Origin of the sequence: Curtobacterium sp. PsM8 (assembly GCF_030433875.1) — a bacterium.
In the GTDB taxonomy this organism is placed as follows: domain Bacteria; phylum Actinomycetota; class Actinomycetes; order Actinomycetales; family Microbacteriaceae; genus Curtobacterium.
Genome location: NZ_JARUXD010000014.1, coordinates 1 through 54831, shown reverse-complemented (window position 1 = coordinate 54831; position 54831 = coordinate 1). Strand labels below are relative to the sequence as shown.

60 protein-coding genes (1 of these 60 only partly in view) are annotated in these 54831 nt (G+C 71.5%); 21 read left to right on the top strand and 39 right to left on the bottom strand.

Annotation, left to right across the window (positions count from 1 at the left end; genetic code table 11):
- The 5 genes from yicI to QCD68_RS05220 all read right to left on the bottom strand — a co-directional run.
- Window positions 1-12 carry the 5' portion of an alpha-xylosidase gene (gene yicI / locus QCD68_RS05240; RefSeq protein WP_301222282.1) on the bottom strand. 2256 nt of this gene lie to the left of the window's left edge, so 12 of the gene's 2268 nt are visible here — the first part of the coding sequence; it begins with the start codon at window positions 10-12; its stop codon lies off the left edge, out of view.
- Window positions 12-935: a carbohydrate ABC transporter permease gene (locus QCD68_RS05235; protein ID WP_301222281.1), complete on the bottom strand. Its 924-nt coding sequence runs from the start codon at window positions 933-935 to the stop codon at window positions 12-14. Before QCD68_RS05235 ends, yicI begins: the two co-directional genes overlap by 1 nt.
- Window positions 932-1834, bottom strand: a complete 903-nt coding sequence (locus tag QCD68_RS05230; protein ID WP_181439372.1) for a carbohydrate ABC transporter permease — start codon at window positions 1832-1834, stop codon at window positions 932-934. Before QCD68_RS05230 ends, QCD68_RS05235 begins: the two co-directional genes overlap by 4 nt.
- Window positions 1835-2122: 288 nt before the next feature.
- The gene (locus QCD68_RS05225) at window positions 2123-3427 is read right to left on the bottom strand and encodes an ABC transporter substrate-binding protein (RefSeq protein WP_301222280.1); all 1305 of its coding nucleotides are present in this window, start codon (window positions 3425-3427) and stop codon (window positions 2123-2125) included.
- A gap of 161 nt (window positions 3428-3588) precedes the next feature.
- A complete protein-coding gene (locus QCD68_RS05220; protein ID WP_301222279.1) occupies window positions 3589-4596 on the bottom strand; it encodes a LacI family DNA-binding transcriptional regulator in 1008 nt (335 codons plus the stop codon).
- Window positions 4597-4930: 334 nt separating this feature from the next.
- Between QCD68_RS05220 and QCD68_RS05215 the strand changes: the two genes are divergently transcribed.
- The 5 genes from QCD68_RS05215 to QCD68_RS05195 all read left to right on the top strand — a co-directional run bounded on the left by QCD68_RS05215 (window position 4931) and on the right by QCD68_RS05195 (window position 8559).
- Window positions 4931-5626: a helix-turn-helix transcriptional regulator gene (locus QCD68_RS05215; RefSeq protein WP_301222278.1), complete on the top strand. Its 696-nt coding sequence runs from the start codon at window positions 4931-4933 to the stop codon at window positions 5624-5626.
- A gap of 135 nt (window positions 5627-5761) precedes the next feature.
- Entirely contained in the window at window positions 5762-6181 is a 420-nt protein-coding gene (locus QCD68_RS05210; protein WP_301222277.1) for a VOC family protein, read from the top strand.
- Window positions 6182-6338: 157 nt separating this feature from the next.
- Window positions 6339-7667 (top strand): cation:dicarboxylate symporter family transporter, encoded by a 1329-nt coding sequence (locus tag QCD68_RS05205; protein ID WP_301222276.1) that lies wholly within the window; start codon window positions 6339-6341, stop codon window positions 7665-7667.
- Between the two features lie 242 nt (window positions 7668-7909).
- Window positions 7910-8335, top strand: a complete 426-nt coding sequence (locus tag QCD68_RS05200) for a hypothetical protein (RefSeq protein WP_301222275.1) — start codon at window positions 7910-7912, stop codon at window positions 8333-8335.
- Window positions 8332-8559, top strand: coding sequence for a hypothetical protein (locus QCD68_RS05195; protein WP_301222274.1), 228 nt, complete (start codon window positions 8332-8334; stop codon window positions 8557-8559). Before QCD68_RS05200 ends, QCD68_RS05195 begins: the two co-directional genes overlap by 4 nt.
- 47 nt (window positions 8560-8606) lie before the next feature.
- Here the strand turns inward: QCD68_RS05195 and QCD68_RS05190 are convergent, their stop codons facing one another.
- From QCD68_RS05190 to QCD68_RS05160, 7 genes are all read right to left on the bottom strand, one after another.
- The gene (locus QCD68_RS05190) at window positions 8607-9722 is read right to left on the bottom strand and encodes a Gfo/Idh/MocA family protein (RefSeq protein ID WP_301222273.1); all 1116 of its coding nucleotides are present in this window, start codon (window positions 9720-9722) and stop codon (window positions 8607-8609) included.
- Window positions 9719-10450, bottom strand: a complete 732-nt coding sequence (locus tag QCD68_RS05185; RefSeq protein ID WP_301222272.1) for a ThuA domain-containing protein — start codon at window positions 10448-10450, stop codon at window positions 9719-9721. The genes QCD68_RS05190 and QCD68_RS05185 overlap by 4 nt, the downstream gene beginning before the upstream one ends.
- On the bottom strand, window positions 10447-11640 hold the full coding sequence (locus tag QCD68_RS05180; protein WP_301222271.1) for a Gfo/Idh/MocA family protein: 1194 nt from the start codon (window positions 11638-11640) through the stop codon (window positions 10447-10449). Before QCD68_RS05180 ends, QCD68_RS05185 begins: the two co-directional genes overlap by 4 nt.
- 141 nt (window positions 11641-11781) lie before the next feature.
- Window positions 11782-12630, bottom strand: a complete 849-nt coding sequence (locus tag QCD68_RS05175; RefSeq protein ID WP_301222270.1) for a class I SAM-dependent methyltransferase — start codon at window positions 12628-12630, stop codon at window positions 11782-11784.
- A gap of 61 nt (window positions 12631-12691) precedes the next feature.
- Window positions 12692-13063 carry a hypothetical protein gene (locus tag QCD68_RS05170; RefSeq protein ID WP_221851083.1) on the bottom strand — a complete coding sequence of 124 codons (372 nt, stop codon included), beginning with the start codon at window positions 13061-13063 and terminating at the stop codon, window positions 12692-12694.
- Between the two features lie 8 nt (window positions 13064-13071).
- Window positions 13072-13674, bottom strand: coding sequence for a hypothetical protein (locus QCD68_RS05165; RefSeq protein ID WP_221851086.1), 603 nt, complete (start codon window positions 13672-13674; stop codon window positions 13072-13074).
- Entirely contained in the window at window positions 13671-14228 is a 558-nt protein-coding gene (locus QCD68_RS05160; RefSeq protein WP_111075120.1) for an RNA polymerase sigma factor, read from the bottom strand. Before QCD68_RS05160 ends, QCD68_RS05165 begins: the two co-directional genes overlap by 4 nt.
- 174 nt (window positions 14229-14402) lie before the next feature.
- Here QCD68_RS05160 and QCD68_RS05155 point away from each other — a divergent pair, with 174 nt between their 5' ends.
- The 4 genes from QCD68_RS05155 to aqpZ all read left to right on the top strand — a co-directional run bounded on the left by QCD68_RS05155 (window position 14403) and on the right by aqpZ (window position 16509).
- The gene (locus tag QCD68_RS05155) at window positions 14403-14657 is read left to right on the top strand and encodes a hypothetical protein (protein ID WP_301222269.1); all 255 of its coding nucleotides are present in this window, start codon (window positions 14403-14405) and stop codon (window positions 14655-14657) included.
- 222 nt (window positions 14658-14879) lie between these two features.
- Window positions 14880-15335, top strand: coding sequence for an Asp23/Gls24 family envelope stress response protein (locus QCD68_RS05150; RefSeq protein ID WP_301222268.1), 456 nt, complete (start codon window positions 14880-14882; stop codon window positions 15333-15335).
- A gap of 121 nt (window positions 15336-15456) precedes the next feature.
- Entirely contained in the window at window positions 15457-15657 is a 201-nt protein-coding gene (locus QCD68_RS05145) for a hypothetical protein (RefSeq protein ID WP_301222267.1), read from the top strand.
- Window positions 15658-15717: 60 nt separating this feature from the next.
- Complete coding sequence (gene aqpZ / locus QCD68_RS05140) at window positions 15718-16509, top strand: aquaporin Z (protein ID WP_111075124.1); 792 nt, start codon at window positions 15718-15720, stop codon at window positions 16507-16509.
- Between the two features lie 62 nt (window positions 16510-16571).
- Here the strand turns inward: aqpZ and QCD68_RS05135 are convergent, their stop codons facing one another.
- From QCD68_RS05135 to QCD68_RS05110, 5 genes are all read right to left on the bottom strand, one after another.
- Window positions 16572-17609, bottom strand: a complete 1038-nt coding sequence (locus QCD68_RS05135) for a LacI family DNA-binding transcriptional regulator (protein ID WP_301222266.1) — start codon at window positions 17607-17609, stop codon at window positions 16572-16574.
- Between the two features lie 64 nt (window positions 17610-17673).
- Window positions 17674-18924 (bottom strand): Gfo/Idh/MocA family protein, encoded by a 1251-nt coding sequence (locus QCD68_RS05130; RefSeq protein ID WP_301222265.1) that lies wholly within the window; start codon window positions 18922-18924, stop codon window positions 17674-17676.
- A 127-nt stretch (window positions 18925-19051) separates the two neighbouring features.
- Window positions 19052-20755: a GrpB family protein gene (locus tag QCD68_RS17485; RefSeq protein WP_367316827.1), complete on the bottom strand. Its 1704-nt coding sequence runs from the start codon at window positions 20753-20755 to the stop codon at window positions 19052-19054.
- 83 nt (window positions 20756-20838) lie between these two features.
- A complete protein-coding gene (locus QCD68_RS05115; RefSeq protein WP_301222264.1) occupies window positions 20839-21237 on the bottom strand; it encodes a hypothetical protein in 399 nt (132 codons plus the stop codon).
- A 429-nt stretch (window positions 21238-21666) separates the two neighbouring features.
- On the bottom strand, window positions 21667-23838 hold the full coding sequence (locus QCD68_RS05110; protein ID WP_301222263.1) for a phosphocholine-specific phospholipase C: 2172 nt from the start codon (window positions 23836-23838) through the stop codon (window positions 21667-21669).
- Window positions 23839-24090: 252 nt separating this feature from the next.
- On the opposite strand from QCD68_RS05110, the gene xylA reads away from it, so the two are divergent.
- Both xylA and xylB read left to right on the top strand, forming a co-directional pair.
- On the top strand, window positions 24091-25284 hold the full coding sequence (xylA, locus tag QCD68_RS05105) for a xylose isomerase (protein WP_301222262.1): 1194 nt from the start codon (window positions 24091-24093) through the stop codon (window positions 25282-25284).
- Window positions 25277-26785: a xylulokinase gene (gene xylB, locus QCD68_RS05100; protein ID WP_301222261.1), complete on the top strand. Its 1509-nt coding sequence runs from the start codon at window positions 25277-25279 to the stop codon at window positions 26783-26785. Before xylA ends, xylB begins: the two co-directional genes overlap by 8 nt.
- An 81-nt stretch (window positions 26786-26866) precedes the next feature.
- Here the strand turns inward: xylB and QCD68_RS05095 are convergent, their stop codons facing one another.
- Window positions 26867-27472 carry a helix-turn-helix domain-containing protein gene (locus tag QCD68_RS05095; RefSeq protein ID WP_301222260.1) on the bottom strand — a complete coding sequence of 202 codons (606 nt, stop codon included), beginning with the start codon at window positions 27470-27472 and terminating at the stop codon, window positions 26867-26869.
- 66 nt (window positions 27473-27538) lie between these two features.
- Between QCD68_RS05095 and QCD68_RS05090 the strand changes: the two genes are divergently transcribed.
- Window positions 27539-27985 (top strand): hypothetical protein, encoded by a 447-nt coding sequence (locus QCD68_RS05090; RefSeq protein WP_301222259.1) that lies wholly within the window; start codon window positions 27539-27541, stop codon window positions 27983-27985.
- A gap of 54 nt (window positions 27986-28039) precedes the next feature.
- On the opposite strand, the gene QCD68_RS05085 is transcribed toward QCD68_RS05090, so the two are convergent.
- On the bottom strand, window positions 28040-28741 hold the full coding sequence (locus QCD68_RS05085; protein WP_301222258.1) for a DUF3800 domain-containing protein: 702 nt from the start codon (window positions 28739-28741) through the stop codon (window positions 28040-28042).
- Between the two features lie 66 nt (window positions 28742-28807).
- Between QCD68_RS05085 and QCD68_RS05080 the strand changes: the two genes are divergently transcribed.
- Entirely contained in the window at window positions 28808-29059 is a 252-nt protein-coding gene (locus QCD68_RS05080; RefSeq protein WP_301222257.1) for a hypothetical protein, read from the top strand.
- Here the strand turns inward: QCD68_RS05080 and QCD68_RS05075 are convergent.
- The 8 genes from QCD68_RS05075 to QCD68_RS05040 all read right to left on the bottom strand — a co-directional run bounded on the left by QCD68_RS05075 (window position 29052) and on the right by QCD68_RS05040 (window position 34499).
- On the bottom strand, window positions 29052-29423 hold the full coding sequence (locus QCD68_RS05075; RefSeq protein ID WP_301222256.1) for a fluoride efflux transporter FluC: 372 nt from the start codon (window positions 29421-29423) through the stop codon (window positions 29052-29054). The genes QCD68_RS05080 and QCD68_RS05075 overlap by 8 nt on opposite strands.
- Window positions 29420-29908: a fluoride efflux transporter FluC gene (locus QCD68_RS05070; RefSeq protein ID WP_301222255.1), complete on the bottom strand. Its 489-nt coding sequence runs from the start codon at window positions 29906-29908 to the stop codon at window positions 29420-29422. Before QCD68_RS05070 ends, QCD68_RS05075 begins: the two co-directional genes overlap by 4 nt.
- Window positions 29909-30069: 161 nt before the next feature.
- Window positions 30070-30495, bottom strand: coding sequence for a DUF6314 family protein (locus QCD68_RS05065; protein ID WP_301222254.1), 426 nt, complete (start codon window positions 30493-30495; stop codon window positions 30070-30072).
- Complete coding sequence (locus QCD68_RS05060; RefSeq protein WP_221849833.1) at window positions 30492-31157, bottom strand: pentapeptide repeat-containing protein; 666 nt, start codon at window positions 31155-31157, stop codon at window positions 30492-30494. Before QCD68_RS05060 ends, QCD68_RS05065 begins: the two co-directional genes overlap by 4 nt.
- A 78-nt stretch (window positions 31158-31235) precedes the next feature.
- Window positions 31236-31970, bottom strand: coding sequence for a hypothetical protein (locus QCD68_RS05055; RefSeq protein ID WP_146248155.1), 735 nt, complete (start codon window positions 31968-31970; stop codon window positions 31236-31238).
- Between the two features lie 53 nt (window positions 31971-32023).
- Window positions 32024-32875 (bottom strand): LamG domain-containing protein, encoded by an 852-nt coding sequence (locus QCD68_RS05050; RefSeq protein WP_301222253.1) that lies wholly within the window; start codon window positions 32873-32875, stop codon window positions 32024-32026.
- On the bottom strand, window positions 32872-33756 hold the full coding sequence (locus tag QCD68_RS05045) for a S26 family signal peptidase (RefSeq protein WP_253466429.1): 885 nt from the start codon (window positions 33754-33756) through the stop codon (window positions 32872-32874). Before QCD68_RS05045 ends, QCD68_RS05050 begins: the two co-directional genes overlap by 4 nt.
- Window positions 33757-33851: 95 nt before the next feature.
- Window positions 33852-34499, bottom strand: coding sequence for a hypothetical protein (locus tag QCD68_RS05040; protein WP_111075140.1), 648 nt, complete (start codon window positions 34497-34499; stop codon window positions 33852-33854).
- 207 nt (window positions 34500-34706) lie between these two features.
- Here QCD68_RS05040 and QCD68_RS05035 point away from each other — a divergent pair, with 207 nt between their 5' ends.
- The gene (locus QCD68_RS05035; protein ID WP_301222252.1) at window positions 34707-35174 is read left to right on the top strand and encodes a MarR family winged helix-turn-helix transcriptional regulator; all 468 of its coding nucleotides are present in this window, start codon (window positions 34707-34709) and stop codon (window positions 35172-35174) included.
- 69 nt (window positions 35175-35243) lie between these two features.
- On the opposite strand, the gene QCD68_RS05030 is transcribed toward QCD68_RS05035, so the two are convergent.
- The 6 genes from QCD68_RS05030 to QCD68_RS05005 all read right to left on the bottom strand — a co-directional run bounded on the left by QCD68_RS05030 (window position 35244) and on the right by QCD68_RS05005 (window position 41243).
- Window positions 35244-35972: a S1 family peptidase gene (locus QCD68_RS05030; RefSeq protein WP_301222251.1), complete on the bottom strand. Its 729-nt coding sequence runs from the start codon at window positions 35970-35972 to the stop codon at window positions 35244-35246.
- A gap of 115 nt (window positions 35973-36087) precedes the next feature.
- Complete coding sequence (locus QCD68_RS05025; RefSeq protein WP_301222250.1) at window positions 36088-37113, bottom strand: NAD-dependent epimerase/dehydratase family protein; 1026 nt, start codon at window positions 37111-37113, stop codon at window positions 36088-36090.
- On the bottom strand, window positions 37110-38309 hold the full coding sequence (locus QCD68_RS05020; protein WP_301222249.1) for a zinc-dependent alcohol dehydrogenase: 1200 nt from the start codon (window positions 38307-38309) through the stop codon (window positions 37110-37112). The genes QCD68_RS05025 and QCD68_RS05020 overlap by 4 nt, the downstream gene beginning before the upstream one ends.
- Window positions 38310-38493: 184 nt before the next feature.
- Window positions 38494-39324: a cytochrome c oxidase assembly protein gene (locus QCD68_RS05015; RefSeq protein WP_301222248.1), complete on the bottom strand. Its 831-nt coding sequence runs from the start codon at window positions 39322-39324 to the stop codon at window positions 38494-38496.
- A gap of 79 nt (window positions 39325-39403) precedes the next feature.
- Window positions 39404-40045, bottom strand: coding sequence for a DNA alkylation repair protein (locus tag QCD68_RS05010; RefSeq protein WP_221849828.1), 642 nt, complete (start codon window positions 40043-40045; stop codon window positions 39404-39406).
- Between the two features lie 37 nt (window positions 40046-40082).
- A complete protein-coding gene (locus QCD68_RS05005; RefSeq protein WP_301222247.1) occupies window positions 40083-41243 on the bottom strand; it encodes a peptidoglycan DD-metalloendopeptidase family protein in 1161 nt (386 codons plus the stop codon).
- Between the two features lie 393 nt (window positions 41244-41636).
- Here QCD68_RS05005 and QCD68_RS05000 point away from each other — a divergent pair, with 393 nt between their 5' ends.
- From QCD68_RS05000 to QCD68_RS04975, 6 genes are all read left to right on the top strand, one after another.
- Complete coding sequence (locus QCD68_RS05000) at window positions 41637-43295, top strand: ABC transporter substrate-binding protein (protein ID WP_301222246.1); 1659 nt, start codon at window positions 41637-41639, stop codon at window positions 43293-43295.
- Complete coding sequence (locus QCD68_RS04995; RefSeq protein WP_111075148.1) at window positions 43292-44245, top strand: ABC transporter permease; 954 nt, start codon at window positions 43292-43294, stop codon at window positions 44243-44245. Before QCD68_RS05000 ends, QCD68_RS04995 begins: the two co-directional genes overlap by 4 nt.
- A complete protein-coding gene (locus QCD68_RS04990; protein ID WP_301222245.1) occupies window positions 44242-45129 on the top strand; it encodes an ABC transporter permease in 888 nt (295 codons plus the stop codon). The genes QCD68_RS04995 and QCD68_RS04990 overlap by 4 nt, the downstream gene beginning before the upstream one ends.
- Before the next feature lie 76 nt (window positions 45130-45205).
- Window positions 45206-47101: a gamma-glutamyltransferase family protein gene (locus tag QCD68_RS04985; protein WP_301222290.1), complete on the top strand. Its 1896-nt coding sequence runs from the start codon at window positions 45206-45208 to the stop codon at window positions 47099-47101.
- Window positions 47085-48758, top strand: coding sequence for a dipeptide ABC transporter ATP-binding protein (locus QCD68_RS04980; protein WP_441005170.1), 1674 nt, complete (start codon window positions 47085-47087; stop codon window positions 48756-48758). The genes QCD68_RS04985 and QCD68_RS04980 overlap by 17 nt, the downstream gene beginning before the upstream one ends.
- Before the next feature lie 35 nt (window positions 48759-48793).
- Window positions 48794-49465: a GntR family transcriptional regulator gene (locus QCD68_RS04975; protein ID WP_301222244.1), complete on the top strand. Its 672-nt coding sequence runs from the start codon at window positions 48794-48796 to the stop codon at window positions 49463-49465.
- A 78-nt stretch (window positions 49466-49543) separates the two neighbouring features.
- Here QCD68_RS04975 and QCD68_RS04970 read toward each other — a convergent pair whose 3' ends face one another.
- The 6 genes from QCD68_RS04970 to QCD68_RS04945 all read right to left on the bottom strand — a co-directional run bounded on the left by QCD68_RS04970 (window position 49544) and on the right by QCD68_RS04945 (window position 54069).
- A complete protein-coding gene (locus QCD68_RS04970) occupies window positions 49544-49945 on the bottom strand; it encodes a VOC family protein (protein WP_301222243.1) in 402 nt (133 codons plus the stop codon).
- Between the two features lie 32 nt (window positions 49946-49977).
- Window positions 49978-50940, bottom strand: a complete 963-nt coding sequence (locus tag QCD68_RS04965) for a nucleotidyl transferase AbiEii/AbiGii toxin family protein (RefSeq protein WP_301222242.1) — start codon at window positions 50938-50940, stop codon at window positions 49978-49980.
- Window positions 50933-51586, bottom strand: a complete 654-nt coding sequence (locus QCD68_RS04960) for a type IV toxin-antitoxin system AbiEi family antitoxin domain-containing protein (protein WP_301222241.1) — start codon at window positions 51584-51586, stop codon at window positions 50933-50935. The genes QCD68_RS04965 and QCD68_RS04960 overlap by 8 nt, the downstream gene beginning before the upstream one ends.
- A gap of 96 nt (window positions 51587-51682) precedes the next feature.
- Entirely contained in the window at window positions 51683-52015 is a 333-nt protein-coding gene (locus QCD68_RS04955; RefSeq protein ID WP_301222240.1) for a hypothetical protein, read from the bottom strand.
- Between the two features lie 13 nt (window positions 52016-52028).
- Entirely contained in the window at window positions 52029-52988 is a 960-nt protein-coding gene (locus tag QCD68_RS04950) for a hypothetical protein (protein ID WP_301222239.1), read from the bottom strand.
- Between the two features lie 37 nt (window positions 52989-53025).
- Entirely contained in the window at window positions 53026-54069 is a 1044-nt protein-coding gene (locus tag QCD68_RS04945; RefSeq protein WP_301222238.1) for an NAD(P)-dependent alcohol dehydrogenase, read from the bottom strand.
- Between the two features lie 195 nt (window positions 54070-54264).
- On the opposite strand from QCD68_RS04945, the gene QCD68_RS04940 reads away from it, so the two are divergent.
- On the top strand, window positions 54265-54702 hold the full coding sequence (locus QCD68_RS04940; protein ID WP_301222237.1) for an OsmC family protein: 438 nt from the start codon (window positions 54265-54267) through the stop codon (window positions 54700-54702).
- The last annotated feature ends 129 nt before the right edge of the window (window positions 54703-54831 follow it).

The window sequence follows — 54831 nt, the reverse complement described above, 5'->3', positions numbered from 1 at the left end:
GGTGAACTTCATTACTTGACCGCTCCTGCCGTGATGCCGCGCGCGAGGGTGCGCTGGAAGATGAGGAAGAACACGAGCGTCGGGATGAGGCCGAGCAGGGCCGACGCGCTCGTGGTGGTGACTTCCATCAGCCGGTCTCCCTGCAGCAGGGAGATCGCGACGGGGACCGTCTGGTTGTCGTTGCTGACCAGGAAGGTCAGCGGGATGAGGAACTCGTTCCACGTCCAGATGAAGAAGAAGATGAGCAGGACCGACAGGGTCGGGCGGCTGATCGGGACGATGACCCGCCAGAGCACGCGCCAGCGTCCGGCGCCGTCGAGGGCAGCGGCCTCCAGGATCTCCTTCGGGAAGGTGCCGTAGACGCTCGACAGCAGGTAGGTGCCGAACGCGGACTGGATCACCGTGAAGACGATGATCACGCTCCACACGTTGTCGTACAGCCCGATGCCCTTGAACATCATGTAGAGCGGGTAGAGCAGGACCTCCTGCGGCAGCATGTTCGCGAGCATGAACAGCACCACGATCCAGGTGCGGTAGCGGACCCGGCCGATGCCGATCGCGAAGGCGTTGAGGATCGAGATGAGCACCGCGAGCAGCGCCACCATCCCGCTGATGAACACGCTGTTCCAGAGCTTCAGCGGGAAGTCGACCCGGTTCCAGAACGTGGTGATGCCGTCGAACGACAGCTGCGTCGGCCAGGCGAGCGGCCCGCCGGCCGCGTAGTCCGCGGGCGTCTTGAACGAGTTGAGCAGGATGAGCAGGAACGGCGCCGCGATGAGCACCGCGATGACGATCCCGCCGGCGAGCACGACCCAGTCGGACGGCCGCTTGCGCCCGCCCTCGCCGGGTCGCCTGCGCGGCTTCGCCGTCGGACGGGAGGCCCGCCCCGCGTCCGCCGTGACGGTCGCCCTGGTGTCGGGTGCGGACACGGTCATCGTGCCTCCTCCTTGCGTTCGGCCCGGGTCTGGGCGGCGATGAAGCCGATGGCGACGATGACGATCACGACGGTCAGCGCGGTGGCGATGGTCGCGCCGTACCCGACCTGCTGCGCCTGGAAGAACTGGCTGTACGAGTAGTAGCTCGGCACGATGGTCGCGTTGCCGGGACCGCCGCCGGTGAGGGCGTACACGGGGCCGAACACCTTGAGCGCGGCGATCGTGCAGGTGAGCACGACGACGAAGATCTCGGGCCGGATGATGTGCACCGTGATGGAGCGGAAACGCTGGAACCAGTTCGCGCCGTCGAGCTCGGCCGCTTCGTACAGCTCCGGGTCGACGCGCTGCAGGGCCGCCATGAACACGACGACCGGGTAGCCGATCTGCACCCAGACGAGCACGACCGCGACGGAGAGCAGGGCGGTGTCCGGGCTGCCGAGCCAGTTGTGCTGCAGACCGTCGAGCCCGACCGCGCCGAGCACCGCGTTGAGCGCACCGTTCTCCGGGCGGAGGATCCACCCGATGACGATCGCGGCGATCACCGCGGGCAGGATCTGCGGCAGGTAGTACGTGGCGCGGAGGAAGCTGGCGAGCTTGCCGCCGAACTTCTTGCCGATCACGTCGAACAGCGCGGCGGCCAGGACGAGGCCCAGGCTGGTCGGCACGATCACCATCGCCAGGATCATCACGATGCTGTTCCGGAACGAGATCCAGAACTGCCCGTCCGCCATCAGCCGGCGCCAGTTGTCCAGCCCGGTGAACTGCGGCGGCAGGATCCCGCGGTAGTTCGTGAACGACAGGTACACGTTCCAGCCGAGTGGTACGAGGATGATCGCGGCCAGCAGGACGAAGCCGGGGAGCAGGTAGAACCAGTAGCTGCCGCGGCCGGAGGCGGGCATGATCGCGCCGTCGTCGCGGCGGCGGGGGCGGGGGACGCGGCCGCGGAGCGGCGCGATCGGAGGACTGGACGCCATCGTCGGGCTTCCCTTCCGGGGAGTGGGGTGGAGCGGGTGAGGGGGCCGGGAGGCGCGGTGCGGGTCGGACGCGCACCGTCCTCCCTCGCAGGCTCGGTCGGCGCGCCCCGCATGACGCTTCGCGTCATTGCTGAGCGGGGCGCGCCCGGGATGGCCGGGTCTGCTGCGTCGACCGGGTCGACCACGTCGGCGACCGGGGCCGGTGAGCCGGGGTCAGCCGGTGACGGCCTTGACGCCGTCGGCGTACTGCTGGCCGAGTTCCTCGTTGACCTGCTTCGGCGAGCTGCTGCCGTTGAGGACGCTCTGCAGACCGGCGTTCAGCTGGTCGTAGAACGTCGACGTGGGCCAGTCGGGGTAGTACCCGAGACCGTCACGCTCGGTCAGGGTGTTGAAGTTCGCGATGAGCTCCTTGCTCTTCGCGTCCGTGATGTCGGATTCCTTCGCCGCGACCGGGACGCCACCGTTGTTGCCGATGATCGCCTGCATGTCGGGACGGAGGGTGATGTCGATGAACTTCTCGGCGAGGGTCTTGTTCTTCGCCTTGGTCGGGACGACCCAGAGGTTGCCCGAGGACCCCGGCGACATCTCGGCGCCCGGGTACAGGAAGGTGCCCCAGTCCTGCTTCATCTCGGTGGTGAAGCGGCCGTACCACCACGAGCCGGAGAAGAACATCGGGTACTTGCCGCTGATGAAGGCGGTGCCCGCGTCCTCGGCCTTCATGCCGGTGGCGTCGGACGAGATGTAGCCCTTGTCCGTCCAGTCCTTGATCGTCTTCGTGGCGTACGAGATCTGCTCGTCGGAGAAGTCGACCGGGTTCTTGTACAGCTGGTAGTCGTCCACCCAACCGCGGTCCGCCTTCGACAGGGCGAGCTGGTACCAGAGCTGCCCGAGCGGGTACTCCGCGGCGGACTCGGCGAGCGGGGTGACGCCCTTCGACTCGAACGTGGCCATGGCCTGCTCGAGGTCGGCCTGGGTCTTCGGGACCTGGACGCCGTACTTCTGGAACAGCTCCTTGTTGTAGTAGAACTCGACGTACTCGCCGTAGTCGGGCACGCCGTACCAGGAGCCAGAGCCCATCACGCCCTTGTCGTCGTAGCGGGCCGTGGTCTGCAGGGACTTGGCGAGCTTCTCGTCCCAGCCGTACTTCTTGACGGCGTCGTCGAGCGGGCTGAGCAGGCCCTGGCTGGCGAGCAGGCCGGCGGTCGCGTTGCCCTTGTTGTACTCGATGAGGTCCGGTGCCTGGTCGGAGTTGAGCGACTGGCTGGCCGTCTTCCGGATCTGCTCGAAGCTCTTCTCCTGGAACTCGACCTTCGCGCCGGTCTCCTTCTCGAAGACCTTGATGGACTCCTTCCAGGCCTTGCCCATGGCGGAGTCCTCGGACTCGAAGTGCCAGAGCTTCAGGGTCTTGCCGTCCTCGTTGCTGCGGTCGTCGGCGCTCCCGCCGGCCGAGCAGCCGGTGAGGACGACGGCGGTCGCGGCGAGCCCGGCGAGTGCGCCGAGCAGGCGTGACTTCTTCATGTCGCTACTTCCTTGTAGGGGGGGGATGGCTTGTAGGGGGGATGGCTTGTAGGGGGGATGGCTTGTAGGGGTGATGGGGCTGGATCAGGGTGATCGAAGCGCTTCGACAGTGGACCGACGAAGACACCGGGTCGATGTGTCCATCGACCGTTCGAAGCCGGTCAGTGCACCGGCCGGATGGACCCGCGGTCGATGAACCGCGGTCGGAGGAGGGTGACGCCCGGTTCGCGGGCACCGTCGACCTGACGGACGGCGTCCTCCACGGCGCCGCGACACATCTCCTCGAGCGGGAGGGGGATGGTGGACAGAGGGACCTCGAGCCGGTCGGTGTCGTAGCTCGCGCAGGCGGCCACGACCGACACGTCCTCCGGGACACGGACGCCCCGCGCCACCAGGTGCGCGAGGACGGCCTCGACGACGGGCTCGTTGCAGTGGAACACGAGCGCGGTCATGTCCGGCAGCCCGGCGAGTAGCTCGTCCGCCGCCGCACGCTGGTCGGCGCGGTCGAGGGACGGGTACAGCGCCAGGGTGGCGATGCCGGCTGCCCGGCACTCGTCCTCGAACGCGTCGGCGAAACGGCGGATGAAGCCGGTGTGCCGCTCGACGTAGGTGGCGGGGTGGCCGATCACACCGATGCTGCGGTGTCCGGCGGCGGCGAGTTCACGGACCGAGGCGCGACCGGCCTCGGCGAAGTCCAGGTCGATGCAGCTCAGGCCCGTGGTGTCACCCGGCACGCCGACGAACGCGGCCGCGGCACCCGAGCGACGCACGACCTCGGCGCGCTCGTCGTCCGTCGAGACCCCGAGCACGACCACCCCGTCGACCAGCGAGCTGTCCACCACGCGGCGGATGCCGGTGACCTCGTCGTCGCGGGCCAGGAGCAGGACGTCGTCGTCGTGGGCCCGTGCCGCCTCGACCACCGCGGTGACGAAGCGCATGTGCGTCGGCAGGTGCGCGTCCTGCCGGATCGGGGCGGACAGGGCGAGGATGTTCGTGCGGGCGCCGGCGAGCATCCGGGCGCCGGCGTTCGGTCGGTAGTCGAGCTCGGCGACGGCCTGGTCGATGCGCGCCCGGGTCGTGGCGGAGATGCTGCGCTTGCCGGAGAGGGCGTACGAGACGGTCGAGATCGAGACGCCGGCGGCCTTCGCCACCTCGTGGATCGTCACCATGTGCGCACCTCCTCGTGCTCGTCTCCGTCGTGTCTTCCGTGCCGTCCCTCGGCGCTTGTGAAGCGCTTCGATCGGCTCGCGACGGCGACGCTAACAGCGTCGAAGCGCTTCGTGCAACCATTTGTCTGCGATGCCAACAAATGGAGCGCGCCACGGGCCTCCCGGCTGTCCGGCCCCCGCGGCCGCCTGCCGGCCCGCCCGCCGGCCCGCCGGCCCGCCCGCCCGCCGATTTCGCGCCCAGCGACAGAACGCGCCCTCGCCGGCCCGAGCCATGTCGCTGAGCGCGAACCGCGCCGCGGCCGGTGGCGAGGACGACCTGTCGGATGATGGACCGGTGAACCGGACCGACCGCCTGTACGGCCTCGTCGAGGAGTTGCGTGCGGTCTCGCCGCGCCCGCGGAGCGCCCGACGTCTCGCGGAACGGTTCGAGGTGTCGGTCCGGACCATCGAGCGGGACCTCGCCGCGTTGCAGCAGTCGGGCCTGCCGATCTGGGCGGAACCCGGCCGCACCGGCGGGTACGTCATCGACGCTTCGGCAACGCTCGGCCCAGCGGGGTTCACGCTGGACGAGGCGCTCGCGGTGCTGATCGGACTGGGCGGGCTCCAGCACAGCCCGTTCCGGCAGTCGGCCCGCACCGCTGCCCGGAAGGTGCTCGCGGTCATGCCCGACGGCGATGCTGCGCGGGCCAGTGCGCTCGCGTCCCGGGTGCACTTCCTCGAGAGCGACGACGCCGTCGTCGTCCCGACCGCGTTCGCGGCGGCCCTCCGGTCGGACCGGGTCGTGCGGTTGCGGTACCAGGACGCCAGCGGAGCGGAGTCCGTCCGGGACGTCGAGCCGCTGGGGTCCATCGAGAAGGACGGACAGTGGTACCTGGTCGCCTGGTGTCGGCTGCGTGACGGAGTTCGGGCGTTCCGGGGGGACCGGATGCGCTCCGTCGAGGTCACCGACGAACGGCCGCCGAAGCGCTCCCTCCGCCCGGAGGAGCTCGCGATCCCGTACGGACGGCTCCGATCGGTCATGGACGACTGATCCGTCACGGACGGCTGATCGATCGCCGACGACCGATCCGTCACCGGGGACGTTCCGGGAAACCCCGACAGGACGGTGTCGCGACGCCCGGTGAAGCTGATGCTCCCACTGCACCAGCACCATCGGAGGAACCACATGTCGTTCACATCCATCCGCATCGTCACCGACGACCTCGACGGCCTCGTCGCCTTCTACGAGCGGGTCACCGGACAGCAGGCCGAGCGCCTCGCGCCGGTCTTCGCCCAGTTCAGCGGGCCAGGGGCGCACCTCGCCATCGCCAGCACCGCGACCGTCGCGATGCTGGGCGGTGCCCTGGTGCCGGCGACCAACCGCTCCGTGTTCATCGAGTTCGAGGTCACCGACGTCGACCGTGACTTCGCCGACCTGCAGCTCGAGAGCCAGGACGTCGTCCTCGAGCCGACGACGATGCCGTGGGGCAACCGCTCGGCACTGGTGCGCGACCCCGACGGCAACGTCGTGAACCTGTTCAGCAGGCCCGCCGCCGATCGGGCCCAGGACGACCGGACGAGCGGGCCGTCCCAGCGCACCCACTGACCCGGGGCCTCCCGACCGGACCGAGGATCCGTTCAACCGCCGGCTCCGTTCCGTCGTCGGCGCCGTTCCTGACGGCACCGTTCCGTCGCCGGTGCCGTTCCCGGAGTGGGAACACGGACGTAACGCGGGCGAAACGGTCCCACGCTGGGGTGGAGGCATGGACCTCACCACACCGGAACGTGCCCCCGCTCGCTGGTACCGCTCGCTCTTCGTGCAGATCGCGATCGGGGTGGTCCTCGGCATCGTCGTCGGGGTGACCGTGCCGTCTGCGGCTCCGGTGTTGAACGTCGTCGGTCAGGGGTTCATCCGGCTGATCGAGATGGTGATCGCACCGCTGGTCTTCATCGTCGTGGTCACGGGCATCGTCCACGTCGGGGACCTGCGGTCCGTGGGACGCATCGCGGGCAAGGCGATGACGTACTTCGTCGTCGCCTCGACGTGCGCGCTCGTGTTCGGGCTGCTGGTCGGGAACCTGGTCCGGCCGGGCGCGGGCCTCCGGATCGACCCGTCGTCGTTGGACGCCTCCGCGGTCACGGCGAAGACCGCCGGTGGGGAGATCCCGGACGCCGGCACGTTCATCCTCGACCTCATCCCGTCCAGCGTCGTCAACGCGTTCGCGACGAACGACATCCTGCAGGTGCTCGTCTTCGCGGTGTTCGTCGGCGCCGCGATCGCGGCGATCGGACCGGAGCGGACGCGCCCGTTGGTCCGCGGACTCGACCTGTGCCTCGAGGTCGTCTACCGGATCCTGGGCTGGGTGATGCGGCTGTCCCCGCTGGGCGCCTTCGGTGCGATGGCGTTCGTGGTCGGGCAGTACGGCGTCGCGACGCTCGGCTCGTACGGGCTGCTGATCGCTGCCTGCTACGCCGCTGCGGCGGTGTTCATCGTGCTGCTCCTCGTGGTCGGACAGCTCCTGTCCGGCGTCCCCGTCTGGCGGTTCGTCTGGCACACCCGTGCCGAGTTCGGGCTCGCGCTCGGGACCGCGTCGACCGAGGCCGTGCTGCCGCGGATGATCACGCGCCTCACCGACGTCGGTGTCTCCCGCAGCGTCGCCGGACTCGTGGTCCCGACCGGCTACTCGTTCAACCTCGACGGGGCGGCGATCTACCTGTCGATCGCGCTGCTCTTCCTGACCCAGGCGTTCGGGGTGCCGCTCACCCTCGAGCAGCAGGTCGCGGCCCTCGGGGTGCTCCTGCTGACCTCGAAGGGCATGGCGGGCGTGCCAGGGTCGTCCTTCCTGGCCCTGTCGGCCACCGCGACGAGCCTCGGGCTCTTCCCGGTCGCCGGCGTCGCGTTGCTGCTCGGCGCGGACCGGATCATGGACTCGATGCGCGTGAGTGTGAACCTGCTCGGCAACTGCGTCGCCGCACTCGTCGTGGCCCGCTGGCAGGGTGCCCTCGATCGTGAGCAGGTCGACGCCGTGCTCCGTCCGCAGCACGGAGCGCCGGCGAGGACGCTCCTGCCGGAGACGACGTCACTCTCCTGAACTGCGCGCCGCGGTCGAGGCACGTGGCGCGTGGCTGATCGGGACGGTCGCTCCCGCGCCTCCGCCGGGGGACGCGAGCACCTCGAGTTGTGGAGTTCGCCGCTCCGTCCACAGATCAGCGCCCCGACGGGTGGACCCGGACGCATCGGCGGGAAGCTTCGTCGGTGATGAGATCCCACTCGGCCCCAGCAGCGCGCGACGACGCTGCGCCAACGGCCTGCCGGACCGGTCCCACATGGTGGGTGGCAACAGGCCTCTCCGTCGTCGCCAGCTTCTGCACGGCACGGGCGATCCCACCGTGGCACCCGGACGCGACCTGGTGGGGCGCGTTCCTCACCTCTGCGGGGTTCGGCGGCAGCCTGGCGGTCATCGGGGCCGGCGCTGCAGCAGGTGTGGCTCTGCACAACTCGACACGTGACCGCGAGCAGAAGCGCGGGACAGACGAACTCGCGCGGTGGTGGGACCGGTTCGCCTGGGCGTGCGACCGGGCAGTGAGCGAAGAAGAAAGCGTGTCCAGAACGGGCATGGCCGTTCTGACCGGGCTGATCGACGCGGGATGGACTCGTATGGGAGATGATGACATGACAGTGACGATCATCAACCTGATCACCGACGTCGGTGCGTCCGACGGATCGGCAGGGACACCACGGGAGGGCTCACGACCATGACCCAGTACAGCGAGGAGACCAAGCGGCTCGCACACGAGCTCGCCGCGAAGATGGCGAAGAAGTTGGAGGGCACGGACCGTCAGCTGAGTCGAGACGCCGCCGGACGCTACGTGATCATTCCGCGGGTCGACGGAGGCACGGCCGACCCCACATCCGGCGGCCCGAGCAGCACGGGTCATCGGTGGCGAGCGGCGGCTGCCACGTTCCGCCGACTCGTTCGCTGACCATGACCGTGCTCTCCGCCGGCGGCGCGCACGAGTCCGCGCGCCGGCTACCCGAGCGGGACCGCCGCCGGCCGGGAGGCCCGACTCGCCACCTCGACGACGGTTCGCTCCCGCCCCGCGGGCGCGATCGACTCCATGACGTCGAGCACGTGGAACGCCAGCTCGCCGGAGGCCCGGTGCGGCTCCCCCGAAGCGATCGCCCGTGCCATGTCGGCCAGGCCCACCCCGCGCCCGGCGTCGCGGTGACCGGCGAGGACGGGGAGCTCCTGGAAGGTCCGGTCCTGGGCGGTGGCGATGCGGGTCGGGTCCGAGAAGCGGTTCGGGTCGGCGACCGACAGCGACCCGGCGGTGCCGTGCACCTCGAACAGCGGAGACTCGGTCGCCCACACCTCGAACGACAGCGTGACCGTGGAGACGACGCCGTCCTCGTGTTCCAGGACCGCGACGACGTGCGTGTCCACGTCGACCGGCAGGACCTGCCCGGCGTTCGGCCCGGTGGCGACCGTCCGCTGCCGCGTCGACCGGGTCGTGCTGCCGCTGACCCGCACCACGGAGCCGAAGAACGTGACGAGGCTCGTCAGGTAGTACGGGCCCATGTCGAGCAGCGGGCCACCGCCCGGCTGGTAGTAGAAGCCGGGCGCGGGGTGCCAGAGTTCGTGGCCCGGAGCACTCCAGGACACGGCGGCGGCCACCGGGGTGCCGATGCGACCGGCGTCGATCGCGGCGCGGGCGGTCTGGATCCCGGTGCCGAGCACGGTGTCGGGGGCGCTGCCGACCCGCAGGCCCGCCGCGTGGGCGGCGGCGAGGACCGGCTCGGCCTCGGCGGTGGTCAGGGCCAGCGGCTTCTCGCCGTAGACGTGCTTGCCCGCGGCGAGCGCCCGGGTGGCGACGTCGGCGTGGGCGGCGGGGATCGTCAGGTTGAGGACGACGTCGACGTCCGGGGACGCCAGCAGCTCGTCGACGCCGAGCGCCTGGACACCCTGCTCGTCGGCGACGGCTGCTGCCCGGGCAGTGTCGAGGTCGGCCACCGCGGTGAGCCGCAGGTCCGGCAGCGACGGGAACTGCTCGAGGTACTGCTTGCTGATGTTGCCGACCCCGACCATCCCGACCCGCAGCGGTGCGGTGGCACGAGGTCCGGCACCACCTTCGACCCCGGCGCTCATCGGGCTGCCCACAGCAGGCCGCGCTCGATGATGGTGCGGACCGGCTGCGACTCGACGATCTCGATCCGGTGCCCGGGCGCCGAGACGAAGATGCGCCCCTGGCCCCACTGCCGGGTCCAGATCGCGGGCGAGGTCACGGGACGGTTCCACGCGTCCCAGGCACGGGCCTCCTGGGTGGTGGTGGCGAGGACGTCGTCGTACTCGTCGCTGAGCACCCAGTACTGCTCGCTGACCAGGTCGAAGTCGTCGATGCCCTGCATGATCGGGTGCTCGCGACCGAGGTCGGTGACGTGCACCGTGTAGGGGATGTAGTTGTCCGACTGCTCGCCCACCCGCTCGGAGGGGTGTTTGCCCGCGTGGTGGGCGAACTGGCCGCCGATCATGTGGAGGTAGTCGGCGTTGTCCCGGTACGAGTCGGCGATGCCGCCGTGCCAGCCGGCCATCCCGGTGCCGGCGAGGACGGCGCGCTGCAGGCCGTCGAACTCCTCCTTCGCGATGGTCGACATGGTGTTCACCTGCACGACGAGGTCGATCGTGTCCATCACGGACTGGTCGGCGTAGACGGCGGTGCCCTCCTCGACGCGGACGTCGAACCCGTGCTCGCGGAGGAAGGGGATGAACAGCTCGGTGGTCTCGACGGGCATGTGCCCGTCCCAACCGCCGCGGACGACGAGTGCCTGGCGTTGCACGGGAGGTGCTCCTTGCGGATCGGGGGAAGGGAGGGTCATCGGGTGGGGATCTGGGTCCAGGCGCTGCCGTCGGCCGCGCTCCGCTGCACGGCGTCCAGGACGTCCTGCACGTGCAGCCCCACGGCGAAGGACGGCTCGGGCTGTTGCCCGCCGGTGATCGCGGTGACGAAGTCGACGACCTCGTGGACGAAGGTGTGCTCGTAGCCGATCGGGTGTCCGGTCGGCCACCAGTTCGCCATGTACGGGTGCTCCGGTTCGGTGACGAGGACCCGGCGGAACCCCTGCTCCCCCGCCGGCGCGGTCGCGTCGTACACGCGGAGTTCGTTCATCGCCTCGAGGTCGAAGGCGATCGCCCCGGTGGACCCGCTGATCTCGATGGTCAGACCGTTCTTCCGCCCGGTCGCGTACCGGGTGGCCTCGAACGTGGCGACGGTCCCGCCCGGCCGAGCCGCGCCTCCCGTCAGTCGACCCGTGAACCAGGCGGCGTCGTCGACGGTGACCTGTCCGCGCTGGTCCGAGGCGGTGCCGGACAGGCCGACACCGTCGGCGAGCAGCGGGCGCTCGTGCACGAACGTCTCGAGCGTGCCGCTGACGGAGGCGAGGGTGGCGCCGGTGATGTGTTCGACCAGGTCCACGGCGTGCGCGCCGATGTCGCCGAGTGAGCCGGACCCGGCGAGCGAGGCGTCCAACCGCCACGTCATCGGACCGTCGGCGTCGGTGAGCCAGTCCTGCAGGTACAGCGCGCGGGCGTGGCGGACCTCGCCGATCCGGCCGGCCTGCACGAGCTGGCGGGCGAACGCCAGGGCCGGGACGCGCCGGTAGCTGAAGCCGACCATCGAGCGGATCCCGCGCGCGGCGGCCGACTCGGCGGCGGTGACCATGGCCTCCGCCTCGGCGACGGTGTTGGCGAGCGGCTTCTCGCAGAGGACGTGTTTGCCGGCCTCCAGGGCCGCGATCGCAACCTCGACGTGCGATGAGCCGGGCGAGCAGACGTCGACGACGTCGATGTCCGGGTCCTCGACGACGCGGCGCCAGTCGGTCTCGGCACGCTGCCACCCGAAGCGGGCGCGGGCGGCCTCGGTGCGCTCGGGGTCGCGTCCGACGACGACGGTCATCTCGGGTTCGCGGTCGAGCGGGAAGAACCGCGGCGCGACCCGCCAGGCCTGTGAGTGGGCGGCTCCCATGAAGCCGTGGCCCACCATCGCGACCCGCAACCGGTCATCCGTCATCGCATGCTCCCTCGCATCGTGCGTCCGCCGTCGACGCTACGGACGGGCGGGTGGCCGGGACAAGCCGGACGGGAGGATCGGAAAACTTTCGTGGGACGGGTCGCGCCCGCGTGTGGCCGGCTGGGCGGTCCTGCCGGCAGCTCAGTCGCGGGTGGCGACGATGGTGAAGGTGGTCGGGATGCGGTCACGGTCCTCCGCGGGCCAGACCCAGTCGCCGTCCGCCGCCTGCTCCATCCGCGGGCTGAACCGCCACGGCAGCGTGCGGCCCTCGTCGAGTCGGCGGAGGCGCAGGCCGGCACCGAGCAGGGCGTTCACGATCTCGGACAGCGGGTGCGGCCACTCGTAGGTCCGGGTCCGCGCGACCGTGCCCTCGCCCGCGTAGGTGCTGCCGTCGTCCCACTGCTGGGCGGTGCCGTCCGGGAAGTACCGGTGCCGGGTGACCAGCTCGTCGGCGTCCTCGTCGAGCGCGAACAGGGCCGGGTGGCCGTCGCGGATGAAGAAGACGCCGCCGGGTCGGAGCAGTCCGGCGACCTGCGCCGCCCACCGGTCGAGGTCCGCCAGCCAGCAGATCGTGCCGATGCTCGTGTAGACGACGTCGAAGTCCCCGGCGACCGCGGCCCGGGCGTCGAGGACGTCGGCCTCCACCCAGGTGACGTCGACGACGGCTCGCTCGGCCAGGGCGGCGGCGGACACCAGTGCCGGGTGCGAGAAGTCGACGCCGGTGACGCGGGCACCCTCCCGGGCGAGCGAGACGGTGTCGGTGCCGATGTGGCACTGCAGGTGGCAGAGGTCGAGTCCGGCGAGTGACCCGTCCGGCAGCCACTCGGCGAGCACGGGCAGGTCCTGGCGGACGACGTCCGAGCGGTGTGCCGGGTCGGCGTAGGCGTCGAGCCCGTAGGCACCCTCGTGGATCGGCACGCGGTCGTCCCAGTTGGCGCGGTTCGTGTCGCGGGCGTGCTCCCAGTCGACGTCGACGTGGTCCATGCTCATGCGCCCGACCCTAGCGAGCCCCGGGTCCCGGCCGCGACCGGTCCAGCAGCGGCGCCCGCCGTCAGACTGCGTCGGCCGCGACGTCGTCCGCCGTGATCCCCACGGTGTCCTCGACGAGCCGCACGACGACCGTGATGGTGTCCGGGCGGGGGCCGGGCTCGGCGTCCACGACGGAACGGATGCGTTCGCCGACCTCGCGGACGGTCTCCGTCGCCGGACGGGCGCCGTCGACCGCGACCTCGGCCGTGATCCGCACCGCACCGCCGCCGCGGTGCACGTCCACCATCGTGCCCGGGTCGCGGATCTCCAGCTGGGCGGCGACAGCGTCGGCCGCGACCTGCACGAGCGACTGCGCCGGGAACACGTGGCTGACACCGTCGGTCGCGCGGGCGAGGTCGGTCAGGCGGCGGGACAGCTCGCGGTCGTCGGACACGGGTGCTCCTAGGGGACGTAGACGTCGTCGAAGGTGACGTCGATCTGCTCGATGACGAGTTCGGTGTGCCGGGCGAGCACGTCCGCGACCCGTCGGCGGAGTCGCTCGGCCGTCTCGTCGGCGACCTGCCCGTACGCGATCGCCGCGGTCAGTTCGACCGTGACCGGCGAACCCGGGGTCGAGACGTCACCGGTCAGGGTGCAGCGTCCCATCACGATGCCGCCGGTGGTGTCGCCGGCGCGACGGACCAGGTTGCGGACGGCCGCCTCGGTGAGGGTGAGCCGCAGCCGGGGGTCCGGGTGGCTGACGGGGACGTCGCGGCCGGAGGTGATCTCGGCCCGGATGGTGGCGAGCAGGCCGTCGATCCAGCGGTTCTCACGGTCGGGGTCGGGGTCCGTGTCGCCGCGTCGCTGCATGGCGCCGATCGACAGCTCGCGGAGGCGCTGCATGTTCGACAGCGCCAGACGGCAGGCGGCCGAGGACTCGATGTCGGGGTCACGCGGGGTCCGACCGCGGTCCAGGTAGTCGGCGAGCTCGTCGAAGGTGTGGCCGTCGAGGTCTGCGTCGGCGGGCATGGCGTCAGCGGGCAGGGTCTGGTCGTCGTCGCTCATCGCCACGCCTCCATCTCCCGGAGCAGGAACTGCCGCGCCCGAGCGAGGAGCCCTCGGACCGTCGAGACCGGCAGCTCGAGCGCCTCGCTGATCTCCTGGTAGCTGTACCCGGCTGTCTCCCGCAACAGCCAGCAGCGACGCTGGTCGGCAGGGAGCCGGTCCAGCGCAGCCCACATCGCGTCGAGCTGCAGCCGCGCCTCGACGATACGCTCCGGGCTCTGTGCCGGGTCGGCGGACTGCTGCAGGTCGTCGACGTCGTCGTGGTGCCGACGTCGGCGGAGGCGGTCGATGGCCTTGCGGGTGACGATCTGCATCATCCACGGCCGGAAGTGGGCGGGTGTGTCGAGGTCGGACAGTCGACGCCACCCGGTGAGGAACGACTCCTGCACGACGTCGTCGGACTCGACGTTCGACCCGAGCATCTGTTCGGCGTAGACGCGCATCAGTGGCCCGTGGCGGCGGGCGAGGACCGCGAACGCGGGCACGTCGCCGTCGGCGGCACGGACGACGAGCGTCGAGTCGTCGGCGCGGCCGAGCGGGTCGTCGTCGGTCATCCTCACCTTCCGGGGTCCGGGACCATCCGAGGTCCTCAGGCCGCGTCCGTTGCGGGTCGACGGCCGCATCCGAGCATGCACCGTCATCCCCCGACGCGCCAGCATGCACCGGGTTCGTGACGGAACGGCCGCTCGACTCGTCCTACTGGAGGACCGCACGACAGGAAGCAGACGATGCACGACCGTTCGACCGCCGATCCCCGGCTCGAGACACCCCGCGACGCGCCCGACGAAGCACCCGACGCCTCGCCCCACGAACCACCCCATGGAGGCCCGGCACCGCACGACGACGAGCGCTGCCCGAGCCGCTTCGACCGCTGGCACTGCGGGCTGCAGCAGGGGCACGGCGGACTCCACGTGGCCGAGGAGCAGCAGGGACGCACCACCTGGAACGACGCCCTGGACGGCCACGACCTCAGCGCGCTCTGACCCCGCTCGGTCGCGTCGGTCGGCGAAGAGCGGGAGCCGCTGCCCGAGGGTCCGGACGGCTCGATCCGGGCACCGGGGGACAAGGAGCCAGCCGGTTGACGCACTTCCTGGAACGCCGCTGGAAGTCGTGACGCGGCCGTGACGATCGTCCTCTCCAGCCCGTCTCATCCGTGAACAGCACCCGCTGGGAACGCCCGGCGGGCCACTCGGAAGGAGACAGCAATGGCCGACACCACGACCACCCCCAGCACCCTCGCCACCAGCAAGTCCGGGGCGAACACCGGCAGCCACGCCGCGACGGGCAAGACCGTCATCGACGACACCGTCGTCTCGAAGGTCGCCGGCATCGCCGCCCGCGAGGTCAACGGCGTGCACTCGCTCGGTGGCGGCGCAGCCCGTGCCATCGGCGCGATCCGCGACGCCATCGGCCAGCGCGACCTGGGTCAGGGCGTCAAGGTCGAGGTCGGCGAGAAGCAGGTCGCCGCCGACATCACCATCGTCGCCGAGTACCCGGTGAAGCTGCAGCAGGTCGCCGAGGGCGTCCGCTCGTCGGTCTCCCGTGCACTGGAGCAGATCGTCGGCATGAAGGTCGCCGAGGTCAACGTCACGATCCAGGACGTCCACATCCCGGGTGACGACGACAACGACGACGACAAGAAGGAATCGCGGGTCGAGTAGCCGCGCACGCGGGGCGGCACCACGACGGTGCCGCCCCGACCCCCACCGCGGTCGAGCGACCGGGTGACGCGGGACCGGCCGACCGGCCGTGCTCGGAGCACCATCGACAAGGAGTACCCCAATGCGCAACCGCCTCATCGTCACCGGTGTGATCACCCTCATCGGCTTCTTCCTGGGCTCCCGGTCCAACCGACCGGTCGTCAAGAACGGCGGGTCGTCGAAGCGCGAGACCGCCCGCCGGATCTGGAACGACCCCCGCGCCCGCAAGGCACGCAAGAAGTTCGGCAAGAAGCTCGTCAAGGCCGCCCGCAACCGCCGCTGACCGCCCCCCCCTCCCCCAGAAGAACACCACTCCGCACAGAGACCAGCGAGAGGAACACCAGTGGCCCGCGATCGTGAACCCGTCAGCACGTCGACCTCCGAGCAGCGCCGAGAAGACGCTGCCGCCTGGTCCCCCGGTGCCCGGTACCTGGCCGAGTTCTTCGGCACCTTCCTGCTCGTCCTGGGCGGTGTCGGTACGGCGCTGTTCACCGCGGGGTTCCCGAGCACGACGGACAACCAGACCGGTGTCGGGTTCCTCGGTGTCGCGCTGGCGTTCGGCCTCGCCGTGATGGCCGGCATCGCCGCCGTCGGCCACATCTCCGGTGGCCACTTCAACCCCGCGGTGACCCTCGGCCTGCTCGCGGCCGGACGCACCGACGGCCGCCACGTCCCCGGGTACCTGGTGTCCCAGGTCCTGGGCGGGCTCGCAGCCACGAGCGTCATCGCCGCCGTCCTGTCCGGCAAGCAGGGCGCGTTCAGCGCGGCGGTCGACTCCGGCTTCGCGTCGAACGGCTTCGGCGCCTCGAGCCCCGGCGGTTTCGGGCTCGGGTCCGTGCTGCTCGCCGAGGCCGTGCTCACCGGTGTCTTCGTCGCCGTCATCCTGTCCGTCACGGCGAAGCAGGAGTACCAGGCGCTCGCCCCGATCGGCATCGGGCTGACGCTCACCCTGATCCACCTGGTCAGCATCCCGATCAGCAACACCTCGGTGAACCCGGCACGCTCGATCGCGACCGCGGTCTACGGCGGTGCGGTGCCGCTCGGGCAGCTGTGGGCGTTCATCGTCGCGCCGATCGTCGGTGGGGTCGTCGCGGGCATCGTCGTCCGCCTCGTGCGTCGGCGCGACCGGCACTGATGGCTCGGTCCGCATGCGGATGACGGGAGGCGGTCACCGGTCCGGTGGGCCGCCTCCCGTCGTCAGCGACCTGCGTCGGGACACCCGCACGAGCGTCGGAGGACGAGCTCGCCGGGGAACAGTTCGTGCGCGTGGTCACGGTCGCGCGCCAGCAGCCGCGTGACCGCACTCCGCGCCATCTCGTCGACCGGCTGCCGGAAGGTGGTCAGGCCCGGCCAGGCGTACTCCGCTTCCGAGGAGCCGTCGAAGGACGCGATCGCGATGTCCTCCGGCACCCGGACGCCGCGCTCGTGGAAGGCCCGCAGCACACCCACCGCGGTCCGGTCGGACGCGACGAAGAACGCCCGCGGCGCCCGACCCGGGTCCGCTGCCCGGTCGTCGACGATCCGGTGCCCGGCGTCCCGACCGCCCGGGCGGGTGACCTCGGCCGCGACGAACGGTCCGGCCGGCACCCCGGCGGCGGCGCAGGCCTGCAGCCACCCGATGTACCGCGGCTCGCTCGGGTCGTCCTGACCGACGAACCCGACGGATCCGTGGCCGTGCTCGAGCAGGTGCGTCGTCGTCGCGACCGCCCCCGCGCGGAGGTCGGTGCCGAGGCTGGCGACCCCGCGCTCCCGGGTGGCCACGTTGAGGGCGATCCACGGCAGGCCGACACGGTCGAGGGCGGCGCTGTCGAGCGGGGTGTCGCCAGCAAGCACGAGCACTCCGTCGATCTGACGGGCGGCGAACTCGCGGAACCGGGCGAGCACCTCGTCGGGGTGGAAGGACGTGGCCGTCGTGTACAGGGCGAACCCGCGGTCGCGAGCAGCAGCCTCCAGGGTGGAGGCGTACTCACCGAAGAACGGGTTGGTGAAGACGGGGTCGCTGCTGCTCGGCACCAGGAAGGCGAGCGTGTCGGCGGAGCCGGAGCGCAGGGCGCGTGCGGCCTGGTTCGGCCGGTAGCCGAGCTGTTCGACGGCGGCCAGGACCCGTTCCGCCGTCGCGGCGGCGACCGGCGCCGTGCCGTTCAGGGTGTAGCTGACGACCGCGTCGCTCACTCCGGCGAGCCGGGCGACGTCCCGTCGGGTCGCCTTCCGTGGCGCCGGCGTCCGGTCGGTCATGCCCTGCTGCTCCGCACGGAGGCCAGCCTAGGGCGGCGCGCACGCGCTCGCGCCGCCCGGCCGGTCATGCTCCGGACGATGCGCTCCGGACCGGCAGCGGCGACCCGACGGGCACCGGGGCGTCCCCGAAGTCGGGGATCGGCAGCCGTGCGCCGTCCTGCAGGGCGGACTGGAACGCGATCAGTCCGGGGAGCGTGTACCGCGCTGCGACCCAGGCGTTGACGGTGGGCAGCGTGCCACCGGCGACCGCGCGGACGAAGTCGTCGACCAGGAACCGGTGGCTGCCCTCGTGTCCGTCCGGGGCGACGTCGAACTCGGACGGCAGGCGCTCGGCCTCCGCCTGGTGGACCTTCGCGTGCTCGGAGCTGAAGGCTTCGCGCAGGGACGGCGCGATGTCCGCCAGCAGCGGGTCGTCCAGACCGATCGCGGGCTCCGAGGCGAGCAGGTCGGAGACGTCCTGCACGCCGTTCTTGTCCTGCCAGACCGAGGTCTCCGCGAGCTGTTCGAAGCTGCCCTCGGTGCCGAACCAGCGGAAGCGGCTCTCACGGATCGGGGACGGGTAGCCGACGCGGCGGAACTCGTTGATGCGCATGGACCCGCCGCCGTCGAGCTCGAACAGCGCGGTCATGTTCGAGAAGTCGTTGTCGAACATGCTGACCTGCTTGTCGAACACCCCGTCGTCGCGGTCGTCGCGCACACCGATGCAGCTGACGCTCGTCGCGTGACGGGGCATGGCACCCAGGACGCCACCGATCGCGTGCGTCGGGTACCACATCGGCGGGTAGCTGGCGGTGGCCTTCCAGTCGTCGCCACCGCTGTACTTGTACGCGTCGTAGAACCCGAGGTCCATGTCGTGCAGGTAGTCGCCCTCGGCGTAGAACACCCGGCCGAACGCACCCTGCTCGGCCTTCTGGCGTGCGAAGACCGTCGCCGGGTTGTACTGGCTGGTCTCACCCATCATGTACGTCAGCCCGGTGGCGGACACCAGGTCGATGACCTCGGCGATCTCCGCCTGCGTCACCGCCATCGGGACCGCGGAGTACACGTGCTTGCCGGCCTGCAGCGCCCGGGCGACGATCGGCCCGTGCGTCCACCGCTGGGTGAAGACGGCGACGGCGTCGATCGCGGGGTCGGCGAGCATCGCGTCCAGGTCGGCGTACGTGCCGGCGAGGCCGAGGTCGTCGACCAGGCGCTGCGCACGGCCCTCGATGACGTCGGTGGCGTACACGGCCGAGATGCCCGGGTGCAGCTGGAACAGTGCGGCGAAGTGGGACGAGAACTGGCCGGCACCGACCATGCCGAGGGTGAACGTCATGTGCTGTCCTCCTGTGCGTCGTTGCACACCGCCGGGTCCGACGGAGCGTGCAGTCAGTGTGACGGCGTGGGTTTACTCGTGTCAACCCGTAGCACGCTCGCGTTGCGGCATCGGCGGAAACCTGGCGTTACCCGGGTAACGTAGCCGCTGCCCGCGCACGATCCATCACGGCACGGATCACGTCGGTCTTCGCGTCCGCGTAGTCGTTCATGTCGTCCCACGTCCCGCTCAGCAGCGCCCGCTTCGTCTGCTCGTAGAGCGCCCGGTCGTCCGGATCGCTCCGCAATCGGTCACGCAGCAGCAGGTAGTCCTCGACCGCGGTCGCGCCACGTTCGTAGACGTGCACGTGGACGTCCCGCGCCGGCGTCCGCACCAGGCGGTGGCCGGGCTCCCGGACCCGCAGCTCGTACCCGGCGCCCAGCAGCGGTTCGAGGTACGCGGACTCGTCCGTGACGTCCGGCACGACGACGACCAGGTCGACGATCGGCTTGGCGGCGAGCCCCGGCACCGAGGTCGACCCGATGTGCTCGACCCGCACGTCGAGCGGGCCGACCGCGCGGAGGATCCGCTCCCGGTGCTCCGCGAACGTCATCGCCCAGGCCGGGTCGTACTCGTGCAGTCCGACGCGCAGCGCTTCGGGCCCGCCGATGATCTCGACGGTGGTCACGTCACGGCGCTCGTCGGCCAGCACGTGGTCACGGACGGGAGGCTCGTCCCCCGTCCCGACACCGGGTGCGGCCGTCGAGTCGCGGACCACGAGCGTCGTGGCGAGCTCGACCCGGACCGGCTCGCCCGGCGCGCCACCCGCGTGCTCGTCCGCACCCGCGTCCTCGTCCGCACCCGCACCGGCGTGCTGGCGCAACGCCATCCGGGTCGCCCGCTCCGCCATCTCTTGCAATGGCTGCCGGATCGTCGTCAGTGCGGGCCGTGCCCACCGTGCGGGAGCGACGTCGTCGAACCCGACGACGGACAGGTCCTCCGGCACCCGCAGCGCGAGCGACCGTGCGGCGTCGAGCACGCCGAGGGCCTGCAGGTCGTTGCCGGTGACGATCGCCGTCGGCCGGGGGTCGGCAGCCAGCAGCTCGCGGGCCGCGCGTTCGCCGTCCTCCCGGCTGAACCGCGCGACGACGACGGACGGTTCGGGCGCATCGGACGGGACGGGCGTGGCGGCGGTGGGGCGGGCCTCCCGTCCGGCTGCGGCGAGCGCTGCCCGGTGCCCGACCAACCGGTCGACCGCGCAGGCCATGTCGAGCGGTCCGGCGATCGCCGCGATGTGCGTGTGACCGAGGTCCAGCAGGTGCTGGGTCGCGGCCGCTCCCCCGGCGGTGTTCGTCGCACCCACGACGGGGACGTCGGCGGGCGGGTCACCGACCGGGTCGACGACCGTGAACGGGATGCCGCGGGCACGGAGCTGGTCGCGGCGGCCCGCGGTGAGCGCGGAGAACTGCAGCACGATCGCCGCGGGTCGGCGGTGCAGGACGCCGGTGATCCAGTCCTCGCCGACGGCGTGGTCCGGGCCGAGGGCGGAGAGCGACAGGGCGTACCCGTGCTCGCGGGCGACGGATTCGACCCCGCGGACGATCTCGATCGACCACTCGCTGGCCAGGTCCTCGACGACGAGTTCGACGAGCGAGCCGGGGCCGGGCGGGGTGTCGCGCTGGGCGTAGCCGGAGGCGGCGAGCAGGTGTTCGACGCGCTCCCGGGTGGGTCCGGACACGCCGGGGCGGCCGTTGAGGACCTTCGACACGGTGGCCGGGGACACCGACGCCCGGCGCGCGATGGCCTCGAGCGTGGGGCGCGAGCCGGACCGTTCCGCGGGGTCGATGGACATGTGCCGAGTATCCCAGGGCGGGTCAGGGTGCCGTCGGCTCCGCAGCGGATCTGTGGACGAGTGCCGGTGCCGGCAGGACGATCTCAGAAGTCGTTCTCGAGCACCATCTTGTCGAAGTCGCCGTCGGCGCACTCCGACACCCCGGTCAGGCTGTACCCGTCCTCGCGGGTGAGCAGCTGGATGGACGTGGTCGGCCCGCCGTGGCCGATGACGCTCGTGATCGGGTGCTCGCCCCTGCTCTCGTACCGCCGGGTGGTCATGCCCTCGGCCTCCCACGACTTCTGCACCTCCGCGAGGTCGGCCTCGCGGTCCCCGGCTCCGTCGCGGTCGAGGATGAGCTTGTACGTGACGCCGCGGTCGTCAGCAGAGCCCGGACACATGCTCAACGCCGGGCCACTCCGCACCGTCCAGTTGCCGCCGACGGCGGCCGTCGTGCGGTCGACGACGGTGCGGATGGCGGTCTTCGCTTCGCTCGGTTCCATGGAAGGTCCTTGGTGACAGCTCGTGAGCAGGAGTGCAGCTCCAGCGAGTGCTGCAACGAGGGCAGATCGACGGATCGTTCGACGCCCCGTCACGGCAACACCGCATGCAGCGCGAGAGGGTCTGCAGCAGAAGCGCGTCGGCGATCGAATTGAACTGACGTCATCAGCGTCCCCTCGCCCTCGCCCTCGCCCCCACGACGAGTGGATCCGACTGCCGAACCCCCTGCCCAGCCTGGCTGAACACACGAGTCGGAGCAAGTCAGCAGCGGAACATCAACTGGACGAGGTTCCGCGACTACAACCTTCGCTGGCCGTCACACCCCCCTGCCAAGTCTCTGATGAGCCCGGCCCGAGCGCCTTCACGCCAGAAGTGGCTCACTCATCCGATGGGCGTGCCCTGATCCCTGATGGCCACCACCCCGCGCCGGGTCACTCCACCCGACCCGCGAACCGGTACCGGAACCCGGTACCGTCGTCGGCCGTCACCACGACGTCGTAGTAGCCCCACGCGTCGAGCGGCCACCGCACCGCGTCCGAGTGCCGTCCGGCGAGCACGACGGTCTCGTGGTGCTCCACGAAGTCGTTCGAGGCGAGCGTGAACCGCACCGGCTTCCGCCCGCCGTTGCCGAGTCGCAGGAGCAGTCCGGCGTCGCGACCGGTGCGCGGCGTCGCCGTGACCTCCGGCAGTGCCAGGTCCCGGTCGGAGCCGGCGACGACCTTCCCGGCGAACCGGCGGAGGAAGCGGTCCGGGCCGTAGACGCTGAAGTCGTAGGCGCCGTCGTGCGCTGCGGTGTCCCACTCGTAGGCAGCGGTCGAACGGGCGGCGACGGTGTGCGGGCTGGACACGAACGGCAGCCCCGTGTTCGGGAAGACCTGGTGCGAGACACCCTGCCGTCCGTCGTTCCGCATCGTCAGAGTCACGACGCCACGGGTCCGATCGACGGAGACGTCGGCGGACTGCCGGTAGGGCAGGGAACGGTGCCGCGTCGAGGTGCCGGGCTCCTGCGTCGGCCGATGCTGGGCACCGACGGCGGGCTCGGTGACCTTCGGCTTGCCACGGTCGGCGTCGGCCGCGGCGACGAGCTTCTGCGTCTCGCTGAGCGGCGGGACCTCGGCCGGGGTGGGGATCGAGAAGTCCGGGTTCGCGAAGTCGAAGCACGAGGTCAGGTCGCCGGAGATGGTCCGGCGCCAGGCGGAGATGTTCGGCTCGTGGACACCGGTCCAGGTCTCGAGGAAGCGGATGACCGAGGTGTGGTCGAACACCTGCGAGTCGACCCATCCGCCGCGGGACCACGGCGAGACGACGGTGAGCGGGACGCGGGTGCCGTAGCCGACCGGCAGTCCCGCGACGTACTCGTCGGGCGTCCCGGGTTCGGCGAGCGGCGGCAGCACGTGGTCGAAGTAGCCGTCGTTCTCGTCGTAGTTGATGAGCAGGACGGTGCTTGCCCAGGTGTCCGGGTTGCTCATCAGCGCCTGGATCACCGCGTTCGTGTAGTGGGCGCCGTAGTCGGGGCTCGCGGCGGGGTGTTCGCTCCAGCCGTAGGGCGCGACGACGAACGAGACGGCGGGCAGCGTGTTCGCGGCGGCGTCACGGCCGAAGTCGCTGAGCAGGTGCTGCACGTCCAGGCCCTTGCCGGAGTCCGGCAGCCACCCGTCGTGCAGCCCGCCGCGGTCGGCCAGGTCGTGCACCGCGGGGTCCTTCGAGGCCAGGGCGTCGTGGTACTGCTGGAACAGCCAGAGCGGGTTGTCACCGTAGTCGCCGACGTAGGGATGGGTGCCGTCATCGCCGACCTCGGCGTTCGCGTAGGTCTTCCACGTCACGCCGGCCTGCTGCAGCCGCTCCGGGTAGGTCGTCCAGTGGTAGACGGGCAGGTAGTCGTCGGGGTTGTCGGTCGCCGGGCCGCCGAGTCCGCCCTGCGGGTTGATCGTGCCGGACCACTGGAACAGCCGGTTCGGGGTCGTCGGTCCGATGAGCGACGCGTGGTAGTGGTCGGCGACGGTGAACGCCGAGGCCAGCGCGTGGTGGAACGGCAGGTCCTCGCCGGTGAAGTAGCCCATCGTCTGCCCGCTCTTCGCGGTGACCCAGCGGTTCCACGCGCCGCCGTTCCACGCGGTGTGTCCGCCACCCCACGAGTGGTCGAGGCCGCCGGCGTTCTGGGCGTCGTGGTTCGCGGAGTCGAGCGGGAACGGCAGCAGGACGCCGCCGTCGGTGCGGGTGGGGTCGGGCTGGGCGAAGACGTCGGTGCCGCCGGGCAGTTCGACGGCCTGCTTGTCGCCGAAGCCGCGGACGCCGGGGAAGGTGCCGTAGTAGTGGTCGAACGAGCGGTTCTCCTGCATGAGCACGACGACGTGCTGGACGTCCTTGATCGACCGGTGCCGACCGTGTCGCGGAGCCGCGGCCTGCGCGGTGTCGGAGGACGGGCCTCCCGTCAGTGACCCGGCGGCGACGCCCGCGGCGATGGCGGCCGCACCGCCGAGCAGCACCGTCCGGCGGCTGACGCCGTGTCGGACGGCGGCGGGGTGCGTGGCGCCGGGAGCGAGCGGCGGTGCCGCGCCCAGGGTGACGTCGGGTGCGTGCTGCTCGGGCTTCGGCCGGCTCATCGGGGCTCCTTCGTCGTGGTCGATGCGGTCCCGGCGTCGTGGCGGACGCGGTACCTGCAGGAGCCTCCGCGCGCGGGGTGAACGGACCGCCCCGCGCGCTCGTCCGGTTCGCGGCGTCGGGTCGAACAGCGGGTGGCCATCCGATGACCGTCCTCACAGCGACGGAGGCGCGGACGGGGGTTGCGGACGCCGGATGGACGGGATATGTTCTCGCTGACAACAAATCCGCTCGACGACGATCGGCAGACCCCCATGGCAGTGCAGCCCACCCGCGACGACAAGTTCTCCTTCGGTCTCTGGACCATCGGTTACAACGGCTCGGACCCCTTCGGCGGCCCGACGCGCCCCCAGCTCGACGTGGTCGAGGCGGTCGAGAAGCTCGACGAGCTCGGCGCCTACGGCCTCACCTTCCACGACGACGACCTGTTCGCGTTCGGCTCGACCGACGCCGAGCGGCAGACCCAGATCGACCGCCTCAAGGGCGCGCTCGAGTCGACCGGCCTCGTCGTCCCGATGGTGACCACGAACCTCTTCTCCGCCCCGGTCTTCAAGGACGGCGGCTTCACCTCGAACGACCGCGAGGTCCGCCGTTTCGCCCTCCGCAAGGTGCTCCGCAACGTCGACCTCGCCGCCGAGCTCGGCGCCGAGACCTTCGTCATGTGGGGTGGCCGTGAAGGCGCCGAGTACGACGCCGCCAAGGACGTCCAGGCAGCCCTCGAGCGCTACCGCGAGGCCGTGAACCTGCTCGCCCAGTACGTCACCGACAAGGGCTACGGCATCAAGTTCGCCATCGAGCCGAAGCCGAACGAGCCCCGCGGCGACATCCTGCTGCCGACCCTCGGCCACGCGATCGCGTTCATCGACACCCTCGAGCGCCCCGAGCTGTTCGGTGTGAACCCCGAGGTCGGCCACGAGCAGATGGCGGGCCTGAACTTCACCGCCGGCATCGCCCAGGCGCTGTACTCGGGCAAGCTCTTCCACATCGACCTCAACGGTCAGCGCGGCATCAAGTACGACCAGGACCTCGTCTTCGGTCACGGCGACCTGCAGAACGCGTTCTCGCTCGTCGACCTGCTCGAGCACGGTGCCCCGCAGGGTGGCCGCGCCTACGACGGCCCCCGTCACTTCGACTACAAGCCGTCCCGCACCGAGGACATCACGGGCGTCTGGGACTCGGCCGCCGCGAACATGCGCATGTACCTGCTCCTCAAGGAGCGCGCGCAGGCCTTCCGCGCCGACCCCGAGGTCCAGGCAGCGCTCGAGGCCGCCAAGGTCTCCGAGCTCGCCAAGCCGACGCTGAACCCGGGCGAGAGCTACGACGCGCTCCTCGCCGACACCTCGGCGTACGAGGGCTTCGACACCGACGCCTACTTCGGCGGCAAGGGCTTCGGCTTCGTCCGGCTGCAGCAGCTCGCCGTCGAGCACCTCATGGGCGCTCGTGGCTGATCTCGCCTCCAGCGCGACCGACCCCGGTGACGAGGACCTCCTCGTCGCCGGGGTCGACTCGTCCACGCAGTCCTGCAAGGTGGTCGTCCGCCGCGCCGCCACCGGCGAGGTCGTGCGCTCCGGCCGCGCCACGCACCCCGACGGCACCGAAGTCGACCCCGCCGCCTGGTGGGACGCCCTCGGCACCGCGGTCGCCGACGCCGGCGGCCTGGACGACGTCGCCGCGATCGGCATCGGCGGGCAGCAGCACGGCATGGTCGTGCTCGACGCCGACGGTCGCGTGATCCGCCCGGCCCTGCTCTGGAACGACGTCCGCAGTGCGGCCGCCGCTGCCGAGATGGTCGAGGAACTCGGCCGGGAGGCATGGGTCGCCCGCACGGGTCTGGTCCCGGTGGCCTCGTTCACCGCCACGAAGCTGCGCTGGCTCCGCGACGCCGAGCCCTCGCACGCGGCCGAGGTCGCGGCCGTCGCCCTGCCGCACGACTGGCTGTCCTGGCGCCTCCGCGGCTACGGCCCGGCGGACGAGAGCCCGCTCGGCCCGGACCTGGACGCGCTCGCGACCGACGGCTCCGACGCCAGCGGCACCGCCTACTGGGACCCGGCACGCCGCGAGTACGACGCGGAGCTGTTCGAGCTCGCGCTCGGCCGCCCGCTCCGGGTCGCCGAGACCGGCGACGACGGGGACGCGGTCGTCGTGCCGCGCGTGGTGGAGCCGGCCGAGGCGATGGGGACCCTCGAGCAGGACGTCGACCTGCCGGGCGGTGCACGGGCCTCCCGTGGGCTCGTCGTCACGGCGGGCGCCGGGGACAACGCCGGCGCCGCGCTCGGACTCGGCCTGGCCGCCGGCGACGTCGCGGTGTCCCTCGGCACGAGCGGCACCGTGTTCGGTGTCACCGACACCGCGATCGCGGACCCGTCCGGCACCGTCGCCGGGTTCGCCGACGCCACGGGCTCCCGCCTGCCGATCGTCACCACGCTGAACGCGGCGCGGGTGCTCGAGGTGATCGGCGGCCTGCTCGGTGTCGACCACGCCGAACTCGGTCGGCTGGCGCTGCAGGCTCCGGCCGGCGCCGACGGGCTCGTCCTGGTGCCGTACTTCGTCGGTGAGCGCACCCCGAACCGGCCGGATGCCACCGCGTCGCTGCTCGGCATGACGCCCGGCACGACGGACCGGGCGCACCTGGCCCGTGCCGCGGTGGAGGGCATGCTCTGCGCCCTCGCCGACGGACTGGCCGCGGTGGAGCGCACCGGCGTCACCGTGGAGCGGCTGCTGCTCATCGGTGGGGCCGCGCAGAACGAGGCGGTCCGCGTCGTCGCGGCGCAGGTCTTCGGCCGCGAGGTCCTGGTGCCCGAACCCGGCGAGTACGTCGCCGCGGGTGCTGCACGACAGGCGGCGTGGGTCGTCACCGGGGAGCTCCCCGGCTGGTCGATCCCCACGACGTCGATCCCGGCGGACCCGCACCCCGAGGTGCTCGAGCGGTACCGCGCCGCCGTCGCCTGACCGCAACACGCAACGTCGGCGCCGACACGCAACGCGATCGCGTTGTGGTTCGTCGCCGATGTTGCGTTCTGCGGGCGCCGTTCAGGCTGGCTTCGACCGCACGTGCGCCCGCTCCCCCTGCGGCCCGTACAGGCAGAGCACCTCGGTCACCTGGTCCGAGACGTTGCCGACCCAGTGCGGGGTGTGGGTGTCGAACTCGGCGACCTCGCCCGGGCCGAGGTCGAACACCTCGTCGCCGAGCGCCAGTCGGAGCCGACCCGAGAGCACGTAGAGCCACTCGTAGCCCTCGTGCGTCTTCAGCGTCGTGTCCGAGCCGAGGTCGTTCGGTTCGATGAGCTGCTTGAACGACCGCACTCCCCCGGTCCGCTTCGTCAGCGGGATCACCACGCGGCGGCCGTGCCGCTCCGGCTTGAGGTGCACCCGCGGGTCCCCGGTCGCCGGTGCCCCGACCAGGTCGTCGAGCGGCACCTGGTACGCGCGTGCCAGCGGCAGCAGCAGTTCCAGGGTGGGCTTCCGCTGCCCCGACTCCAGGCGCGACAGGGTGCTGATCGAGATCCCGGTCCGCTCTGCGAGTGCCGCGAGGGTGACGTCGCGTCGGGTGCGGAGCGCCCGGAGGCGCGGGCCGACCGCGTCGACGACGTCGGCCGTCGTCGGTTCGGTGGGGCGTGCCTCCCGGCCGGATGTCATGCGTTGATCTTGCCACACTGGCAACAGCACTTGCCGCTTCGGTCACGGGCGACCGAGGATCGCCTCATGTCTGCACACTTCGACGTCATCGTCGTCGGCGGGGGTCCCGCCGGCCTGTCCGCCGCGGGCGTTCACGACCTGCTGGGGCAGGAGGGCACCGCACCCCGCGAGCTGGTCAGGGTCGGACACCAGGAGGTCGCCCGGTACGGGGTCACCGTGACGGACGGGAGGATCGTGGCCGCGTCCGCCTCGCCCGTCACCGATGACGACACGGTCGGCTTCCGACTGGCCCTGACCTCCGGCGAGGTCGTCGCTACCCGCTGTGTCGACCGACGCCAGCGGCGTCAGCTGCTGCTGCTGCTGCTGCTGCTGCTGCTGCTGCTGCTGCGAGGATGGAACCAGGACCACCTGCATCGAACGCCAGCCTCGATGGCTGGTCGGCTGTCGGACATCATCGCTCCAAGCGCTTCGCGGCCGGAGCTGCCGATGGTAGGAGGTAGGCGCTATAGTTGACCTCGCAGACCCCCTCCGCACACGCGGGCCAAGGGGGTCTCGCTGTGTCCGGAGTCAGATCTGCTGCGGTCCGCGGGCAGGATCACGCTCGGCAAGGTACTTCTCGTACCACTGCTGAGCAAACTGGTTCCTGTCGTGCTGATCGAGGTACGCGTTCGCGCTCCATGCGACCAGATCTGCCATCTGCTCCAGCTGCGACTGTTGTGAATCAAGGTGGATGGCGTCCTCGATGACGCGACGCTTGTCCAGCTTGAGCGATCGATGCGTCGATCGGTAGGTAGGGTCCGACCCATCGCCATCCATGAAGATCATGGCCAACGAGTTCGACTGCTCAAGCTCGTGCTCCACACGGGAAACCAAGGCCGTGTACGCCTGCTGCCGGGTCTGCGCGAACTCTTCCGGAGGACCGTTCCGGTAGACGGCGCCGACGCGCAAGCCCTGCGCGCAGCGCAAGGTCTCGAGGCACTCTTCCGCGACCTCGCGCCCGAAGTCTTTCCAGTAGTCCACGCCGTTGTGCCTGTGTCGCTCGGGGAACTTGCGCGAGATCCTGCCACGGCCGTTGACGTAGTCGACCGTGTGCAGCTCTTGGGTGACCGGGATCCCCGACTCACGCCACAGCCGCTTCCGCAGATCGAGCCAGTCTCGCAGAACCCCCGCCCATCGATCTGGGGCCAACTCGATCCACCCGTAGACGACCAGCCCCGACTGCGGCCGCCCCGAGTCGTCGACGTAGATGAGGCGATCAAGTCCTGGCACGGCCCCATTCTCGCAACCTTCGAGCGCGGGCCCGGAACGGCTCGGGTGCACTCACGGAGACGGTCGATGCCGGCCGTCATCGACGCGTCGATTCAGCCGCGGCTGGCCCGCCGCCGCCCCAGCCCGCGGCCGCACCGGCGGGCGGCCATCTCCGGGTGGGGTGGTGTCGAGGGCTACAAGACACGCCGGCGCAGGGTGCTGGCGGTCGACGCGTTCGGGCGGGCCGACGTGCCCGGCGACCTGCTGCAGGCGGACATCGCGGCCGCGGTCCTGGGGTGCGCAGCGGAGGCAGTCGATGCGTCCCTCCCGGTCAGGTGAGGGCGCCGAGCGCGACACCCGCGGCAGCAGCGGCCACCGACACCACGAGCATCCCGAGCCCGTTGACCGCGGCGGCCGTGGTGCGGCCGCTGCGGGCCAGGCGGACGGTCTCGAAACTGGCGGTGCTGAACGTCGTGTAGCCGCCCAGGAGCCCGGTGCCGAGGACCGCGACCGGCACGACACCGAGGTGCCCGGCGGCGCCGGTCACGACGCCCAGGAGGAACGAACCGGTGACGTTGATCGTCAGCGTCCCGACCGGGATCCGGAACTCCCGCCCACGGTTGACCGCCCCGTCCAGCAAGAAGCGCAGCGCCGCACCGAGGCCGCCGGCAGCCGCGACGCCGAGGAAGACCACCGCGCTCATGCCCGCGCTCCGTTCGACCGGATCCGGCCGGCGACGGCGATGCCGACGCCGGTCGCGACGGCACCGGAGAGCACGGTCAGCAGCGCGTACCCGGTCCCGTCGAGGCCGCGGCCGTCGCGGAACAGCACCGCCGTGCTCGTCGCGAGGGTGCTGTACGTGGTGAAGCCGCCGAGGACTCCGGTGCCGAGCAGGAGCCGCATCGTGCGGCGGCGGCCCGTATCAGCGCCCCGACGGGCGAGGTGCTCGAGCAGCAGCCCCAGCAGGAGTGCACCAGCGACGTTGATCCAGAAGACCGCCCACGACACCCCCTGTTGCGCCGGGAACGCCGTGCTGATCGCTTCGCGCGCGGCGGTGCCGATCGCACCACCGACCGCCACGAGGCCGAGGTAGCGCCACCGCAGGTGCACCGGTCGCGGTGTCGCGGACGTGGCCGGCGACAGCGACGCGTCGTCGATGTCGGGGTCGATCCCCACGGGTTCGGACATGGCTCTCCCTACCTCAGGCGCGTCGGAACGCGACCAGCTGAGATAGGGACTGTTGTCGACGGACGTCGAGGTTGGGTCCGGCAAGCCCCACTGCCGGGTCGGATGACGAGTCCAGTATGCACCTCCGAGCGGGCACCGCGCGATCGCGTCCCGACCGGCCGTCACCCCGTCGGCGTCAGCGTGCTCGCGAGGAGCAGGTCCTTCGCCGGGCCCCGTGCGTGCCAGCGGACGGTCCACCGCTCGGGTGTCCCGGCGAGCAGACCGGTGTAGTCGTCGGGGGCGCAGACGTGCTCGACCTGCGTGCCCCACACCCAGTCGTGGAACGGGCGCCCGTCGACGAAGCAGACCCGCCACCGGCCGTCCGGGTCTGCTCGGTCGCGCCGGACCGTCAATGTCCGCCACACCGGGGTCGTGCGGTCGCCGAGGACCATCGTGCCGTCCTCGTGCCAGCGCACGGTGTCGTCGTCGACCGTCGTGAGCTCGGTCGTGCCGGTGACGGTGCCGCGCAGGTCGGCCAGCCGGTCGTGCACGGTCCGCTCGAGCACCCACTGCCCGAGCAGGTCGGTGGGCGCGAGTGCGTCGGTCACTCGACCCGGTAGCCGGCCTGGGCGGCCAGCAGCGGGGCGAGCGTGAACAGCTGCTCGCCGCCGATCGTCGCACCGCGCAGACCGTCCAGCCGCTCGAGTCGGTCGAGGTCGGCGCCCCGCAGGTCGACGTCCTCGATGCGGGTGTTCGTGCCCGCGAACTCCCGGACGGTGCTGCCCGGGAACGACACCCGCAGCAGTCGGGCGTCCGCGATGTCGATCTCGTCGATGACGCAGTCGCGGAAGACCACGTCGGTGAGCGTCGAGGCGCGGAGGTTGACGAACCCGAGCTTCAGGCCGACGAACTCGACGCTGGCGAGCGAGCTGTCGTGCAGTTCGGCCGAGCCGACCCGGCCCCCGGCGATCCGGACCTCCCGCCAGGCACCGCTGACGGCGCGGAGCACGGGGGCGTCGAGGACCTCGACCACGCTGTCGCGGATCCGGAAGCCACGGAGTTCGGCGTCGCCGGCGCGGAGGGTCTCGATGACGCACTCCTCGACCTCCAGGTCGGGCAGGCGCTCACCGGACAGGTCGAGGACGCCGATGCGCTTGCCCTCGATGCGGTCGCCGGTCAGGACGTCGCCGGGGCCGGGCGTCCAGTCCTCCAGGTCCGTCGGTTCGGTGAGCGTGATGCGGGGCGCCGTGACGCCGGTCTTCCGTGCCATGCCCCCAGTCTGGCGCGCGGCACCGACGAGGTGCCGATCTGGTGATGGGATCCGCTCGGTCGCCGGCGTGTGGAACGCCTATCCGTCGAGCACCGAGGCGCTCTGGCCGACCTTCCGCAGGAACGCGGTTTCGAGGCGCTTCGCGCGCCCTGATGCCTCCGGGTAGCCGCGGCCCCGGAGGGTCGCGATCGACGACCGGACGAGTTCCTCATCCGGTCGCTCACTCGCGACGACCTCGCAGGCTGCCGCGTAGAACACACGTTGCACAGGACCGCCCGGATGGCCCCAAGGAACGGTGAAGTCGTCGTCGTCGTGCGCCAGCAGGACGTCCCGCACTGCTTCCAGCGAGTCGAAGCGTGCCATGAGGTCATCGGCGCTTGAGAGCGCGTTCCCGATGCCGTTCGACAGCTCCGCGAGGTCCATCTCGCCGAGTTCGTCGCCGAGGATCGCTGAGAGGATCCGGCCCGGACCCGCACCGCTGTCCCGCAGGACTCCGCTCATGAACGACCACGCGACACTGCTGCCGTACCCCGGTTCCCAGATGATCGACGACACTTGCTCGTTGACCAGTCCCCATTGGATGTACTCGTTGAACCCGCTCCGCGTCCACCCCAGGGTGCGCGTGATCGACCCGACCGGCTTCCCCCATCCCTGCCCGCCGATCCGGCGGTACCCCCGGAGCTTGATCGACCGCACGAACGCGGCGTTCTTCACTTCTGCGCGCAACGACACCACGGATCTCCCCTCGGCACCCGGCCTCGTACCGGACGCCACAGCGATCTTCGCCCGGACCAGGCAGGTCACCATGGACATGCCAGCCGATCTACGGAGAACCGCCACGGCCTGGCGGAAGACCGCGGCCCGCCTCAGCGCCCGGCGTTGTAGTGGTTCGCGACCTGTGTCGCGGAGAGCACCGAGCTGTACACGGCGGCGAACCGCATCGAGCCGGCGTAGTAGTAGTTGCCCGCGCCCGGCCACCCGGTGATCGTGTCGTAGCCGACGCGGAAGTACCCGGTCGCGTTCTCCGGGGTGGTGAAGGCGGTGTTCGACGCGACCAAGGCCCCGTCGGCGTAGAGCCGCATGCCCGTCGAGGGGGACATCGTCGCGACGACGTGGTGCCAGGCTCCGTCGCTGTAGGCCTTGGGCGACGTGACGACCTGCGTGGTGTTGTTGTACGTGCCGAAGACGAGCTGCCCGCTGGTGTTGAGGTACACCTGGCGGTCGTGCTGCCCCGAGACGGAGACCTGGTTGCTGCCGAACCCGATGAGCAGGCCGCCGGCGACCGTGGTCCGGAACCAGACCTCCTCGCTGAAGGTGGTCGGGTTGCGGTACATCATCGGCGTGGAGACGAAGCTCGACGACCCGTCCAGCACGTAGGCGCCACCGGTGTCGCGGGGGCAGGCCTTGGGGGTGGTCGTCGCCGTGGTCATCGACCCCTGGTAGGTGCCGTTGGCGGCCTTGCCGGAGTCGTCGACGGCGGTCTTCGCGTTGCTGGCCTCGGTGAGCTGGTAGGTGAACAGTGCGTTGGCGTTGTCCACGTCGACGGCGCTCGCGCAGGTGAAGTAGCTGGCGGTGCCGGCGCTGTTCGAGCCGTTGGTCACCTTCGCGCTGAACGCGGACCGCGTCGGCGCGAACTGGTTGAGCACGATGACGACCGCGAGCGCGACGATGAGCAGGACGGCGACGACCTTGCCGTCGCGGAGTCGGTGCAGGTTCACGCGGCACGCACCGCCTCGACGCGGCCGATCGCCAGGCAGAACAGCAGCGGCAGCAGGCAGGCGGCGATGAGCGCGGCCCAGCCCATCGGGTCCAGGTCGATGTTCGACATCAGCTGGTACTGCCCGTGGTGGGAGAGTTCGTGGATGGTGACCCGCCCGACCTCGCCGTCGACCAGGTGCACGGTGTTCCCACCGACCGCGTCGATGCGGACGGGGAACATGCCGGAGGAGACCACGGTCGCCTCGACGGTGCCCTTCGCGGACGTGTTCGAGATCGTCGTGACGTTGACGAACGGCTTGAGCAGGAACGCGGCGTACGCCACGGTGAGCGCGCTGCCCGCGATGCGCAGGCTGCCACGGGTGATCCGGTCGGTGAAGGCGCTGGTCAGTGCCCAGATCAGGAGCGTGCCGATCAGGAGGATCGGAGCCGCCCGGAAGAGCCAGCCCAGGTGCGGGACGAGCAGGACCGGGGCACCGACCAGGTTCTCCTGGGTGAGCGTCCACGGGTCCTCGGCACCGTTCACGTCACCGCGGGCGTGGATGCCGCCGTCGGGGTCGATCGCGACGATGCGGTGCGTGTAGGTGACGTCGGGGTTCGCGGGCGTCTGGTAGGACACGATGTCGCCGATCCGGAGGGACGACGCCTGCACCGGCATGTCGAGCACGAGCGTGCCGACGGGTGCGGCTTCGCCCATCGACGGGGTCTCGACGACGAACCAGCGGCCGCCGTTGGTGAGGAAGAGGACGGCGGCGGTGAGGAGCAGTGCCGCGATCGTGGCGACCGACCAGGCGAGGACGGTCTCGGAGCGGCTGATCGCACGACCGCCGAGGAGCGGCCGCGGGAGGGTCCCGCTGAGCGGGATGGCCGAGGTGAGGCTCATGTGCTGCTCCGTCCTGGTCGGTCGTGGTCAAGGTGAATGGCGACGCTCGACCGTAGGGGGGTCGGTCGAGCGTCGCCGGTCTGGGGTGCTGCGGATCAGGCGGTGAAGGTCCAGGTCATCGGCACCGAGGCGGCGAGGCCCTGGTAGGTGTTGCCGGCCGAGGAGTCGAGCGTGACCGCGAAGTTGAAGGGGACGCTCGCACCGGCGGCGGGAGCGGTCGGCAGGGTGATCGCGGCGCCGCCCTTGAAGCTGGCGAGGGTGCCGGAGAAGACGGTGGTGGAGCCCGAGGTGACGACGAGGTTCATCTTCGCGCACAGGTCGGTCGCGGTGCCGTTCGACGTGCCGTTCGCGCTCTGCGTGCAGGCGGCGCCCGGGGTCAGGGTGAAGGTGCTGGCGGCTGCGGTGCCGGTGTTCTTGATGGTGATCGGGGTGTTGACCGTGTTCCCCGGGGTCATCGTCGTGCTGCCACCGAACTTGTTGATGGTGGAGCAGGTCGCGGCGTTGGTGGAGACCGAGCCGCCGTCGGTGCTGAGGCAGGTGACCGACGCGTTGGCGTTCTGCTCCTGCATGATCAGCGTGCCGCTGGCAGCGGTGTTGCTGCTGTTGGTGATGCTCGCGGCGAACCCGGAGAGGGTGCCGGTGAGCGAGAGGGAGAGGAGCACGGCGGCGAAGATGCCCGCGAGGAGCGCCACGGGTGCGAAACGGATGCGCTTCAGCGGGGAGGTGCGGAGCTGGTTGGACACGGGGTACCTCGATGTTCGTGGGGGTCTGGTTCGCAATCTCCGTCTGGCCGATTGCTCAATGATTAAGATAGTCATCGGTTCAACAAGATGGAACCGCCGTGCGGCCCCCAGAGCGGGGGACACCGCAGACGGGAGGCGCATCCACGTCCGGCAGGCACGCCTCGGACCGGTAACCTCCCGCAACGAGAGAGATCTGGAGAACGACTGGTGAGCACGCGAGACGAGAAGGACGCGACGGACCTGATGGCCGCGTTCGACGCCGTCGTGCGCGCCAACGCGAGCCTGGTGGGGCAGCTCAGCGCCCGCGCCGGCGTGCACGAGAGCGGCCTCCGCGCGCTCGTGCTCATCAGCGACACCGGCTACTCCACCCCCACCGAGGTCGCCGGGTTCCTCGGCCTGACCTCCGGCGCGGTGACGAACATGGTCGACCGACTCTCGACGGCGGGACTCCTCGAGCGCACACCGAACCCGTCCGACCGACGAGGGTCGCTCCTGCGCCTCAGTCCGGCCGGCGAGGCCGTGGTCGCGGACTACCGGGAGCGCTACGCCGCCATGCTCCGCGCCGTCGACTCCGGCCACCGCGGGGACCTGCACGCGGTCCTCAACGACCTGGCGACCGGCCTGTTCGAGCAGGCCGCGACGGCCGGCCCTGCAGGGGCGGACGCCCCGGACTGACCCCGCCGCCGGACAGCAGAACGGGCGCCACGGTCGACGACCGCGACGCCCGTTGCTCGGCGAAGACGCTCAGATGCCCGTCGTGCTCCGGATCCACGAGGACGCCTGCGCGAGCAGCGCGTAGTTCGACCCGGCACGGGTGTTCGCCCCCGGGTCGGCGCTGTCACCGGTGGAGCACACGCCGACGACCTTGCCGTTGACGATGAGCGGCCCGCCGGAGTCTCCGTGGTTCGAGGCGCCCGAGACGCCGGTCACGTGCTGCGCCCGACCGCCGTACGCGTCGGTGCTCGCCCCGGTCAGGGACACGGACGCCTGGTACAGCCCGTCGGACTGCACGGCGTTCGCGCGGAGGCCGTAGCCCTGGATGGTGCCGGTGCCGCTCGACTTCGCGGTCGCGGCCAGGTCCAGCGGCGTGTACGAGGACAGCGCGTACGCGGTGCGCAGGTGCACCAGGGCGACGTCACCGGTGGGGGCGGCGCTGATCCGGTCGACGACGACCGGGGTGCCGCGGTTCACCGTCGAGTTCGAGTGGTAGACGTTCATCGCCCCGATGCCGTCGATGCAGTGCCGGGCGGTGAGGACCCAGGACGCGGAGATCTGCTCGCCGGTGCACGAGCTGGCGTAGCCGGCGGGGATCGTGCCGCCCGTCGCCTGGAGCTGGACGATCGACGCCGTCGCCGGGGCCTTCTCGCCGCCGACCACACGGGTCGACGCGGTGAGCGCCGAGGCGGGGGCGGCGGCGAACAGGCCGGCGGCGATGACGGTGGCCACGGCGGCGGCCGCGATGGACTTCTGCATGTCGACTCCTCTGTCGGTGAAGCACAAGACAGTTGCGTACTGCAACTGACTCGTATCCTCACCCGCCGCAGAGGGCGACGCCAGTCCGCTCTTCAGCGGACCCGGGCGCCCGACCTCAGCCGCGCAACGGCGGCGACGCCGGCACGCCGTGCTCGTCGGCGAACCCGGCCACGAGGTCACGGAAGGCGTCTTCGGCACTGTGCCGGGCCTCCCACCCGAGCTCCTCGCGCGCCCGGTCGGTGCGCATGATCGGCACCCCGGCGGCGATGTCCACCCAGCCGGCGTCGGTCGGCTGCAGGCGCAGCCGCCACGTGAGCGTGACGAGGCCGCGCACCAGGCCGAGCGGCACGCGGACCGCGCCGAGCATCCCGAACACACGCGCCATCCGCGGTGGCGTGAGCACGGGGGCAGCGGCGATGTTGAACGCGCCCGCGGCCTTCCGGTCGATCGCCCGCCAGTAGGCGTCGGCCAGGTCGTCGGCGTGCACGGCCTGGAACACGAACGGGTACGGCAACGGCAGCACGGCCCAGCGGATCCAGCGCACGATCCGCATCGGCACCAGGTGTCCGAGGAACAACCCGCGGATCTCGGCGGCGGCGTCCCGCTGGAAGACCAGCCCGGGGCGCAGCCGGGTCACGACGACGTCCGGGTGCTCGCGCTCGAAGACGTCCATCGCCCGCTCGTTCTCGGCCTTGTGGATCGAGTAGGTGGCGGTCGGGATGCCGTCCGTCGGCCAGGACTCGTCCACCGGGGTGCGCTTGCCGTCGGCGTCGACCCCGCGGTAGGTGCCGACCGAGGACGCGACGACGACCTGCGGCACGCCCGCGGCGGCGACGGCGGCCAGGACGTTCGCGGTGCCGCGGACGTCGGTGCGGTGCTGCGCCGGGATGTCGTGCGTCGGCTGCAGCGCCCACGCCAGGTGCACGACGGCGTCGGCTCCGCGGAACACGGCGGTCAGCCGGTCGATGGCGTCCGGGGCACCGACGTCGACCGTGTGCCAGAGCGCACTGTCGTACGGCTGGGCACGCAGATCGGGCTGGCGGCGGGCGACACCGACCACGTCGGCGCCGGCGTCCCGGAAGCGACGGAGCAGCGCGGTCCCGACGTTCCCGGTGGCGCCGACGACGACGATGCGGGTCATGCTGCGGAGGAGGCGGCGAGTGCCGGGTCGAGGACGACCTTGATGCAGTTGTCCTCCTTCTTCTGGAAGACCTCGTACATGTGCGGGGCGTCCTCGAGCGAGACCCGGTGGGTCGTCAGGTCGAGGGTGCCGAGCGGGTCGGACGGGTCCTCGACGAGCGGCATGATGTCGTCGATCCAGCGCTTCACGTTGCACTGGCCCTCGCGGATGGTGATCTGCTTGTCGAACAGCGTCATCATCGGCATCGGGTCGGCCATGCCGCCGTAGACACCGCTCAGCGAGACGGTGCCACCGCGGCGGACCAGGTCGATCGCGGTGTGCACGGCGTCGAGCCGGTCGACACCGGCGGTCTCGATGGCCTTCTGCGCGAGCTTGTCGGGCAGCAGGCCGGCGGCACGCTGGGCGAAGCCGGCGACCGGGTTGCCGTGCGCCTCCATGCCGACCCCGTCGACGACGGCGTCCGGGCCACGGCCGTCGGTCAGGTCGACGAGCTCCGCGACGAGGTCCTTCGACAGGTCGAACGTCTCGATGTCGTACTTCGCCGCGAGGTCACGACGGACCTGCTCCGGCTCGACGGCGAGCACCCGGTAGCCGAGGTGCTTGCCGATGCGGGCGGCGAACTGCCCGACCGGGCCGAGGCCGAGCACCGCGAGCGTGCCGCCCTCGGGCACGTCCGCGTACTGCACGGCCTGCCACGCGGTCGGCAGGATGTCGCTCATGAACAGCCACTGGTCGTCGGCGCCGGTGTCGGGCACCTTGATGGGGCCGTAGTCGGCGTGCGGCACGCGGAGGTACTCGGCCTGGCCGCCGGGGACCTGGCCGTACATCTTGGTGTAGCCGAACAGAGCGGCGCCGCTGCCGTACGCGGTCACCTGGGTGGTCTCGCACTGGGACTGCAGGCCGCGCTGGCACATGTAGCAGTGGCCGCAGGAGATGTTGAAGGGGACGACGACGCGGTCGCCGACCTTGAGGTTCGTGACGGCCGAGCCGACCTCCTCGACGATGCCCATCGGCTCGTGGCCCAGGACGTCGCCCTTGTCGATGTACGGGCCGAGGACGCGGTACAGGTGCAGATCGGAGCCGCAGATCGCCGTGGAGGTGATCCGGACGATCGCGTCCGTGGGCTCCTGGATGGTCGGGTCGGGAACGGTCTCGACGGACACCTTCTCGGTGCCCTGCCAGGTCAGTGCGCGCATGCGTGCGCTCCTCTCGTCGCGGTCGCGGCCGGACGGGAGGCCCGGCACGCATCGTCCCATCGGTACGCCTCCGCCTCGTGCGGGCTTCCCAGCGTGGGTCGCTCAGCGCTGCGGGAAGGCAGCGAACGCGTCGGACACGCCGAAGGAGCGGACGCGTCGACGGAGCAGACGCCTCGGGGTGCGCTCAGCTCGCCGCGTCGGAGGCGACGGGTGCGGCGGGCGCGGGGCGGGCCTCCCGGACGTCTGCGGCCACCCGCTCGTCGCGTGCGGTCCGCTCGTCGCGCGCTCGTTCGCCGGCGATGACGACGCCGAGTGCGACCGCGTACAGGACCGCGCCGATCCACAGGGCGGCCGAGGCCGACGGCACCTGGTCGGTGGGGATGCCGGGCACACCGGTGGCGCCCATCAGCGCGGCCTCGACGCAGAGGACCGCTGTCGACAGGACGACGACGGCCACGCGCAGCCAGCGCGGGGTGCGGCGGATGCCGGCCGAGACGCCGACGACACCCGCGGTCAGCAGCAGGCCGGCGAGCAGGAACCCGATCATCACGACCGAGTGCAGCGCCGGGTCGCGGGTCGAGTCGGCCGCGGTGGTGCCGGTGTAGAGCAGCCAGGAGCCGCCGACGGCGAGGACGGCGGCGACCACCGGGAACGCGAGCGCCCGGGTGAGCGGGTTGCCGGCCAGCCGACCGAGGCGCTGCAGCGGGACGGGCTCGAGCGTGCGGCGGGCGAGCGTCACCGGCGAGCCGAGCACCAGCAGCACCGGGGCGACCATGCCGATGACGACGTGCCCGAGGACGTGCGTGGTGAGGTCGTGACCTCCGGCGTGGCCGAGCGGACCGACCAGGACCGCGGCGACGGCGAGCAGTCCGGCGATCCAGGAGACCGTTCGGGCCAGGGGCCAGGCTGCGTGACCGCGTCGCCGCTGTCCGGCCGCGCCGACGATGTACACCGCGCCGGCCACGGTGAGGGCGATGAGGGTGAAGGTCCCGAGCATGCCGCCGTGAGAGTGCACCGATGAGCTCCTGTCGTGTTCCGACCATCCTGTCGGAGACCGGTGCGCTGTGTTCGGCGCGACCGGGATCCACGACTGGTCAGCCGCGCAATCGGTCCCGTTCCGCCGGTGGCAGGTGCTCGGTCGCGGTCTCCAGCGCCGCACGACTGAGGAACCGGCCCTGGCGTTCCAGGAACCCGATCAGCTCGGCCTCGGACGCCCGCTTGCCGGTCTCGCGCAGCACCCAGCCGAGGGCGGACTGCACGAGGTCGCCGCGCTCCCGGACCAGCCGACCGACGACGGCGAGCGGGACCTCGGCGTCGCCCTGCTTCGCGAACGCCAGGGTCGCCACCACCGCGGCTCGACGGACGAGCGCCACGTCGGACTTCGCGAGCGCGAACAGCGGCCCGGTCGAGCCGCCGAGCAGCGGGGCGCCGACCAGGTCCTCGGCGGCCAGGTCGACCAGCGCCGGGTCGTCGATCCGCTCGGCCCGGAGTGCGGAGAGGTACTCGTCGGTCAGGTCGGGGTCCGGAGTCCGGCGTGCGGCCTGCCGTTCGCGGGCCGCCTGCAGGAGCAGCACGACGGCGACGAGCCGGCCACCGGGGTCCTCGCTCCAGAGCAGTGCCGACCGCTCCCCCGGGTCCAGGTCCGCGAAGCGGCGGGCGACGCGGCGTGCGGCACCGACGTCCCCGGGCGTCCGGGCGAACGCGACGAGGACGTCCTCGGCGGTGGGGCGTGACATCCCCACCACCCTACGGCCGGGGCTCGGCGGGCCGGCGTCAGCGGAACGCGAGGATCGTCAGCGGGTCCTTGAGCGTCCCGTTCACGCGCGTCTCGACGTGGACGTGCGGGCCGGTCGACTGCCCGGTGTTGCCGGACTTGCCGAGCTGCGTGCCCAGCGAGACGACCTGGTCCTTGGTCACGGCGATCGAGCTCATGTGCGCCGTCAGCACCGTGGTCAGGCCGTACGTCACGATGACGTAGTTGCCGTAGCTGGCGTTGTTGCGGACCACCGTCGTCACGCGACCGGCACCGGAGGCGTAGACCGGCGTGCCGACCTTCACCGGCGAGTCCGTGCCCTGGTGGTAGCGCGGCACGTGTCCCGCGCCGCGGTCGTCGCCGTAGCGCCCGGTGATCGAGGTGCCGGCGACCGGCCACTGCAGTCCGGTGACCTTCTTCGTCGACCAGGACCGGGTGTCCGCCTTGCCGTAGAGGACGACGTTGCCGTCGAGCTGCACCAGCAGCGCTCCGCCACCCTTGCGGGACGTGTTCGAAGCCCAGAGCGCCTTGCCGCCGCCCTTCGGGTAGACGACCAGGTTGCCGTCGGCCTGCACCGCAGCGGTCGCGCCCGGGTGCCGGAAGGTCTTGGACGACCACGCGGCAGCGGTCCCGACGTACTGCACGAGGTTGCCGTCGGCCTGCATCGTGAACGTCTGCTGCCGGCCGGAACCGGATCGCAGGACGGTGCCGGGCAGGATCGTCGTGCCGGCGGGGACCCGGTTCTGGAACGTGTCGAGCTTCCACGTGGTCTTGCCGGCCGTGTCCAGCAGGCGCAGGCTGCCGTCACCGCTGACGGTCAGGGCCTTCGTCGGGGAGCTCTTCGGGCCCCACTGCGCCACCAGCTTGCCGTCCTTGATGATCGACAGCGGCCCCTCCTTCTGGACGACCGTGGCGGCTCCGTACTGGTTCGGGGTGTTCGACGCCCAGAGCACCACGTTGCCGATGCCGTACTCGACGAGGTTGCCGTCGCCCTGCATCACCAGGCGGAACTGCCCGTTCGGGGAGGTCACCTGGTCGCCGGCGCGCAGCCAGGTGCCCGCCGGTGCGGAGCCGGTGTAGGTGGTCGCTGCGTGTGCCGGTGCGGCGACCGCGACGAGTCCCGCGGCCGCGATCGCGACGGCGGTGACGGCCGCGGCGAAGCGTGCTCGTGCCCTGATCATGTGGTGGTCGTCCCTGCTCGTGGTGAGGCCCACCGCGGGCGGCCGAGCGCCAGCGCGGTGCGTGTCCTGTGTCGAGCGGTCCCTGTACAGCTCGACGGTCAAGGGTCGCAGGCCGGGCGCGCCTGGGCTATCCCCCGGTCCGGGGGCGTTGCGCGACGCGGGTCCGTGTGCTCCCGGCGCTCCGGGGACACGACGGGCACACGCGTGCTCAGTCGGCGACGCGTTCGACGCGGCCGTCGCGGCCGTCGCGGCCGTCGCGGGGGCGATGGTTTTACACGATCGAAACAGATTGTGCACAAACGGGGGCCCTGATCCGTGATTGTATGCAATCAACCCCGCTCCTGAGCGCGATCCCACGAGGAACGCCACGCCACACACCGCATCAGGAACCCCATGTCCCCGATCAGTCCCCGTCGCCGCCGCACGCTCCTCGCCCTGCCCGCGGTCGTCATCGCCGCCACGCTCGCCCTGACCGCGTGCGTGCCCGTCCAACGCTCGAAGGCCGGCGGCACGACCGCCGGCACCGTCACCACCGCACCGATCGGCGACCGCCAGGTCCGCGAGGGCGGCGACCTCGTGATGGCCCTCTCCGCGGAGCCGGACCGTCTCGACCCCACGACCTCGTCGTCGCTGTACACCCGGTACGTCATGGAGACGATGTGCCAGAAGCTGTACGACATCGACGACGAGGGCGCGATCGTCCCGATGCTCGCGACGGCGCTGCCGACGGTGTCCGACGACGGGAAGACGGTCACGTTCCCCGTCAAGACCGGCGTCCGGTTCGCCGACGGCACCCCGTTCGACGCGGCGGCCGTGGTCACGACGCTCGAGCGGAACCTCACCAAGGCCGACTCCAGCCGGAAGAGCGAGATGGGGCCGGTGTCGGACGTCACCGCGGTGGACGACCACACCGTCCAGCTGCACTACGACACCCCGTTCGCACCGATCACGGCGGCGCTCGCCGACCGTGCGGGCATGGTGATGTCACCGACCGCGCTCCAGGAGGAAGGCGACGGGTTCGGGGACGCCCCGGTGTGCGTCGGCCCGTACAAGTTCGTCAAGCGGGTGCCGCAGACCTCGATCCAGGTCGAGCGCGACCCGGAGTACTACGACACGGCGAGCGCCCACTTCGACACGATCACCTACCGGATCATCACCGACGCCAGCATCCGCGCGGCGAACCTGAAGTCCGGGGACGTGCAGGTGGCGGACACGATCTCCACCCAGGACGTCGACGACCTGCGGAAGCGGAAGGACCTGACCGTCCTGCGCACCGGGTCGCTCGGGTACCAGGGCATCACGGTGAACATCGGCAACCAGGACGGCGTCGGCACGGACCCGCGGCAGATCGACACCCCGCTGGCGAAGCGTGCGGACGTGCGGCGAGCGCTGTCGATGTCGATCAACCGCGCCGAGCTCGTGCAGAGCGTGTTCCACGGCTGGGCGGACGTCGCGTGCTCCCCGGTGCCGGACACGAGCATCTTCGCGAGCGACGCCAGCAAGGCGTGCCCCGCGTACGACCCGGACGCCGCGAAGGAGATCCTGCGGAAGGCCGGCGTGCAGCAGCCGTTCCCGATCGACATGGAGGTGACGAACACCCCCGACACGGTCCGGTTCGCCCAGGCCCTGCAGGCGCAGGCCCGTGCCGGTGGCTTCGCGATCACGATCACCCCGGTGGAGTACACGACGCTGCTCGACGACCAGACCCGTGGCGACTTCCAGGCGCTGCAGCTCGGTTGGTCGGGCCGCGTGGACCCGCACGGCAACATCGGCGGGTTCCTGGCGACCGGCGGCGGCAACAACTACGCCGGGTACAGCAACCCCGAGGTCGACGACCTGATCGACCGCGCCGCGCAGGCGACCGACGAGCAGGAGCGCGCCGACCTGTACGGGCAGATGACCGAGCTGGTGCAGCGCGACGACCCGATCATCTACCTCTACCGGACCCGGAGCATCACCGGTCTCCGGAACGACGTCGCGGGCGTCTCGACGTACGCGGACGGCGTGGTCCGGCTCAGTCAGGCCGCGTTCGTGGAGGGGACCGACAAGTGATCCGCTACGTGACGACCCGCCTGTGGCAGGCGGCGCTCACCCTCGTGCTCGCGTCCATCGTGGTGTTCGTCGGCGTCCGGCAGCTGCCGGGCGACCCGGCGCTCGCACTCGCCGGCGAGGAAGCGAGCCCCGCCCGCCTCGCCGCGGTCCGGGCCTCGCTCGGCCTCGATGACTCGATCGTCGTGCAGTACTGGCGGTTCGTCGTGAACGCGCTGCAGGGCGACCTCGGCCGCTCGACCCGCACCGGCACCCCCGTCACCGAGCTCCTCGGCGCGACGCTCCCGGTCACGCTGTGGCTGGCGCTGTACGCGATCGTCGTCGCGGTGCTGGTCGGCGTCGCCCTCGGCACCCTGGCCGAGCGGTACCGCGGCCGCTGGCCCGAGTGGATGGCGAACGCCGCGGCGCTCGTCGGGCTGTCGGTACCGAACTTCTGGCTCGGGATCCTGGCGATCGTGTGGCTCGCGGCCGGCCTCGGGTGGTTCCCCGCCTCGGGCTACGTCCCGATGACGACGAACCCGCTGAGCGCGCTGTACCACCTGACGCTCCCGGCCGTGATCCTCGGCACGTCCCTGGCAGCCGTGATCATGCGGCAGACCCGGGCTTCGATGATCGAGACGATGAAGACCGACTTCGTCCGGACCGCCCGGGCCAAGGGGCTCTCCCGCGGCCGGGTGCTGTTCCGGTACGGCCTGCGGAACTCGATGATCGTGGTCGTCACCATCGTCGGGCTGCAGCTCGGCGGGCTCATCTCGGGCGCCGTCGTCACCGAGCGCATCTTCGCCCTGCCCGGGTTCGGCAAGCTCACACTCGACTCGGTGTTCACCCGGGACTACCCGGTGATCCAGGCCGTCGTCCTCGTCATCACGCTCGGCTACGTGCTCATCAACTTCGCCGTCGACGTGCTCTACTCCGTCATCAACCCGAAGATCCGCGTGGGAGGGACCAAGTGACCACGCTCACCCCGACCGAAGCCGCCGCGTTCGACCTCGGCTCCAGCCGCGGCCGTGTCTGGCGGCAGGTCCGATCGAACCGCCTCGGCATGACCGGGGGCATCATGCTCGCGGTCGTCGTCCTCGCGGCGCTCACCGCACCGCTCGTCGCCCCGCACGACCCCACCGAGACGCACTTCGACCTGCCGTTCCAGGTGCCGTTCACGGTCGGGTTCGGCCTGGGCACCGACGACCTGGGGCGCGACATCCTGTCCCGCACGCTCTACGGCGTGCAGGTCTCGCTGATCGTCGGCGCGCTGTCCGTCCTGGTGTCCGTCGTCGTCGGCACGCCGCTCGGCCTGCTCGCCGGGTACTGGAAGTGGCTCGACGCGGTCATCTCCCGGCTGACCGACGTGGCCCTCGCGTTCCCGTTCCTCATCATCGCGGTCGGCCTCGCCGCCATCAGCGGCCCGAGCCTGTCGAACGCGGTCATCGCGATCGGCGTCTCGCACGTCCCGGCGATGATCCGCATCGTCCGCGGTGAGACGCTCCGCATCACGAGCGCCGACTTCGTCACGAGCGCGAAGACCCTCGACGCCGGTGGCGCGCGCATCATCGCCCAGCACGTGCTGCCGAACTGCGTGTCGGCGATCATCGTGCAGGCGACGGTGATCATGCCGGTCGCCGTGATCGGCGAGGCGCTGCTGTCCTTCCTCGGGCTCGGCATCCAGCCGCCCACACCGAGCCTCGGCATCATGCTCTCCGACGCGCAGCAGTACCTCGGCCAGGCGCCGTGGGCCGCGGTCGTCCCCGGCATCGCCATCGCCGTCATCTGCCTCGGCTTCAACCTGTTCGGGGACGCCCTGCGCGACGCCCTCGACCCCACCGCCTCCGACCGGAAGTGACACCGTGAGCACCAACCCCGCCTTCGTCGAACCGAGCATCGAGACCACCAGGCCGGACCTGCTGGGCACGTTCGGCATGGCCGCGTCCACGCACTGGATCGCGACCGCCACCGCGCAGTCCGTCCTGGAGCGCGGCGGCAACGCCTTCGACGCCGCCGTCGCCGGCGCGTTCGTCCTGCACGTCGTGGAACCGCACCTGAACGGCCCCGGTGGCGACATGACCGGGATCTTCGCCACCGCGGACGACCCGACGCCCCGGGTCCTCATGGGGCAGGGCCCGGCTCCGGCCGGCGCGACGCCGGAGCACTTCCGCGCCGAGGGCCTCGACCTGGTCCCCGGCGCCGGGGCACTCGCCGCGGCCGTCCCGGGCGCCGTCGACGCCTGGCTCCTGCTGCTCCGCGACCACGGCACGTGGGAGCTCGCCGACGTCCTCGCGCCGGCCGTCGGCTACGCCCGTGACGGGCACCCGATCGCGCCGCGCGTGGCCGCGACGATCGCGACGGTGGAGAGCCTGTTCCGCGACCACTGGCCGTCCTCCGCCGCTCTGTGGCTGACGGGAGGTGGGCCCACGCGGGCCGGTTCCGACGCGTCGCGGAGCTTGCGGAGCGACGTGGCGGCCGAGCCCGTGGGGACGGTGCCGGTCGCCGGGGACGTCATCAGGAACGAGACGTGGGCTTCCGTGCTCGAGCGGCTCGTCGACGCCGGCTCCGTGCACGACGGGGCGGCCGCCGACGGCCGCGTCCGCCGCATCGACGCCGCCCGGGACGCCTGGGCGACCGGGTTCGTGGCCGAGGCGATCGACCGCTTCGTGCGGGCCCCACACCGCCACGCCTCGGGCACCGACCATGCCGGGGTCATCCGGGCCGAGGACCTCGCCGCGTTCCGGGCCTCGTACGAACCGGCGACGACGGCCGAGTTCCGCGGCTGCACGATCGCGAAGACCGGGCCGTGGGGCCAGGGGCCGGCGCTGCTCCAGACGCTGCGACTGCTCGACCCGCTCGACGACGCCCTGCTCGACCCGTCCACCGTCGCCGGTGCGCACACGATCGTCGAGGCGCAGAAGCTCGCCCTCGCCGACCGCGAGGCGTACTACGGCGACGGCGACGTCCCGATGGCCGAGCTGCTCTCCGACGCGTACTCGGACGAGCGCCGCACCCTCATCGGCGAGCGCGCCTCGCACGAGCTCCGTCCGGGGTCGGTGTCCGTCGCCGCCGGGGCGCTCCCGCCACTCCGCGAGACGTACACGCCGAGGGGTGAACCCGTCGCCGGTGTCGGCGAACCGACCGTGCCCGGTGCCCGTGGGAACGCGGTCGCGGCCCCCGCCGAGGACGACGCCCTGACCGAGGACCGCGGCGAGCCGATCGTGATGGCGACCGGCGAGACCCGGGGCGACACGGTCCACATCGACGTCGTCGACCGCTGGGGCAACATCGTCAGCGCCACCCCCTCTGGTGGTTGGCTGCAGTCCTCGCCGACGATCCCGGAGCTCGGGTTCTGCCTCGGCACCCGCCTGCAGATGGTCTGGCTCGAGGACGGCACCGCGTCGACGCTGCGCCCCGGCCAGCGCCCGCGGACGACACTCACGCCGACCCTGGTGCTCCGCGACGGCGCACCCGCCATGGCGCTCGGTTCCCCCGGCGGCGACCAGCAAGACCAGTGGCAGCTGCTGTTCCTGCTCCGGACGATCGTCGGCGGGTACAGCCCGCAGCAGGCCATCGACGCTCCCGCGCTGCACACCACGTCCTTCCCGGGCTCGTTCTGGCCCCGGACCTGGACGCCCGGTGGCCTGGTGGTCGAGGACCGCCTCGGTGACGACGTCATCACCGGCCTCGAGGCCCTCGGCCACGTCGTCACCCGCGCCGGCGACTGGTCGCTCGGCCGTCTGTCCTGCGTGACGCGGGACCCCGCCACCGGCGTCCTCGGCGCCGCCGCCAACCCGAGAGGAGCCCAGGGACATGCCACAGGACGCTGACTCACCGATGACCGACCGGACGACGACCACCGGACGCGAGCCGAGCCTCCCGTCCGACCCTGGCGAGCCCCTGCTCTCCGTGCGTGACCTGCGGGTCGCGTTCGGCAGTACCGAGGTGCTGCACGGCGTCGACCTCGACGTCCGCCGCGGCGAGCGCGTCGCGATCGTCGGCCAGTCCGGCTCGGGCAAGTCGACGCTCATCGCGGCGGTGCTGCGGCTGCTGCCGGGAGCCGGACACGTCACGGGTGGGTCGATCCGGCTCGGCGACCTCGACGTGACCGGGGCCGACGAGTCCGCGATGCGGCGCGTCCGCGGCGGCCGGATCGGGCTCGTCCCGCAGGACCCGTCGACGAACCTGAACCCGTCGATGCGCGTCGGGGCGCAGATCGCGGACACGCTGCGCGCCGGCGGGATGCGCGGGCGCGCCACGATCCGCCAGCGGGTGGTCGCCCTGATGACCGAGGCCGGCATCCCGGAGGCGAGCCAGCGCGCGGACCAGTTCCCCCACGAGTTCTCCGGCGGCATGCGGCAGCGCATCCTCATCGCGATCGCGCTGGCCCGGCAGCCGGAGCTGCTCATCGCGGACGAGCCGACGAGCGCACTCGACGTGACCGTGCAGCGGCAGATCCTCGACCACCTGCAGACGCTCGTCGACCAGCACGGCACGACGCTGCTGTTCGTCACGCACGACCTCGGTGTCGCGGCCGACCGGACCGACCGGGTGGTCGTCATGCTCGACGGCGAGGTCGTCGAGCAGGGCGCGCCCGGCGACATCCTGCGGAACCCGCAGCACGAGTACACGAAGCGGCTCATCGCGGCCGCCCCGGCACTGTCCGGGCTGCCGCCCGAGCCGATCGTCACCGGTGAGCCGATCCTCGTCGTGTCGGACCTGGTGAAGGAGTACCGGATCCGTGGTCGTGGCGCGGGGACGCTGCGGGCGGCGGACGGGGTGTCGTTCGCGGTCCGCCGCGGGACCACCACCGCCGTCGTCGGGGAGTCCGGCTCGGGGAAGACGACCGTCGCGCGCATCGTGCTCGGGCTCGAGGCGCCGACGTCCGGCAGCGCCCTGGTCGACGGGCTCTCGATCGGCAGCGCGCGCGGGGCGGAACGACGGGGCGTCCGGCGACGGGTGCAGCCGGTGTTCCAGGACCCGTACGGGTCGCTCGACCCGACGTCCACCATCGAGCGGGTGATCGACGAACCGCTCCGCGTGTTCGGCATCGGCGACCGGGCCGCGCGCACCGAGCGGGTGGCGACCCTGCTCGACCAGGTCGCCCTGCCCCGGGCCGTCGCCCAGCTGCGGCCGAACGAACTCTCCGGCGGCCAGCGGCAGCGTGTCGCGATCGCCCGGGCGCTCGCGCTCGAGCCGGACCTGCTCATCCTCGACGAGGCGGTCTCCGCGCTCGACGTGCTCGTGCAGGAGCAGATCCTCGCCCTGCTCGACGACCTGCAGGACCGACTCGGGCTGAGCTACCTGTTCATCACGCACGACCTCGGGGTGGTCCGGCGGATCGCGGACGACGTCGTGGTGATGCGGCGCGGTGCGGTCGTCGAGCGGGGCTCGGTCGCCCGGGTGTTCAACGACCCGCAGGAGCAGTACACGAAGGACCTGCTCGACGCGATCCCGGGTCGGGCGCTCGCGGAGAGCGCGGTGTGACGAGCGTCCCGGCCGGTTGTGGGACGCTTGGCCCCGTGCTGAACGGTGCCGGTGTCCTCGACGCGATCCGCCGCGACATCGTCGCGGGGGACCTGCTGCCCGGCACCCGGGTGACCGAGGCGTTCCTGGCGGAGCGTTACGGCGTCTCCCGGGTGCCCGTGCGCGAGGCGCTCCGCGGGCTCGAGGGCGAGGGCTTCGTCGTGTCGCAGCCGAACGTCGGCTCGCGCATCGCCGCGATCCCCGTCGACGAGGCCGACGACCTGTTCGCGGTGCGCGAGTCGCTCGAGGTCGCCACCGCCAGGCGTGCCGCGACCCGCGCCAGGACACTGTTCGACGGCGACACCCCACCGGCGGACTGGTGGCGGGTGCGCCGGGAGCTCGGCGTGGTCCTCGACACCGGGGACCGAGCGGTGGAGCGCGACGACCTGGGGCAGCTCGTCGACCTCAACGACCGCTTCCACTTCCTGGTCGCCGAGCTCTCCGGCAGCACCACGCTCGCCACGCTGCTGCGCCAGCTCTCGCGGAAGATCGAGTGGCTGTACGCGATGGACACCTTCTCGCGCGGCAAGCGGCTCTGGCCCGAGCACCGGCAGATCCTGTCCGCGATCGACGCCGGGGACGTCGAGACGGCGGTCGCGCGCATGGCAGCGCACGTCCAGCAGAGCCGCATCGGGTACGCGGCACGGACCCCGGACCGCGCGCAGTGACCGTGCCGTCGACCTCCTGCACCAGGGCGCCGTCCGCCTGCGTCGAGCGCGCCGGCTGACGACCGGAGGCGCGGGCCGTCAGGCGGTGGCGGCGACGGGCTTCATCCAGAACGGCGACCAGTGGTACCCGTCCGGGTCGTCGAACTGGCGCTGGTACATGAACGGGTAGTCGTCGGTGTCGCCGATCCTGCCGCCCGCAGCGGCCGCGCGTTCGACGAGCTCGTCCACGGCCTCCTGGCTGGGCAGGTCGAACGACACCGTCGTCTTCGAGGGGGTGTCCGGGCCGCCGATCAGGTCCTCGGTACCGCCGACGCTGGCGTACATCTCCCGACTGGCGATCATGACGTACTGCTCGGGGGCGATCGCGAAGCAGGACACGGCGTCACCGGACATCTCGGCGTTCTGCGTCCACCCGAGCGCCGTGTAGAACGCGGTCGCACGCTCGACGCTCGCGACCGGACAGCTGATGAAGAGGCTCATGCGCGCAAGACTCGTCCCGCTGCGGGTGGCCGTCAAGGTCCTGGCAGGACCGTGTCCTCTGCGGGTGGGACCTGATCTGCCGCGAGCCAGCCCCGTCCCGGAACCCAGGTCATTCCATCGTCACCGTCGAGGGCCGGTTCGATGAGGGATCGCACGAACCGTTCGGCATCACGGACGTCCGTGATGCCGCCGGCGGACGGCGTTGCGGCTGCGAGCGTGCGGTACTGCCGATCCCAACCGTCCGGGACGCTGAACACCGCGATCGGTCCGAGATCCGTGTGCCAGCGCTTGTGCTCGATCGCGGCGCGTAGTTCGTACATGCTGATCTGCTGCGTGCGGCCGATGGTGACCAGGTCGACCAGGTCCTTCACCCGACTGCTCGGGCGGCCGTCGTAGCGCTGCAGTGTGGCGCACACCTTCTCCGCGACCTGGTCGGCGACGGGGAACAGCCGGTACTGCGGCGCCGGGAGGCTGCGTGGCAGCGCGAGTCGGTTGATCGGTGTCACCGTCTCGACCGTGCCGACCGGCGCTGGCCCGACGACGACGTCAGCCGGGACCTCACCGACCTTCCGACCAGTCTGTGCGTCGAGGCACGAGAACAGCAGCCTGCGGGTCTGCACGCCAGGCTGGTTCTCACCACGGCCGGTGTGACGGACGCCGATGAGATCGAAGCGGAGATGGTCGTCGAGTTGCCGTCCGACGGCACGTTCGAGGGCTGTTTGCGCCTCGTCGAGGTGCCCGATCCGCGCGGCCAGATCGACGTCCTTCGTCGCTCGGGTGTGCGGCACCCGGGCCAGCATCGCGCCTCCGCCCTTGAGCAGCCAATCCGACGACTCGCCATCGGCGAAGACCCGCGCCAGGAACCGGTCCTGCCGTGCCTGGGCGATCTGTGCCGCGACGTCCTGGCTCGTGATGCCCTCCGCTCGGGCTCGTGTTGCGGCGGCCTTGATCGCCTGGGCGATCGCGGTCCAGCTGACGTACGCGGCGTCAGGCATCGGTGATCGGACGGTCGATCGACGCGCGAGCGAGCAGGTCGGCGGCGAACTCGCTCCCGTCACGGAACCCGGAGCCCCGAGCAAGGGGATCGAGGTACTGCGCGAGTTGCCGTGGACGACCGAACTTGCCCTGCTCGTGCGCCGACGCGAGGGTGTCGACCACCAGTGACCGATCGGTCGAGAGCCCGACGAGGTCCGCGATCGTTCGCTCGACAGTGAGTGTCGGCACGCTCTCTGCGAAGGTCACCTCGGCCGATGTCAGCGCCCGGACACGCAGCCGGGCTGGCAGCCGTGTGGCACGTCGAGTCGGCACGATGAAGTCCGACTGCTCCAGGGAGAAGTCACCGATGCCGTGCAGGACCGTGGCCGTCACCCCCGCCGCGACGACCGCCGGCACGTCCGCACCGGTAGCCGGCCGGGTCGCGCCCCCGAGTGCGAGCCACGTGGCATAGATCGCCTCGTGCTCGAGTTCGGGCGCGCCCGCCATCCGGTACACACCCTGCGCGACCCGCACCAGGACGCCCGTCGACGTCAGCCGCGTCAGCGCGTTGCGACCGACATCGACGGCCGCTGCCTGCGCTGTGGTCAACAGTCCCCACCGCTGTGTTGCGACTTCCGCGAGTCGCCCCGTCACCGCACCTGCCATGCAACGATTGTATTCAGAAATGGACACAAATGCTGCTCATAAGTTGATGCATTGGTCGGCGGAGGCAGGCCTACTCGGTCGACATCGCCGTCGAGGTCAGGGCAGATCCGTCGGGCCGCGGAGTTCACCCCACCCGAAGCCGCTCTCCGCGATGAAGTCCTGCAGGTCGCTCTGCACAGCGCGGACCATCGCCACCGGACCCTCGCGCACGTCGAAGCCGCCGGACCACCCCCGCTCCCCGAGGATCCACCAGCGCATGGCCGCACAGTTGGACTCGACCAGGTCGTCCGGCTCGAGTGGGGGCTCGTCGGGGTGATCCCGGGGCACGACCTCGAGCCGCAACGACGCCAGTTCGTCGTCGTGCAGCATCTCGCGGAACATCGGCATGAGCAGGGCGACGACCTCGGAGACGCGCATCACTTCAGGCATCGAGACCGTCCTCTCAGTCCGTCGGCATGCCCGGGGAGCCCGTCGGCGTGACCCACACCAGCGACGACACCACCTCGCGACCACTCGCCAGGGCGTTCCGGAGCGACCGGGTGTTGCCGGGGTGGATGTGCCCGCAGAGCACGTCCGAGGGGCCGGCCGGCAGCGCACGAGCGAGCTGGCGCAGGACGAGCGGCCCGTACCCGTGCCCGCGGTGCTCGGCGTCCAGGACGATCTCCTCGACCGTGAACCCGGTGAAGCCGTCCACGTCGTCCCGCGCCGCAGTGACGACCCCGGCGGTGCGTCCGGCGATCACCACGTCGAACAGCAGCCCTTCCTCGTCCGCGTCGGCGAGCGAGTCCTGGTCGGCGGCGGTCGCCCACTGGTCCAGGTCCGGCTCCGAGCGCCGTAGCCCGTCGTAAGCGTCGGCGACTCGGACCGCGGCGCCGGCCGGCTCGGCCCGGACGAGTTCGACGTCCACACCGGTGCTCGCGGCGCCGGCGGCCACCCGCGCGACCGGGGCCGCCACCACGAGCAGGTCCGGCACGGCGGTGAACCCGTCCGACGCCGGCGCCGACCGCTGGTCGCCGGGCAGGTGCACACGGAGGCACAGCGGGGCGAACTCCCGGTGGGCGGTGAGCACCTCGGCGAGTTCGGCGATGCCGGCGGCGTCCGGGGTCACGTCCGTGGCGATGACGTCGACGAAGGGCTTCGCGACGTCCCGTCCGCGGAACCGGATGCCCGTGATCGCCCAGTGCCCGGACGACAGGTCGAGGCGTCGGTTGGCCCACAACAGTGGATCGGCGACGGGGAGCTGCACGGCATCGCGGACGGCTACACCCCACGAGGCGTCACCGACCAGGGCGAGCGCAGGGGCCGCCGACGCCGCCAGGTCCTGTCGCCAGGACGGGTTCCAGTCCCGCAGCTGTGCCGGGGACCAGGTCTCGAGTGCGGAGAGGACTGCGGTGTCGGTCATCGGACCCGACCCTAGGGCCCCCGACGACCGGCGCACGCTAGAGCGTCGGCACGACCACCGCGCGGCCACTGAGCTCGCCGGCCTCGAGCTTCCGGTAGGCCTCGAGCGCATCGGCCAGGGCGAACCGCTCGATGTCCGGCACGATCTGACCCGCGCGGTACATCGCGACGACGTCGTGCAGGTCCTCGATCGTGCCCCAGTAGGTGTTCGTGATGGTGGACTCGTACGGCGTCGAGAAGAAGTTCCACTCGGTGGTGCCGCCAGCGATCCCGACGACGGTGAACCGGCCGCCGACGGCCATCGACGCCTGCGCGGTCTGGATGGTCGGGGTGACACCGACGAAGTCGAACGCGGCGTCGACGCCGGCACCGCCCGTGATCTCGCGGATCCGGGCGACCTGGTCGGGTCCGCTCGGGACGGTGATCGCGCCACGCTCGGCGGCGCGGGCCATCGCGTCCTCCTTGGTGTCCGTCGCGATGACGGTCGCTCCGGTGAGGGCGGTGAGGATCTGGACGGCGATCTGCCCGAGGCCACCGAGTCCGACGACGAGCGCGTACTTGCCGCCGCCGGCCAGGTTCGGCAGGGCGTTCTTGATCGCGTGGTACGGCGTCAGGGCGGCGTCACTGAGGGGTGCTGCCGCGATCGGGTCGGCGTCTCCGAGCGGGACGAGGTTGCGTGCCGGCACGACGACGTACTCGGCCATCCCGCCGTCGCGGCCCAGGCCGATGCCGGCGTACGGGTTGGTGGCCGCGTTCTCGCAGTAGGTGTCCTGCCCCTTCGAGCAGTACCGGCAGTGCCCGCAGCCGACCGGACCGTAGACCAAGTAGGCATCGCCCACGGTGAAACCGGTGACGCCCTCGCCGACGGACTCGACCCAGCCGGAGTTCTCGTGGCCGAGGACGAACGCGGGCCGCTGGGCGCCGGGCTGGCCCTCCTGGAACTCACGGTAGACGGCGACGTCGGAGTGGCAGGCACCGGCGCCGGCGACCTTGAGGAGGACCTCGCCCGGACCCGGCGCGGGCTTCTCGACGTCGGTCAGGGACGGGGAGGTCTGGTACTGCTCGAAGACGACTGCACGCATGGCCCAAAACTACACCTGTTGCCGAAATCGCCGTCGGACCGGAGGGCGCGCGACAATCCGCCTTGCGCACCACCTGAACCCCGGGAGCCGTCAGCCTGCGTCTTCCCCGGGAACCGGTTGCGAGAACGAGCGTTCTCCGATTGACTCGGCACCGAGGGTCGCACCCGGCCCACACCCCGAACGAAAGGAGCGGCCATGCCCACGCGCACCGCACGCACCGCCTGGAACGGCGGCCTCAACGACGGTTCCGGCCAGGTCGAACTCTCCAGCTCGAAGGTCGGCACCTACGACGTGTCCTTCCCGAAGCGCGCCGCTGACGAGGCCGGCGGCACCACCAGCCCCGAAGAGCTCATCGCCGCAGCGCACTCGGCCTGCTACGCCATGCAGTTCTCCGCCGTCCTCGGCGAGGCCGGCGGCACCGTCGAGTCCCTCGACGTCAAGGCCGACGTCTCGCTCGGCCCGGACACGGTCGGCTTCAAGCTCACCGGCATCGTCCTCACCGTGCACGGCGAGGTCACCGGCATCGACGAGGCGACCTTCCTGAAGGCCGCCGACGAGGCCAAGGCGACCTGCCCGGTCAGCAAGGCCCTCACCGGCGTCGACATCGAACTCCACGCCACGTTCGAGCAGTAAGCAGCGCGCACCGCACTGACGGGGGGGGCCCCCCCCCGCCCGGGGGGGGGCGCCCCGCCCGGGGGCCCCCCCCCGCCCCCCCGGGCCCGCGGGCGCCCCGGCCAACTGGGCCAAGGGGCGCCCCCCCCC

Excerpts from the sequence above, each read along its gene's own strand:
- QCD68_RS05235 (WP_301222281.1), bottom strand. The coding sequence starts at position 935 with ATGACCGTGTCCGCACCCGACACCAGGGCGACCGTCACGGCGGACGCG.
- QCD68_RS05230 (WP_181439372.1), bottom strand. The coding sequence starts at position 1,834 with ATGCCCGCCTCCGGCCGCGGCAGCTACTGGTTCTACCTGCTCCCCGGC.
- QCD68_RS05225 (WP_301222280.1), bottom strand. The coding sequence starts at position 3,427 with ATGAAGAAGTCACGCCTGCTCGGCGCACTCGCCGGGCTCGCCGCGACC.
- QCD68_RS05220 (WP_301222279.1), bottom strand. The coding sequence starts at position 4,596 with ATGGTGACGATCCACGAGGTGGCGAAGGCCGCCGGCGTCTCGATCTCG.
- QCD68_RS05210 (WP_301222277.1), top strand. The coding sequence starts at position 5,762 with ATGTCGTTCACATCCATCCGCATCGTCACCGACGACCTCGACGGCCTC.
- QCD68_RS05205 (WP_301222276.1), top strand. The coding sequence starts at position 6,339 with ATGGACCTCACCACACCGGAACGTGCCCCCGCTCGCTGGTACCGCTCG.
- QCD68_RS05195 (WP_301222274.1), top strand. The coding sequence starts at position 8,332 with ATGACCCAGTACAGCGAGGAGACCAAGCGGCTCGCACACGAGCTCGCC.
- QCD68_RS05190 (WP_301222273.1), bottom strand. The coding sequence starts at position 9,722 with ATGAGCGCCGGGGTCGAAGGTGGTGCCGGACCTCGTGCCACCGCACCG.
- QCD68_RS05185 (WP_301222272.1), bottom strand. The coding sequence starts at position 10,450 with ATGACCCTCCCTTCCCCCGATCCGCAAGGAGCACCTCCCGTGCAACGC.
- QCD68_RS05180 (WP_301222271.1), bottom strand. The coding sequence starts at position 11,640 with ATGACGGATGACCGGTTGCGGGTCGCGATGGTGGGCCACGGCTTCATG.
- QCD68_RS05175 (WP_301222270.1), bottom strand. The coding sequence starts at position 12,630 with ATGAGCATGGACCACGTCGACGTCGACTGGGAGCACGCCCGCGACACG.
- QCD68_RS05165 (WP_221851086.1), bottom strand. The coding sequence starts at position 13,674 with ATGAGCGACGACGACCAGACCCTGCCCGCTGACGCCATGCCCGCCGAC.
- QCD68_RS05160 (WP_111075120.1), bottom strand. The coding sequence starts at position 14,228 with ATGACCGACGACGACCCGCTCGGCCGCGCCGACGACTCGACGCTCGTC.
- QCD68_RS05155 (WP_301222269.1), top strand. The coding sequence starts at position 14,403 with ATGCACGACCGTTCGACCGCCGATCCCCGGCTCGAGACACCCCGCGAC.
- QCD68_RS05150 (WP_301222268.1), top strand. The coding sequence starts at position 14,880 with ATGGCCGACACCACGACCACCCCCAGCACCCTCGCCACCAGCAAGTCC.
- QCD68_RS05145 (WP_301222267.1), top strand. The coding sequence starts at position 15,457 with ATGCGCAACCGCCTCATCGTCACCGGTGTGATCACCCTCATCGGCTTC.
- QCD68_RS05135 (WP_301222266.1), bottom strand. The coding sequence starts at position 17,609 with ATGACCGACCGGACGCCGGCGCCACGGAAGGCGACCCGACGGGACGTC.
- QCD68_RS05130 (WP_301222265.1), bottom strand. The coding sequence starts at position 18,924 with ATGACGTTCACCCTCGGCATGGTCGGTGCCGGCCAGTTCTCGTCCCAC.
- QCD68_RS17485 (WP_367316827.1), bottom strand. The coding sequence starts at position 20,755 with ATGTCCATCGACCCCGCGGAACGGTCCGGCTCGCGCCCCACGCTCGAG.
- QCD68_RS05115 (WP_301222264.1), bottom strand. The coding sequence starts at position 21,237 with ATGGAACCGAGCGAAGCGAAGACCGCCATCCGCACCGTCGTCGACCGC.
- QCD68_RS05110 (WP_301222263.1), bottom strand. The coding sequence starts at position 23,838 with ATGAGCCGGCCGAAGCCCGAGCAGCACGCACCCGACGTCACCCTGGGC.
- xylA (WP_301222262.1), top strand. The coding sequence starts at position 24,091 with ATGGCAGTGCAGCCCACCCGCGACGACAAGTTCTCCTTCGGTCTCTGG.
- QCD68_RS05095 (WP_301222260.1), bottom strand. The coding sequence starts at position 27,472 with ATGACATCCGGCCGGGAGGCACGCCCCACCGAACCGACGACGGCCGAC.
- QCD68_RS05090 (WP_301222259.1), top strand. The coding sequence starts at position 27,539 with ATGTCTGCACACTTCGACGTCATCGTCGTCGGCGGGGGTCCCGCCGGC.
- QCD68_RS05080 (WP_301222257.1), top strand. The coding sequence starts at position 28,808 with ATGCCGGCCGTCATCGACGCGTCGATTCAGCCGCGGCTGGCCCGCCGC.
- QCD68_RS05075 (WP_301222256.1), bottom strand. The coding sequence starts at position 29,423 with ATGAGCGCGGTGGTCTTCCTCGGCGTCGCGGCTGCCGGCGGCCTCGGT.
- QCD68_RS05070 (WP_301222255.1), bottom strand. The coding sequence starts at position 29,908 with ATGTCCGAACCCGTGGGGATCGACCCCGACATCGACGACGCGTCGCTG.
- QCD68_RS05060 (WP_221849833.1), bottom strand. The coding sequence starts at position 31,157 with ATGGCACGGAAGACCGGCGTCACGGCGCCCCGCATCACGCTCACCGAA.
- QCD68_RS05055 (WP_146248155.1), bottom strand. The coding sequence starts at position 31,970 with ATGTCCATGGTGACCTGCCTGGTCCGGGCGAAGATCGCTGTGGCGTCC.
- QCD68_RS05045 (WP_253466429.1), bottom strand. The coding sequence starts at position 33,756 with ATGAGCCTCACCTCGGCCATCCCGCTCAGCGGGACCCTCCCGCGGCCG.
- QCD68_RS05030 (WP_301222251.1), bottom strand. The coding sequence starts at position 35,972 with ATGCAGAAGTCCATCGCGGCCGCCGCCGTGGCCACCGTCATCGCCGCC.
- QCD68_RS05025 (WP_301222250.1), bottom strand. The coding sequence starts at position 37,113 with ATGACCCGCATCGTCGTCGTCGGCGCCACCGGGAACGTCGGGACCGCG.
- QCD68_RS05020 (WP_301222249.1), bottom strand. The coding sequence starts at position 38,309 with ATGCGCGCACTGACCTGGCAGGGCACCGAGAAGGTGTCCGTCGAGACC.
- QCD68_RS05010 (WP_221849828.1), bottom strand. The coding sequence starts at position 40,045 with ATGTCACGCCCCACCGCCGAGGACGTCCTCGTCGCGTTCGCCCGGACG.
- QCD68_RS05005 (WP_301222247.1), bottom strand. The coding sequence starts at position 41,243 with ATGATCAGGGCACGAGCACGCTTCGCCGCGGCCGTCACCGCCGTCGCG.
- QCD68_RS05000 (WP_301222246.1), top strand. The coding sequence starts at position 41,637 with ATGTCCCCGATCAGTCCCCGTCGCCGCCGCACGCTCCTCGCCCTGCCC.
- QCD68_RS04985 (WP_301222290.1), top strand. The coding sequence starts at position 45,206 with ATGGCCGCGTCCACGCACTGGATCGCGACCGCCACCGCGCAGTCCGTC.
- QCD68_RS04980 (WP_441005170.1), top strand. The coding sequence starts at position 47,085 with ATGCCACAGGACGCTGACTCACCGATGACCGACCGGACGACGACCACC.
- QCD68_RS04970 (WP_301222243.1), bottom strand. The coding sequence starts at position 49,945 with ATGAGCCTCTTCATCAGCTGTCCGGTCGCGAGCGTCGAGCGTGCGACC.
- QCD68_RS04965 (WP_301222242.1), bottom strand. The coding sequence starts at position 50,940 with ATGCCTGACGCCGCGTACGTCAGCTGGACCGCGATCGCCCAGGCGATC.
- QCD68_RS04960 (WP_301222241.1), bottom strand. The coding sequence starts at position 51,586 with ATGGCAGGTGCGGTGACGGGGCGACTCGCGGAAGTCGCAACACAGCGG.
- QCD68_RS04955 (WP_301222240.1), bottom strand. The coding sequence starts at position 52,015 with ATGCCTGAAGTGATGCGCGTCTCCGAGGTCGTCGCCCTGCTCATGCCG.
- QCD68_RS04950 (WP_301222239.1), bottom strand. The coding sequence starts at position 52,988 with ATGACCGACACCGCAGTCCTCTCCGCACTCGAGACCTGGTCCCCGGCA.
- QCD68_RS04945 (WP_301222238.1), bottom strand. The coding sequence starts at position 54,069 with ATGCGTGCAGTCGTCTTCGAGCAGTACCAGACCTCCCCGTCCCTGACC.
- QCD68_RS04940 (WP_301222237.1), top strand. The coding sequence starts at position 54,265 with ATGCCCACGCGCACCGCACGCACCGCCTGGAACGGCGGCCTCAACGAC.